This is a genomic window from Caldalkalibacillus mannanilyticus JCM 10596 (assembly GCF_000615945.1).
Classification (GTDB): Bacteria; Bacillota; Bacilli; order Caldalkalibacillales; family JCM-10596; genus Bacillus_AT; species Bacillus_AT mannanilyticus.
The window spans coordinates 1-57,671 of sequence record NZ_BAMO01000022.1 but is presented as its reverse complement, the minus strand read 5'-3'; the positions used below and the strand labels follow the sequence as shown (position 1 = coordinate 57,671).

21 protein-coding genes and 5 pseudogenes (1 of these 26 running past the window's edge) are annotated in these 57,671 nt (G+C 40.3%); 3 read left to right on the top strand and 23 right to left on the bottom strand.

Translation table 11 applies throughout. From position 1 onward, the window contains the following. The 10 genes from JCM10596_RS12860 to JCM10596_RS12830 all read right to left on the bottom strand — a co-directional run. Positions 1-5,881, bottom strand: the 5' portion of a protein-coding gene (locus JCM10596_RS12860; protein WP_267879702.1) for a non-ribosomal peptide synthetase. 911 nt of this gene lie to the left of the window's left edge; the window shows 5,881 of its 6,792 coding nt (coding positions 1-5,881); it begins with the start codon at positions 5,879-5,881; the stop codon falls past the left edge of the window. Further along, complete coding sequence (locus JCM10596_RS12855; protein ID WP_025027481.1) at positions 5,809-11,562, bottom strand: non-ribosomal peptide synthetase; 5,754 nt, start codon at positions 11,560-11,562, stop codon at positions 5,809-5,811. Before JCM10596_RS12855 ends, JCM10596_RS12860 begins: the two co-directional genes overlap by 73 nt. Before the next feature lie 133 nt (positions 11,563-11,695). Next, positions 11,696-13,240 (bottom strand): condensation domain-containing protein, encoded by a 1,545-nt coding sequence (locus tag JCM10596_RS12850; protein WP_025027480.1) that lies wholly within the window; start codon positions 13,238-13,240, stop codon positions 11,696-11,698. Next, on the bottom strand, positions 13,213-16,359 hold the full coding sequence (locus JCM10596_RS12845) for an amino acid adenylation domain-containing protein (RefSeq protein ID WP_148302593.1): 3,147 nt from the start codon (positions 16,357-16,359) through the stop codon (positions 13,213-13,215). Before JCM10596_RS12845 ends, JCM10596_RS12850 begins: the two co-directional genes overlap by 28 nt. After that, positions 16,278-18,314, bottom strand: a complete 2,037-nt coding sequence (locus JCM10596_RS27905; RefSeq protein WP_051541300.1) for a condensation domain-containing protein — start codon at positions 18,312-18,314, stop codon at positions 16,278-16,280. Before JCM10596_RS27905 ends, JCM10596_RS12845 begins: the two co-directional genes overlap by 82 nt. After that, on the bottom strand, positions 18,254-20,845 hold the full coding sequence (locus JCM10596_RS27900; RefSeq protein WP_051541299.1) for a non-ribosomal peptide synthetase: 2,592 nt from the start codon (positions 20,843-20,845) through the stop codon (positions 18,254-18,256). The genes JCM10596_RS27905 and JCM10596_RS27900 overlap by 61 nt, the downstream gene beginning before the upstream one ends. An 11-nt stretch (positions 20,846-20,856) precedes the next feature. Next, on the bottom strand, positions 20,857-21,054 hold the full coding sequence (locus tag JCM10596_RS31380; RefSeq protein ID WP_369345636.1) for a hypothetical protein: 198 nt from the start codon (positions 21,052-21,054) through the stop codon (positions 20,857-20,859). A 41-nt stretch (positions 21,055-21,095) separates the two neighbouring features. Beyond that, positions 21,096-29,393: a non-ribosomal peptide synthetase gene (locus tag JCM10596_RS25405; protein ID WP_081792028.1), complete on the bottom strand. Its 8,298-nt coding sequence runs from the start codon at positions 29,391-29,393 to the stop codon at positions 21,096-21,098. A gap of 42 nt (positions 29,394-29,435) precedes the next feature. After that, positions 29,436-31,238, bottom strand: a complete 1,803-nt coding sequence (locus tag JCM10596_RS12835; protein WP_025027478.1) for an ABC transporter ATP-binding protein — start codon at positions 31,236-31,238, stop codon at positions 29,436-29,438. A gap of 27 nt (positions 31,239-31,265) precedes the next feature. Next, positions 31,266-32,990, bottom strand: coding sequence for an ABC transporter ATP-binding protein (locus JCM10596_RS12830; protein WP_025027477.1), 1,725 nt, complete (start codon positions 32,988-32,990; stop codon positions 31,266-31,268). Positions 32,991-33,296: 306 nt separating this feature from the next. On the opposite strand from JCM10596_RS12830, the gene JCM10596_RS12825 reads away from it, so the two are divergent. After that, positions 33,297-34,370 carry a flavin-containing monooxygenase gene (locus tag JCM10596_RS12825; protein ID WP_025027476.1) on the top strand — a complete coding sequence of 358 codons (1,074 nt, stop codon included), beginning with the start codon at positions 33,297-33,299 and terminating at the stop codon, positions 34,368-34,370. Between the two features lie 170 nt (positions 34,371-34,540). On the opposite strand, the pseudogene JCM10596_RS31680 reads toward JCM10596_RS12825, so the two are convergent. From JCM10596_RS31680 to JCM10596_RS12795, 9 genes and pseudogenes are all read right to left on the bottom strand, one after another. Further along, a pseudogene (locus tag JCM10596_RS31680) lies at positions 34,541-34,965 on the bottom strand (transposase); the annotation flags it as partial. 147 nt (positions 34,966-35,112) lie between these two features. Beyond that, positions 35,113-35,583: a DinB family protein gene (locus JCM10596_RS12820; protein WP_025027475.1), complete on the bottom strand. Its 471-nt coding sequence runs from the start codon at positions 35,581-35,583 to the stop codon at positions 35,113-35,115. 62 nt (positions 35,584-35,645) lie between these two features. Next, entirely contained in the window at positions 35,646-36,641 is a 996-nt protein-coding gene (locus JCM10596_RS29770) for a molybdopterin dinucleotide binding domain-containing protein (protein ID WP_025027474.1), read from the bottom strand. Next, on the bottom strand, positions 36,638-37,351 hold the full coding sequence (locus JCM10596_RS29765; RefSeq protein ID WP_234410497.1) for a molybdopterin-dependent oxidoreductase: 714 nt from the start codon (positions 37,349-37,351) through the stop codon (positions 36,638-36,640). Before JCM10596_RS29765 ends, JCM10596_RS29770 begins: the two co-directional genes overlap by 4 nt. Positions 37,352-37,385: 34 nt before the next feature. Further along, positions 37,386-38,360 (bottom strand): quinone oxidoreductase family protein, encoded by a 975-nt coding sequence (locus tag JCM10596_RS12805; RefSeq protein WP_025027472.1) that lies wholly within the window; start codon positions 38,358-38,360, stop codon positions 37,386-37,388. Between the two features lie 14 nt (positions 38,361-38,374). Continuing rightward, on the bottom strand, positions 38,375-38,773 hold the full coding sequence (locus tag JCM10596_RS31375) for an AMP-binding enzyme (protein ID WP_369345635.1): 399 nt from the start codon (positions 38,771-38,773) through the stop codon (positions 38,375-38,377). A gap of 126 nt (positions 38,774-38,899) precedes the next feature. Then, positions 38,900-39,885 (bottom strand): annotated as a pseudogene (locus JCM10596_RS31370) (AMP-binding protein); the annotation flags it as partial. A 1-nt stretch (position 39,886) separates the two neighbouring features. Next, a complete protein-coding gene (locus tag JCM10596_RS31365; protein ID WP_369345634.1) occupies positions 39,887-40,051 on the bottom strand; it encodes a hypothetical protein in 165 nt (54 codons plus the stop codon). A gap of 157 nt (positions 40,052-40,208) precedes the next feature. Then, the gene (locus JCM10596_RS12795) at positions 40,209-41,084 is read right to left on the bottom strand and encodes an alpha/beta fold hydrolase (RefSeq protein WP_025027471.1); all 876 of its coding nucleotides are present in this window, start codon (positions 41,082-41,084) and stop codon (positions 40,209-40,211) included. A gap of 150 nt (positions 41,085-41,234) precedes the next feature. On the opposite strand from JCM10596_RS12795, the pseudogene JCM10596_RS25395 reads away from it, so the two are divergent. Then, positions 41,235-41,935 (top strand): annotated as a pseudogene (locus tag JCM10596_RS25395) (MerR family DNA-binding transcriptional regulator). A gap of 46 nt (positions 41,936-41,981) precedes the next feature. On the opposite strand, the gene JCM10596_RS12785 reads toward JCM10596_RS25395, so the two are convergent. From JCM10596_RS12785 to JCM10596_RS25390, 3 genes and pseudogenes are all read right to left on the bottom strand, one after another. Continuing rightward, positions 41,982-42,299 (bottom strand): nucleoside triphosphate pyrophosphohydrolase, encoded by a 318-nt coding sequence (locus JCM10596_RS12785; protein ID WP_025027470.1) that lies wholly within the window; start codon positions 42,297-42,299, stop codon positions 41,982-41,984. A 46-nt stretch (positions 42,300-42,345) separates the two neighbouring features. Then, positions 42,346-43,326, bottom strand: a complete 981-nt coding sequence (locus JCM10596_RS12780; protein ID WP_025027469.1) for an HNH endonuclease signature motif containing protein — start codon at positions 43,324-43,326, stop codon at positions 42,346-42,348. 47 nt (positions 43,327-43,373) lie between these two features. Beyond that, positions 43,374-44,488, bottom strand: a pseudogene (locus JCM10596_RS25390) (MFS transporter). Positions 44,489-44,694: 206 nt separating this feature from the next. Between JCM10596_RS25390 and JCM10596_RS12770 the strand changes: the two are divergent. After that, positions 44,695-45,330: a hypothetical protein gene (locus JCM10596_RS12770; protein WP_025027468.1), complete on the top strand. Its 636-nt coding sequence runs from the start codon at positions 44,695-44,697 to the stop codon at positions 45,328-45,330. 373 nt (positions 45,331-45,703) lie between these two features. Here the strand turns inward: JCM10596_RS12770 and JCM10596_RS31360 are convergent. Then, a pseudogene (locus JCM10596_RS31360) lies at positions 45,704-57,671 on the bottom strand (amino acid adenylation domain-containing protein); the annotation flags it as partial.

The following is a 57,671-nucleotide window of genomic DNA, read 5'->3' as shown; positions in this document are numbered from 1 at the left end:
AATACTGATAGGAATGAGTCTTAGGAGGAAGCTGTACGTCTAAGCCTTGCAATTCTTGTTGATACGCGCTTGAAAAATCCTCTAGTAGAATCCTCCAAGAGATGCCGTCCATGACTAAATGATGAACGGTCATCAGCAAATGATCGCCCGCAGGAGTTCGGAATAAGCCTACCTTGAGTAATGGTCCTTGATCCAGTACCATTGAGCTTTGGATACGTGTCGCTTCCTCTTCTATTTTTGACTGGAGATCATGTTGATTCATCTCAAGGGTATCAGAATCTAATCTGTTGACCGTAATTTGGAGGTTTGTTTCCTCTATCCCCCTTACGACTTGATGCCATTGTCCGTTTTCTTTTCTAAAGACTGCTCTCAGCGCATCATGATGCGCTAGCAGTTTGTCAAAAACCTTCTGAAGCAGTCTTTCATCAAAGCCCTCTGCACGATAAAGCATAATAGATTGATTCCAATGATGAGCTTCATAGAATTCCTCTTCAAAAAACCAGTGCTGAATAGGAGTAAGTGCCGTTTCTCCCGTCACGGCTCCTTGATCCACTTCCAGATCATTTTTCGTGACATAGGATGCCACTTCTTCTAAGATCGGATGCTGAAAGAGATCCACTACCTCTAACTTCAGCTTGTGAGTATTCAGCCTCGCAACAATCTCAATCGCTTTGATCGAATCTCCTCCTAAATCAAAGAAGTGATCCGTAAGGCCAATTTCATGGTCGATCAATAGGACTGCTTGCCAGACCTGCGCCAATATCTTCTCCATTTCCGTTCTTGGTTGTTTAAAGTCTTCTTGACGCTTTCTGCTTTCTGCCGGCTCTGGAAGACGAGAACGATCTACTTTTCCATTGACTGTTAACGGTATTTGCTCCAAATGGATATAGTGGTTTGGAATCATGTACTCTGGCAGAGATTTGCTTAAAAAGCCTCTGACCTTTGACCCTTCTATTTCATAGTTTGCCGTGTAATAGGTACATAGACTCATGGATTTATGTTTGTTTTCCTTTAATAGGACGACTACTTCTTCAATCCCTATATATTGCGCTAAGTGGTATTCAATTTCGGCTAACTCCACTCGATATCCTCGAATGTTCACCTGAGCATCTTCTCGCCCTATAAATTCTAAGTTACCATCTGCTAGCCAACGCACCATATCCCCTGTTTTATATAAACGTTCTCCTTGAACAAAAGGACTAGAAACAAACCTCTCCTCAGTAAGCTCCTGACGTTGAAAGTACCCTCGCGCTACACCAGCTCCACCGATATATAACTCTCCCGGTACGCCAACCGGTTGAAGCTTCTGAGCAGAATTGAGGACATAAAAAGCAACATTTTGCAACGGCTTCCCGATGGGGACTGTTCGCAATCTTCTAAGTTCTTCATAGCTAGCTTCATAATAGCTAGAATCGATACAAGCCTCGGTGACCCCATAGCTGTTCAGAATTCTCATTTGTTTACCAAAACGGTGGACCAGCTCCCGATAATCACTTAAGGAACATTGATCGGAGCCAAGGATCACTATTTTTAGCTCAGTCGGCAACTGATTCTGATACACGTATTTCATTAATGGAATAATTAACGCAGGTGTCGATTCAAATATCGTAACCTGATCATCCTTCAGAATTTGATAAAGTTTACTAGGCTCCATCCGATTTTGCTCTGGACAGATAACCAGTTCTCCACCATTGAAAAGTGTTCTAGCTAGGTCCCCTGTAAATACATCAAAAGAAAAGCTTGCCACTTGCAATAGTTTGACCTTCATTGTGCCTAAGTTGTATTCTGTTCTCCAAGCCAACGCAATATTGACAAGATTTCGATGCTCAATCATCACCCCTTTTGGCTTTCCAGTGGTCCCAGAGGTGTAGATGACATAGGCTAGATCATCCAGCGAGTTTACACTTGTCAGATTGTGAGTAGCTTCCTGATCCACAGTAGGGTGAACCATTTGTAGAATTGTTCCTTTAAATACGATTCTTTTCTCTAGCTGGCGGTGTGTTAACAAAATCGAAACCTGACTATCATCTATCATGTGCTGAATACGTTGCTCTGGATAACTAGGATCAATAGGTAAATAGGCTCCGCCTGCTTTAAGTACGGCAAGTACTCCGATCACCATCTCGATAGAACGCTCAGCTAATACAGCTACAATATGATTTGGTCGAACATCATGCTGACGTAGGATACGCGCTAATTGATTCGCTCTTTTATTCAGCGCACTATACGTTATCCATTCCTGTTCAACACGCACAGCCACTCCGTCTGGATTTCGTTCAGCTTGCTCTTCAATCCAGAGATGAAATGCTTTTGAAGATGTTTCGTGTAGTGGCAGACGAGCTGAATTATACTCTACTACCATTTGCCTTTTTTCAGCTTCTGTTACTATCTCTATCTCACCTATTAGTTGAGTAGGATTCTCTACCATTTCCTCTACTATTCGAACATAGTGCTGAGCCATTCTTTCGATCGTCTCATGACGGAAGAGCTGAGTAGCATATTCAAATTCGCATTGAATGGTCTGATCTGATTCGTATAAATCAAGACTGAGATCAAACTTTGCCACCTTTGTTTTATACTCATAAGGTCGAATATCTAGTCCAGACAAACGAAGGGTTGTACCATCTGCATATTGATAATCAAACATCGTATCAATAAGCGGATGTCTGCTAATATAACGGCTGATTTTTAATTTTTCGATTAAGCGCTCGAAAGGATACTCTTGATGCTCATGTGATTGTAGCGTGTTCTCCGTTACCTCTTGCAGGAAATCGATAATACTCAGTGTTTTTTTCGGCTGGTTACGCAAGGCTAAGGTATTAATAAAAACACCGATAAGCGATTGTACATCCGCTTCTCTTCTTCCGGAAATCGGAGATCCTATAATCAAATCTTCTTGGTTGGTGTATCTCGATAGCAGGATATTGTATGCTGCTAAACAGATCATATACATGGTCATGTTTTGTGCTCGTGCAAAGCTTTTGAGCTTCTCTGTTAACGCAGCAGGCAAAGAAAGTCGAACATTATCACCTTCCATTGTCTGATAGGCTGGACGAGAATAATCAAATGGCAGGTCGAGAATGGGAAGCTCACCTGATAATGATTGCAGCCAATAGCTTTCTTGATGCTGACATTCCTCTTTCTCTAAGAAAGCTTGTTGCCAGACAGCATAATCTCGATACTGAATGGGTAATGGCTCCAATGCCCTTCCCTGATAAAGCTCCATAAATTCCTTCACCAGCAAATCCATAGAAACTCCATCTGAAATGGTATGGTGCATATCAAATAAGAGATAATGAAGCTCTTCTTCCTCCTTAGCCACAGCTACGCGAAACAGGGGTGCGGCATGCAAGTCAAAAGGCTGAACGAAGGAGTGAAGGCATGAGTCAATGGTTTCTTTATTATGTTGAAGATCAATCACCTGAAAAGGAATGTTTACTTCCTTGTGAATCATCTGAACAATCTTTCCATCTACTGTGTCAAACGAGGTTCGCAAGGATTCATGGCGCTGAAGTAATTGCAGAAAAGCATCCTTCACTTTTTCTACTTCAATCTTTCCTTCTAAGACCATGACACCAGGCATATTGTACTGGATACTAGCATCCTCAAATTTAGACAACACATACAATCTTTTCTGCGCAGATGATACAGGGTAATAGCTTCTCTCTTCCACTTTAAGAATACGAGTAAGTTCTATTTCCTTCGCTTGTGCAACCCTTGCTGCCATCTGCTCAATTGTCGGATAAGTAAAGACATCCTTGACCGTAAATTCTACTTTAAACTCCTTCTTCAATTGAGATACTAGTGATGTGGCTTTAAGTGAATGACCCCCGAGTAAAAAGAAGTCATCATGTATTCCGATCTGCTCCGTATTCACTATTTTTTTCCACATCTCAAGAATCTTTTGCTCTATTTTATTTCTCGGTGCTGCATAATCAGCACTGTTTAGTGTCTGAACGATCGGACTCGGCAATCTTCGGCGATCTATTTTCCCATTTGGTGATAGAGGCATTTTTTCTAGTAGAACAAAGAAGGAAGGAATCATATATTCAGGTAAAACGGTGGTTAACCAGCTTCTGATTTCTGGAATAAGCTCCTCTTCTTCCTGTTCCACTACGATATATGCCACTAAAACCCTCGTTCCACTGCCCTCTTCATAGTCTGTAACCAGACATTCGTTGACAGAAGCATGTTCTAGAATTCGGTTCTCTACTTCTGCCGCTTCGATTCTATATCCTCTTATTTTCATTTGGTGATCCAAGCGACCTAAATATTCTATTTGACCATCTGCTAACCATCTAGCTAAATCACCTGTCTTGTACATCTTTTTGCCTTCTATAAAAGGATGGTCCACAAAGGAATGATTAGTCAGTTCAGGCTGATTAACATACCCTCTTGCTAAGCCATCACCTGCGATACATAGCTCTCCAGCTACCCCGATAGGCTGTAATTGACGGTGCTTATCTAGAATTAAAATCTGTGTATTGTCAATAGGTTTACCAATTGGAATAAGTCGATGCTCTTCCTGCTTATCAATGGCATAATAGGTCACATCAATGGTCGCTTCCGTTGGCCCGTATAAGTTCACCAACTCTACTTGATGCTCGTTGAATAATTCTTTAAATTTTTGCACTTGATGTACATTTAAGGCTTCTCCACTAGTAAAAATAGTGCGTAAACTACGACAACTTAAAGTCGAACCATTCATGTCAAACTCAGATAAAAACAACGTAAACATAGAAGGTACAAAATGAATCGTTGTTACCTGATAATCATCAATTGCCTTAATGATTTCAGCCGGATCTTTTTCCGCATTAGGTGGAAGAATACACATTTTTGCTCCATACATCGCCCACCACAGCAACTCCCATACAGACACGTCAAAACTAAAAGGTGTCTTTTGAAGGATCACATCATCCTTGGTCAAAGAATACTCTTTTTGCATCCAATGCAGTCGATTGATAACCGAACGATGTTCAATCATGACTCCCTTAGGATTTCCCGTCGTTCCTGAGGTATAGATGATATAGGCTAGATCATTTGGTTCGTTAACAGGATCTGGATTGGTTCTTTTTGTCTCAAATTTTTGATCAACGGTCATTAATTCTGTTTCTAGTTCGAATTTTCTTTCTAGTGAATAAGTTGTGAGTATTAGCTTAGCTTCACTATTTTCGACCATATAACGCAGACGATCGATTGGATAGGATGGTTGAAGTGGCAAATAAGCACCACCTGCTTTAAGGATCGCTAGAATTCCTATCATCATATCTATGGAGCGTTCCAGCATAAGACCCACAATAGAATTTCTTGTTACCCCTTTTTCTCTTAATTTGTGTGCCAATTGATTGGCTCTTTCATTCAGCTCACGATAGGTTAGTTGATTTTGCCCCTCTACCACAGCAACCTGCTCCGGCGCTCGCTCCGCTACTTCTTCAAAAAAGGAGTGAATGGTTCGACTTGATGGATAGAAAGCATCCGTTGCGTTAAACTGGTTCAACAGTTTATCTTGTGAAAGAGGACTAAGCAGATTAACCTGGTCTACTTTAATGTTAGTATTCTTAGAAACCTCGAGAATCACTTGTTTCATATTTTGCTCTAATTCTAACATCATACTCTTGTCATAAACCTGAGCATTATATCTAAAATTAATCGTCAGCTCTTTATTCGGGACGACGACCATTTCAAAATCATAGTTGGTTTGTTCAATGGCATGTTGTAATGCTAGAGTAAATCCTACTTCTTCTCCGCACAGTTTCTCTAGTTGTTCATTATTCACTGGGTAATTTTCAAATACCAGAATATGATCTATTAGATTTTGTCGCTGTTCTTTTTGTGCCTGAATTTCGTATAAAGGATAATAATGAAACGGCTTTGATTCAATTGCCTGCTCTTGGACTTGCTGAAGCAGGTCTTCAAAAGATTGATTAAGCTGCTACGCACTCGTACAGGAATGGTATTAATGAATAATCCTACCATTTTTTCAACGCCTGCCAGTTCATGAGGTCTGCCTGATACGACAGCGCCAAACACAACATCATTCGATAGATTATATCGTTGTAAGACGATCCCCCAAATGGTTTGAATGACCGTATTAAGCGTTACATGTTTGCTTCGAGCTAATCTTGCCAATTGGCTAGTTAGCTCTGAATCTATTGTGAAAATCAGCTCTTCTTGGCTACTCGTTTCAGCGCTCTTGGTCACTAGGTTTTTAGGTAATGTGGCAAGTTCAGTATAATCTTCTAAGAACTCCTGCCAATAATGAGCCGCCTCTTCAGCGTTATAGTGCTGAAGAAAATCGATATAGTTATGGTAAGGAGTGACAGGCTCTAACTGGGCAATCGTCTTATTCATGAGTGCTTGGTAGCTTTCAATTAGCTCTTGCAAAATAATACCCATACACCAGCCATCCATAAGAATATGATGGAAGGTCCAAAGCACATGATAGCGCTCTGTGCTCTCGGCTAAAACAGTCACCCGAATCAGCGGGTCATGAAGCAGATCAAAGCCTCTGACTTGCTCCTGCTGACGATAGGCTTCCACGTATTCTGTCACTTTCTGCTGGGAGAGCTCCTTCATTTCTTCATAATGAAAAGCTATCTCCCGATCGGCAAGAACCGCCTGCATCGGCTTGGTTAGTCCTTCATAAAGAAACGCGGTGCGACAAACATCATGACGTTGACTCAAGTGTTGCAGGCTCTGTCTAAAATACTCAAGGTTCAGCTCTCCCTCAAGAGTAAGAACCGTTTGTTCTATATACATCGTGGTTTGGCGGTCATACAGGTAATGAAAGAACATCCCCTCCTGCATAGGTGAGAGAGCATACAGCTTCTCGATCTTGGAGTCAGGAAGCTGTTGTTGGATTTCCTTCCATTCACTTAGTGACACCTCCGTACACCCTACATCAGAAGGAGTCCGTTCTGTTTCTTGCTTGGACAAGCAATGACTCATCAGCAGTTGCAGATTGGTTCGATAGGTCTGGAGTAACCAGTCCATTGTCTGACGATCGATTTCCTGTGGGTGAACATTCCACATCATGTGCAGCTTACCGTGCATCACTAGGGCATTGATATCAAGAACATGAGTCCGTTCAGCTCTAGGGCTGACTTGGGCTCCCGTTGGGAGGCTGGACATCTCTAAGATAGCCCCTGCATCTGCTTGTTCACCTGTCTGTGACGTTGCTGATTCACTGAATTCTCCCAGATAATTAAAGTTGATTTCTGGTTCTAACTCGAAGGATACACCTGCCTTATGCTTCTCTTCCGTCAGATAACGTAAAAGGCCATAGTGAATTCCTTTCTCAGGAATCTGTCTTAACCGTTCCTTGACCGATTTTAGTAGCTCTCCAAGATGAACCTCTAGATTAACCTCTCTTGGGGTTGTTGCTTCTTGAGCTTTTTCTTCAGCCTGATCCGTGATTGGCAGATTGAAGACGACAGGGTATTGCGTCGTAAACCAGCCTACGGTACGGTATAAGTCTACATCTTCAAACAGGGCTTCTCGTCCATGTCCCTCAAGCTGTACTGCCACATGAGGCTGTTTCGTCCACTCATATAGGGTTAGGACCAATGCACTCAGAAGGACATCCTGTGTCTGGGTGCGGTAGGCTTGGTGAACCGCACGAAGCAGCTGCTCGGTTTCTTCTTGGCTCCATTCCAGCTCGTATCGTTCGCTGTCCTGCATTTGTAGGTTCTCCACCGTTGACGCTTTAGGTAAAGAAACGACGCTACTGCTTTCGACCTGCTTCCAGTAGGGCAGATACCTTAGCGTGGCTGGGCTGTTGGCATAGTGGACCAGCTTTTCTGCCCATTCTTTGTAGGAAGTGGTTTTATCCTGAAAGAGAATCTCCTCTCCCTGCTTGGCTTGCAGATAGGCTTGATTCAAGTCCTCCAGTAGAATTCGCCACGATACCGCATCTACGACGAGATGATGAACAGCCACCAGCAGATAATCCGCTTCTAGAGTACGGAACAGTCCCACACGCACTAAGGGTCCCTTCTGTAGGTTGATACTCTCTTGCAGACGAGTCGCTTCTTGTTCAAGATACATTCTCTCTTGTTCCTCAGACTCTTCCTGTGAAGGAAACTCTTGACGACAATCCACAACTTCCAAGGTGTAGCCTATATGGTTCAAGCCTTGATTAAACTGGTGGATCTCCCCTTCTTCTGAATAGGTCATCCGCAGGGCATCATGATGGGCAAGGAGCTTGGTAAAGACCTTATGCAGATGGGCTTCATGCAAGACTTCTCGGCTCTGGAGCATCACTCCTTGATTCCAATGATGGGCATCGGTGAATTCCTGTTCAAAAAACCAATGCTGGATAGGCGTGAGTTGAACCCGTCCAGTGATCCATTCTTGCTGACGCTTCGCTCCACTAGGTTCCTTTTTCTTTCTGACAAAAGGACTGAGCTGACGAATAGTTGAATGAGTAAATAAATCCTTTAAGTCAAGCTTCAAATCATATTTTTGCAAACGAGACAGGATTTGCAGAGCTTTGATTGAATCACCGCCCAGCTCAAAAAAGTGATCCTCTACACTTAATTGTTCGACACCCAGCACTTCTTTCCAAATATTTGCTAGGATGACTTCTATTTCAGATTGAGGGGCAATATATGCTTTTCCTGTACTTATACTTTCTTTTGGATGAGGAAGCTGTTTCCGCTCCACCTTCCCGTTCGCATTTAACGGCAACTTTTCCATAGCTACAAAATAGGATGGAATCATATAATCAGGCAACGCTTGGGCTAAAAACTCACGTAGAGCAGAAACCCTAAGCGAGCTGTGAGATTCAGGCTGATCTGTTTCAGCGCTCTGTTGAAGCTCTTCTTCTTTTGGCACAAAATATGCTACTAAAGCCGGAGCTGAACCGAGTTCATGGTGCGTTAATACAATAGCATCTTCAATAAGAGGATGCTGAATGAGCTGATATGTGATCTCTCCTAATTCGATACGGTAACCCCGGATTTTTACTTGATGATCAAGACGCCCTAGATACTCTATATTCCCATCTGGCAGAATACGCGCTAAATCTCCCGTTCGATACATCTTCCCTTTACCTGCCAGCTCAAGGTTAATAAAGCTTTCGGCTGTTTTCTCTGCTTGGTTTAAGTACCCTCGTGCTACTCCATCACCTGCAATACAAATCTCTCCTGCTATCCCTTGGGGCACGAGATGCAAATGCTGATCTAAAAGATAGATTTGCACGTTGTCTGCTGGCATACCGATAGGAACCTCGAAGCGTTGGTCTTTTAGCGGATCGTAACGGTAAATCATACACCCAACCACCGTTTCAGTCGGTCCATATTCGTTATAGATTTCTAGATTTCCATTAAAATGCTGGACAATCTCTCTAGCAAGCTCTGTTTCTAACGCTTCTCCACCAACGATCATGCGTTTCAGCCTTGAACCTTGGACATCCATGCTTTTGATTAATTTTAAATGAGAAGGAGTTAGCTTTATAATGCCAACCTCATTTTCCTCCAGAACCTGTTGAATCAACAGTTCTTTATTCCCCCCTGAATAAATCCGAATTTTATTTCCTGCTAGCAAAGGAGTAAAGATAGAGGTAACTGTTAAATCAAACGATATAGAAGAGTATAGAGCGAAATCTACATTCTCCCCTTTTACATAGGATTTGTTCGCCCACCAGATGTAATTGACAACTCCCTGATGGTTGATCATGGCACCTTTTGGTTTTCCAGTTGAACCTGATGTATACAGGAGATAAATCAAATCATGTGGTGCGTTGACATTGTTAATCACCGGCTGATGGATTTCTTGTGCCAATATCTCTTCTATGAACAGAAGTTCAGGGATTGTTTTCTGTTCATTAGCGCAGAGGTAAGCATGTCGTTCAACCCCTTTTTGATGAGTAAGAAGAACGCGTGCTTGACTATCAGCAAGCATATAATCGATTCGTTCTCTGGGATACTCTGGATCAATAGGTAAATAAGCGGCACCTGATTTAAGGATGCCTAGTATACCAATGATCGTTTCGAGAGAGTGCTCCATGAGTAAGCCAACGATCTCGTTAGAGCGTACTCCTTTCTCTCTAAGAATGAACGCTACCTGATTGGCTTTTGTTATTAATTCTTGATAAGTAAGCTCTTGATTTCCACTCACTACCGCCACTCGCTCTGGTGTTCGTTGCGCCTGTTCCTCAATCAGTTCATGAATGGTTTTGTTCTTTGGATAGGGTACAGATGTTGAACCAAATCGAGTAATCATTTCCTGTTTCTCTTGCTCCGTAATAATCTCTATTTCACTTACCTTTATTTCGGGATGCTGGATCACTGTTTCTATCGTATGTAAGAAATGCTCCCCTACTCTTCGCATAAAATTGGCATCATACACATGGGCATTATAATCAAATGTAATCGTCATTTCTTCGCCTGGTAGGACAACAATGGTCAGATCATAATTGGTTTGTTCAAAAATATCGATGTCTGAAATAGTTAAACCTGATAAAGTTTTTTCCGACGCTTCAAAGGGAAAGTTTTCAAACACCATAATATGTTGAATAACATCTACTTTTTGTCCCTGTTGTTTTTGAAGCTTTGCTAGACTGCTATAGTGATATTTTTCAGATTGGAGTGCCCCTTGCTGAGTCTTCTTCACCAGATCTAAAAAGGTTTCTTCCCCCGCTGATTGAATACGAACAGGAATCGTATTGATAAACAACCCTACCATTTTTTCAATCCCCTCAATCTCAGCAGGTCTGCCTGAAACAACTGAACCAAAAACCACGTCATCAGTTCGATTATATCTTTGTAATAAAAGTGCCCAGATAGTCTGAAGACATACATTCAGTGTTACTTGCGATTTGTGCGCTAGCTCTGTTAATCTTTCTGTTATCTGCTTCGATAAAGGTAAGCACAGCTCGGCGGGTTTAAACAATGCAGTCATCGTGCTTTTATCAGATGTGGTTGGTAAACCAGTCATATTTTCGTATCCATCTAAATAGCTTCTCCAGTAATCCAAGGCTTCCTCTTCTGCTTGTTCTTCTACCCATTGAATATAGCGCTGATATGGTTGGACAGGGCTTAGCATAAGTGGCTGTTTCGTTCTATACTGTTCATACATTTGGAAAAACTCATCCAGAACTACGCCCATGCACCAGCCATCCATTAAGATATGATGGAAGCTCCAGATCACGCGATAAACCTCTTCACGGCAATGAATCACCGTCATGCGAATCAAAGGATCGCGAAACAAATGAAATCCAAGAGATTTATCTTGCTCTTGCAAATGAAGAAGAGTTTCTCTCCGTTCAGCATCACTTTGCTGACGTATATCAATATAGGTGAATTTAGCTTCCCTTTGCTTTAAAACCACCTGCTTAGGGCGTTGTACTTTTTCATAAATAAAGACTGTACGAAAAATTTCGTATCGATCAATTAAGGCTTGGAAGCTTTTTTCAAAAGCTTCCAAGTCGAGAGCACCTGATAATGTAAAGTTCATTTGTTGAACATAAGCAGATGAGGCAGGCTGTAATAAGGTTTCGAACAACATTCCTTCCTGCATAGGCGATAAAGAATATACTTTTTCTATTAGATCTTTTTTCATAATTAAAACACCCTCTTTAGTGGTAAATAATCCTATTCATTACAATTCCATTAACATTTCTGAGATGTCATCTAATTCTTCTAGACTCAACTCTTTATCTCCTAAGTCACTTGGAGTGATCTCTGTTTCTGTTTTACTGCAACAATGTTCGATCATGTTGATCTAGATTTTCTTTAAAGCTGTGTGCCAAGGTTTGAATCGTTTGAATGTTAAATTCTTTATGATGAAAAGTAAAAGTAAACTCTAATCTACCATTTACGATCATTCCACTAACATCAAGGGGATACGTTTTTTCTGAATTTGCGCCAACTGGAATCCCACTGCTCAAAGATGAAAACGTAATGCCTGTTTCCTTATTTCCCTCATCAAACTGACCTAAATAATTAAAGTTAACCTCAGGCTGCAAATGAAATGACAATTGTTTTTCCTCAATGATTTGTTTTGGAGTCAAATATTTTACAATACCATATCCTGCTCCTTTATTAGGAATACGTCTTAGCATCTCCTTTGTTGATTTGATCACGTAGGAAAGGTCTTGAGTCGTATCTATGTTTAGTAGAACTGGATAGAACGAGGTAAACCATCCCATGGTCCTTGATATATTCGTATCAGGTATCAGGTCTTCTCTTCCATGTCCTTCAAGCTGAACAGCGAGTTGCTCTTGACCCGTCCATGCCTTAAAAGCCAGCCCTAATGCTACTAACAATAGATCGTTCATATTGGTTTGATAGGTCTTATGCGCGGAATGAACGAAATGATGGGTCAGTTCCTTCGTCCATTCAATCTGAATCGTGTTGCATTCTACCCACTTTCTGCTCTCTATTTGCTGCTCTTTGGGCAAGGGTTGTACAACAGTAGTCTCTATACCTTTCCAATAGGAAATCTCTTTTTCTAAGAATCTTGCGTCTTGCGCTAGGTGGCTTAATCTCTTAGCCCATTCTTGATAGGAATGGGTCTTTTCTGGCAAGGTGATTTCCTCTTTTTTAAGAAGCTGTTCATATCCCATCTGGAAGTCTTCAAGGAGGATTCTCCATGATATCCCGTCTATAATTAGATGATGGACAATAATGAGCAGATGATCTCCTTCTCTAGTTCTAAACAAGCCCAGTTGCACAAGCGGACCTCGTTCTAAATCAAAGCGACGATGAAGCTGATTAACCTCATTCTCTATTTTTCTTAATAGTTCTTCATTTTCGTCAATGAGATCATAGGATTCTAATGAAAAATAGGTTCCCTCTAGACCGTTATTGATCTGTTTAATCCCCTCATCTGTTTGAATATAGGACATGCGCAATGCATCATGCTGTTCTGTTATTTTTTCAAATGCCTTATGAACGAATTCCGGTTTAAAGCCTTTTGGACTGTATAACATCATCGCTTGATTCCAATGATGTTGCTCTGAAAATGTTTGTTCAAAAAACCATTGCTGGATGGGGGTTAAAAGAACCTCTCCTGTTACACTCTCTTGTGAAATCGAAGCGGTAATTCTTTTAAGCATGGTACTTGCCTCTTCGAGTGTTGGCTGCTCAAATAAATCCTTTACTTCGAGCTTCCATTTATATTTACTTAAGCGAGCTACAATTTGTACAGCTTTTATTGAATCTCCACCCAGCTCGAAATAGTTTTGCTCCACGCTGATTTTTTCGATTCCTAAAACCTCTTTCCATACGGCAGCCATGATTTCCTCTTGCTCAGTACGAGGATCAATATAAGTGGTAGCTCCTGCTGCTGTTCCATAGCCCATTGAGCTAATAGAGCACGATCCACTTTGCCTGTAGGCGTTAACGGCAGCTGCTCAATTTCAAGATAACGAGTAGGAATCATATAGTAAGGGAGCTGTTTTTTCAAATAAGCTTGTAGCTCCCTAGTATCACATGGCTCCTTCATCATGATAAAAGCTGATAATCTCTTTACAGAAAGAATGGGATCCTCATGAGCGATAACAACAGAGTCTTGAATAGCCTCATAACGATTGATGTGATTTTCAATTTCACCCAATTCGATGCGATGTCCATTGATTTTGAGCTGTTGATCTACTCTTCCCAGATACTTTAAGCTTCCATCATCTAGCCAGGTAACTAGATCACCTGTTTTATATAAGCGTTCATTTGGCTTAAAGGGGTGTGAGATAAACGCCTCACTTGTTTGCTCTGGGCGGTGTAAATATCCTCTTGCTAACCCTGCTCCACCAACGTACAATTCTCCTGGTACCCCTGATGGGACAAAACTCAATTGTGGATCAAGTACATAGAGTTCATGATGATAGACAGGCTTACCAATAATCGCATGCTCATCTGCACTCATTCCTAAATGAGCACTTGTAGCTATGCAGTTCTCTGTGGGACCATACTCGTTAATGAGTAAGATATGAGGAGCTTTTTCTCTACTCTGCTCAATTAAGGCAGCCTCACTTGATTCACCAGCTAAAACGACAAAACGTAAAGTTCTTAGGTCCTCCATGCTTCCTATAGCTAGAATCTCTTTATACATTGCTGGAACAAGACTCATATGTGTTACTTTCTCTTGACGAATGGTATCGACAATGGATCTAAAGTTCACATGTTCTTCCTCTGTCACTAGTACTAGCTTGCCGCCAGTTAGAAGGGCTGAATAATAATTGGAACCATACCCATCAAAGGCATAGGATATAAGCTGTAAAGCAACATCATCTGGCTGTATACCATACTGTTCTCTTCGCCATTGCACATAATTGACTACACTTTTATGCTCAATCATGACTCCTTTTGGTTCACCCGTTGATCCTGAGGTATAAATAACGTAAGCTAAATCATTTGCCTGATTGATCACTTCCACATTTTCTGTGGAATAACTCTCGATCCTCTCCGCAGAAACATCAATCCATGTCCCTGTAAATTTAAGATCCTCCATTAAATAAGGCAAGGTTAATAATAGATCGACTCCGCTATCTTTGAGATAGTACTCTATTCGTTCCTTAGGGTAGCTCGGATCAATCGGCAGATAAGCGCCCCCTGCTTTGAGAATAGCAAGCAGTCCAATTCCCATCTCCAACGATCGCGGCAGCATAATCCCAATAATATGGTCCGTGCCTACTCCTTTATCCCGCAACACTCTCGCCCATTGATTCGCTTTAGCATTTACTTCAGCATAGCTAAGCTGAACTTGATTACAGCTCAGAGCGATTTTATTCGGGGTTGTTTGAGCCTGTTTTTCAAACATTTCATGAATGGTGTTTTCTCGTGAATAGCTCCCCACCTGCGTACTCCAGCGAAGAAGCTCTTTCTGTTCCTCAGGCGTTATCAATTCCAGCTCAGATACTTTCAGGTCCCGGGTCTCCGCACTATTTACTATTTGAAGAAGCAAATGCTGAAAATGCTGACTCACTTTTTCGATCCTCGCACGATCATAATCTGCCTGATTGTAATGAAAATGGATCGTGACGCTGTCTCCTGGAACAACAACAATATTTAAGCTGTAATTGGTCCTTTCATACGATTCACTCTGTGTAATTGCCAAATCGATTTCTGGGTCTACACTCATTTTTTTCATTTTTTCTACTAAAGGATAGTTTTCAAAGATCATAATATGATCAAATAAGTCCTGCTTTAAGAGAGTCTGACTTTGTATCTCGGCAAGGGATACATAGTCATGGGCTTGGTCCTCTAAAGCAGCTTGTTGTACTTGCTGTAAGAGTTCTTTAACAGAAATCGTTGACGAGCTTTGGATGCGGGTAGGGATCGTATTAATAAACAATCCAACCATTTCCTCGATTCCCTTGACTGTACTTGGTCTTCCCGACACAACGGAGCCAAAGACAACGTCCTCCACACGATTATATCTTTGCAGTAAGATTGCCCAGACGCTTTGAATAAACGTGTTCATTGTCACTTTATTCCTTTGACAATAACGGCGTATCTGATCAGTTATAGCAAAATCAATATTCAGCGATACCTCTTCCTGCTTAAACTCTGCATGACTCTCTACAGTACTCTGCTTCTTAGGAAGCACACTTATTTGTTCAAAAGAGGCTAATTTCTTTTCCCAATAAGATAATGCTCCTGATTTATCTTGCTGATGAAGCCAATCAATATAATCAGAGAAGGCAGGCGCTTGAACAACCGTTAAGGGGCGATTCATTTTTTGATCTTTGTAGAATTGGAAAAAATCATTCATAATGATGCCCATACACCAACCATCCATAAGAATATGATGGAAGGTCCAAAGCACATGATAGCGCTCCCTGCTCTCGGCTAAAACAGCCACCCGAATCAGCGGGTCATGCAATAGATCAAAGCCTCTGACTTGCTCCTGCTGACGATAGGCTTCCACGTATTCTGTCACTTTCTGCTGGGTGAGCTCCTTCATTTCTTCGTAATGAAAGGCAATCTCCCGATCGGCAAGAACCGCCTGCATCGGCTTGGTTAGTCCTTCATAAAGAAACGCCGTGCGACAAACATCATGACGTTGACTCAAGTGTTGCAGGCTCTGTCTAAAATACTCAAGGTTCAGCTCTCCCTCAAGAGTAAGAACCGTTTGTTCTATATACATCGTGGTTTGGCGGTCATACAGGTAATGAAAGAACATCCCCTCCTGCATCGGTGAGAGAGCATACAGCTTCTCGATCTTGGAGTCAGGAAGCTGTTGTTGGATTTCTTTCCACTCACTCAGTGACACGTCCGTACACCCTACATCCGAAGGAGTCCGTTCCGTTTCTTGCTTGGACAAGCAATGACTCATCAGCTGTTGTAGATTGGCTCGATAGGCTGGAGTAACCAGTCCATTGTCTGACGATCGATTTCCTGTGGGTGAACATTCCACATCATGTGCAGCTTACCCTGCATCACTAGGGCATTGATATCAAGAACATGAGTCCGTTCAACTCTAGGGCTGACTTGGGCTCCCGTTGGGAGGCTGGACATCTCTAAGATAGCCCCTGCATCTGCTTGTTCACCTGTCTGTGACGTTGCTGATTCACTGAATTCTCCCAGATAATTAAAGTTGATTTCTGGATCTAACTCGAAGGATACACCTGCCTTATGCTTCTCTTCCGTCAGATAACGTAAAAGGCCATAGTGAATTCCTTTCTCAGGAATCTGTCTTAACCGTTCCTTGACCGTCTTAAGCAGTTCCCCAAGATGAAGCTCTAGATTGACCTCTCGTTGGCTTGTTGCTTCTTGAGCTTTTTCTTCATCCTGATCCGTGATTGGCAGATGGAAGACGACAGGGTATTGCGTCGTAAACCAGCCTACGGTACGGTATAAGTCTACATCTTCAAACAGGGCTTCTCTTCCATGCCCCTCAAGCTGTACTGCCACATGAGGCTGTTTCGTCCACTCATATAGGGTTAGGACCAATGCACTCAGAAGGACATCCTGTGTCTGGGTGCGGTAGGCTTGGTGAACCGCCCGTAGCAGCTGCTCGGTTTCCTCTTGGCTCCATTCCAGCTCGTATCGTTCGCTGTCCAGCATCTGTAGGTTCTCCACCGTTGACGCTTTAGGTAAAGGAATGACGGTACTGCTTTCAACCTGCTTCCAGTAGGGCAGATACCTGAGCGTGGCTGGGCTGTTGGCATAGTGGACCAGCTTTTCTGCCCATTCTTTGTAGGAAGTGGTTTTATCCTGAAAGAGAATCTCCTCTCCCTGCTTGGCTTGCAGATAGGCTTGATTCAAATCCTCCAGTAGAATTCGCCATGATACCGCATCTACGACGAGATGATGGACAGCCACCAGCAGATAATCCGCTTCTAGAGTACGGAACAGTCCCACACGCACTAAGGGTCCCTTCTGTAGGTTGATACTCTCTTGCAGGCGAGTCGCTTCATGTTCAAGATACATTCTCTCTTGTTCCTCAGACTGTCCTTGTGAAGAAGGCTCTTGTCGACAATCTACGACTTCCAAGGTGTAGCCTATATGGTTCAACCCTTGATTAAACTGTTGGATCTCCCCTTCTTCTGAATAGGTCATCCGCAGCGCATCATGATGGACAAGGAGCTTCGTAAAGACCTTATGTAGATAAGCTTCATGCAAGGCTTCTCGGCTCTTAAACATCACTCCTTGATTCCAATGATGGGCATCGGTAAATTGCTGTTCAAAAAACCAATGCTGGATTGGCGTGAGTGGAGCTTGACCACTGATCATTCCTTGCGTTTTCTGTAGAGCTCCCTCTTTTTCCACCCCTGCTTTTTCGATTTGAGCACTTAGTTCTCGAAGCACCGGATACTTAAATAAAGCCTTTAAATCAAGCTTTATATTTTTCTTATGTAATCGAGAAACGATCTGCAATGCTTTGATCGAATCACCACCAAGGTCAAAATAATGATCATCCATACTCACTTGGTCTACGCCCAGTACCTCTTGCCAAACCTGAGCAAGGGCTTCTTCCATTTCGCTTGCAGGTGCCACATAGCTTTTACCTGTATCCATCTTTCCAGATGGCGTTGGTAATTTAGCTAAATCAATTTTTCCATTATGGTTTAATGGGAGGCTCTCCATTTGAATGTAATAAGAAGGAACCATATAATCAGGCAATGTCATGGACAAGAATTCTCGTATATCAGTCAGATTTGCTTCCACATTTGCTGATTTCAAAACATAATAAGCCACTAAAAATTTGTTTAAACGATCATCCTGATAAATAGTCACAACGGCATCTTCTATAGAAGGATGCTCCTTTAATTGGGCAAGGATTTCGCCCAATTCAATCCGTTGACCCCTTATTTTGACCTGCTGATCGATTCGACCAAGGTATTCAATATTTCCGTCAGGTGGATGCAAGCAAGATCACCAGTACGATACATGTTCCCTTTTCCTAATGGGGCGGGAATAAAGCTTTCTGCTGTTCTCTCTTCATGGTTTACATACCCTCTTGAAACACCTGCACCAGAAATCCACAGTTCTCCTGGGACTCCAATTCCCACTTGTTTATGATGATGATCTAGTATGTAAGCCTGAACATTATAAATCGGTTTACCGATATAAACAGGTGTAGCAGACTCCTGATAAGGATAGGTTAAGACATCTACTGTTGTTTCAGTCGGGCCATAATGGTTGTACAAGGAATAACCCATTGCCGCAACTCTTTTGGCTGTATTAATATCTAAAGCTTCTCCTCCACAGATAACCACCTGCAAGCTGTCAATCTTCTCCGTTTTTAAGAGCAGGTTTTTCAATGTAGCAGGAACGAATTGAGCAATTTGGATTTCTTGTTCGCGTAAAAATGTACCGAAATCCTCTGAATTCCAGAGGACTTCCCTTGTCGGAATGATTACTTTCGCTCCATGCATCAGTGGAACCAATGTTTCCTCAACAGACACATCAAATGATAGGTTTGTCATTTGTAAGATGTTCTTATGACGGCTTAGATCATAGATGTCTGCAAACCAAGATGATAGATTCACGATATTGCGGTGCTCAACCATCACTCCCTTGGGCTGTCCTGTTGATCCTGAGGTATACATAATATAGGCTAGATCATGGCTGGAATTAACATTAGGGATTGATATCGCCTCCCCAGTGTAGAGAGAGGAATCCTGCAAATCGATCCACCTAATCTGCTGATCACATTCTTTGAAGGAAGAAAGCAAAGGCGTTTGGCTAAGAACAAATCTTGCCTTCGTATCTTCTAACATGAACCAAATTCGTTGCTCTGGCAGTCTAGGATCGAGAGGAACATAAGCTCCGCCTGCTTTTAGAATCCCTAGCATGCCGATCAGCATTTGAAAGGAAGGTTCAACCATAAGACCTATCGCCTCTTGAGGTCTTACTCCTTCCTTTCTTAATCGCCAAGCGACCTGATTTGATTTTTCATGTAGCTCCTGATAAGTCATGATGCTGCCATCAAAAAAAGCGGCTACTTCTGATGGTGCTTGTAGGGCTTGTTTTTCTACCCATTCATGGATTGTTGTGTTGGCTAACTCTGCTTTTTCTGTTCGATTCCACATCTCTAGCTTAGAGCATTCCTCTTGGGTAGCTAGCACTAATTCACCAATTTCTATCTCTGGTTGATCTAGTATTTGGTCTAGCAGGTTTCTCCATTGTTCACTCATACGGCTGACCCATTCTTCGTCATAAACGGCAGCATTATAGCTCCATTCAATCTTAAGCTCTTCACCGGGAAAAACGACAAAATTAAAATCATAATTGGTCTGTTCAAAGACCTCTACTTCCTTAAAGGTAAAGGTTTCCTCTTGTGCTTCAGCACTCTGTTGCCCTGAACCAATGGGGAAATTCTCAAAAACAATAATATGATCGAATAATTTTTGTTTTACAACTGATTGGTTTTGGATCTCAGTTAGAGAAAGATACTGATAAGGCTCTGATGAGAGAAAGCCGTTCTGAACCTCTCTCATCAACTCTGAAAAAATCATGTTTGCCTTACTTCGCACACGTACAGGAACCGTGTTGATAAACAAGCCGATCATACTTTCGATCCCCTCGATTTGAGAAGGCCTCCCTGATACAACAGAACCAAAAACAACATCCTCTTTTAAGTTATACTTTTGAAGCAATACGCCCCAGACACTCTGAATCAAGATATTGAGCGTAACTCCATACTTCTGTGCTATTCGTTGTAGCTCTTTTGTTTTCTCTGGAGAAAGCTCCATGAATCTATTTTTTTGGATATACTCCGTTTCAGTAGACGATGTTATTTTCTTGGGCAACGAGGCTTCTTCTGCATATCCTTTCAGGTACTCTTGCCAATAGGCTATCGCTGCTTCTTTTTTTTGTTTTTCGAGCCACTTTATATAGGTAACATAGGGATACTTCTCTTTTTCTTGAATCGCCAGACCGTCCTTCTTCGAACAGTTCTGCTTGTAAAATTGAAAGAAATCATCGATAAGAATCCCTATGCACCAGCCATCCATTAGAATATGGTGGAAGCTCCAAATCAGGAGAAAGGAATCCTTATTTTTTTGTATCACAGCTAGTCGAAATAACAAATCTCTCGTTAAATCAAAGCCTTGCTTCTTATCGTTTTCCTGATAGGATTTGATATATTCTTGCTGTTCCTCTGCACTCAAGTGAGAAATATCTTCGAAAAAGATATTGGTTTTTCTCTCTTTTAAGACGATTTGTAAGGGGCGTTCTACCTTTTGATAGATAAACAGAGTTCGTAATATACTATATTTTTGTATGAGTTGTTGAAAGCTTCTATTCAGTATTTCTTGGTTTAGGTTTGTGTCTATTCTTACAGATGCCTGTTGAAAGTAGACATGAGATTCTTGGTCTTTAATACTGTGAAATAAAATCCCTTCCTGCATAGGAGATAAATTGTATATATTTTCTACGTTTTTTCTATCAAACATGGCAATCACCTCTATTTATGGCTCTCTAACAGATCAAAAACTTCATCCAAATCTTCCAGACTTAAATCTTTGGCATCGAAATCACTAGGTGTTGCCTCGGTTTCTTCTTTGTTTAAACAATGCTGTAATATCTGGAGTAGCTCTTGCTTATAAATCTCTAGTAAATGTTCTACCGTTTGCTCTTCATATTCTAAGTGATGGTAGTGAATCCTAATGTGCAGCTGCCCTTCTGAAACGAGGCAAACAACATCTAACTTATATGCCTATCGGATTCTGGGCTTAATTCTTGTCCTGTAGAATACTGAGAAATGCTAAAAAGTTCATTGTCCACATCATGTGAGAATTGACCTAAATAGTTAAAGCTAAGCTCAGGATGAAAAGTTGTTTTTAAAGGACTAGGTTGTTTAGTAGAATCCATATATTTTATTATTCCGTAATGTACTCCTTTATGGGGTACCGTTCTCAGTTGTTCCTTGGTTCGTTTAATATGCTGTGCTACATCTTGCTCATCGTATACTTGGATAACCATCGGATAAAGAGCCGTGAACCAACCCACCGTTCTGGAAACCTCCAGAGAGTGATTCCCCTCTTCTCTTCCATGCCCCTCCATATGAATACAGACTTGACTGATCCTTTTCCAGTGATATAAGGCACGACTCAGCGCCGCCAACAATAAATCTTCGCTGTTGGTACGATAGGCTGTGTTGACTTGTGTAAGCCACTTCTCTGTATGTTCCCGGGATAAAGACACGGAAATTGTGCGGAAATCTTTGGTTTTACGTTGGCTAACCTGATGATCAGAAGGAATATACGTACTCGCCTGTTCAACCTCTTTCCAATACTCCAGCTCCTCCTGGTCCATTTGTTGCAGGTACTCATCCGCAAATACGCTGTTTGCCCATTCAAGATAGGAAAGGGTCTTTTTCGGCAACTCTACATGTTCAGTTGTTTTTGCCTGATGATACGCTGTTTGAAGATCCTCTAGCAATATTCTCCAAGATACTCCATCGATAACGAGATGATGAATGGCAATCAGCAGGTGATCTCCTTCTGTTGTCTTAAATAATCCCAGCTTAACCAAAGGACCTCGTTCTATATCAATACTTGCTTGAATCTGTGAAGCTTTCTCTTCGATTCTTGAAGCAAGGCTGTTTTCGGCTTCCTTTTCATCCCCTATATGGCAGTCCTGCCGTAAGTCGATGACTTCAAGAGTGAATAGCTCTCCCTCTTCCAACCCGCGATTCTTTTGACTCCACTGGGAATGGTTCTTGATGAAAACCATGCGTAGGGCATCATGATGCCAGGTAAGGGCTTGGAAAGTTTTTCGTACAAGATTCTCATCAAACCCATCTGCGCGATACAGCATGACGGATTGATTCCAATGATGTTGATTCCGTACTTCTTGATTAAAAAACCATCGCTGGATCGGGCTGAGTGGTGCTTCACCCATCACTGGTCCTTGGTCTACAACAGATTCCCATTCCGTAACATACATACTGACTGCTTCCACTGTAGGATATTGAAATACATGCTTGACCTCTACATGCTTCTGTTTTTGATTTAAACGAGTAACAATTTGTAATGCTTTGATCGAGTCTCCGCCAAGTTCAAAAAAGTTATCACGTATTCCTATAGGAGATACGCCCAATACCTCTTCCCATACCTTAGCTAGAAGCTCTTGAATATCATTTTGTGGCTCAACAAATGCTCTCTTTTTTCGTCCTTCCTTGGCTGGTTCAGGTAATGCTTTCCGATCAATCTTGCCATTCACCGTAAGTGGAAGCTTATCCAGTAAAGTAAATGATACTGGAATCATATATTCTGGTAGTCGCTCCTCCACAAAACTCCACAACTCATCCGTGGTTAATGCTGGTTCAGCAGCCACATAAGCATGCAATTCCACAGCCTTGTTCTCCATCTTATGAACGACTATGACTGCCTCCTGTACCATAGGATGTGAGGAAATATGTCGGCTAATTTCTCCAGGTTCTATCCGGTAGCCTCGTAATTTCACTTGTTCATCGATTCTACCGAGGTATTCGAGTACTCCATCTGCTCGAAAACGAGCCAGATCACCGGTTCGATACCAGCGCTCCCCTTTTATATACGGACTTTCAATAAACTTCTCTGCTGTAAGTTCAGGCTGATTAAGATAGCCTCTTGCTACTCCATCTCCTCCTACACATAATTCTCCAACAATTCCCGCTGGTAAAAAATGGAGATTAGCATTAACGACATAGGCTGTAGAGTGCTGGATCGGTCGACCTATAGGAATTGACTCTTGATATTCCTGCTCTATGAGATAATAAGTAGAAACGGTCGTGTTTTCAGTTGGACCGTACAAATTAACAATTCTAAGCTGTGGATGTCTTTGCTTAACCCGATTGATATGCGGACAAGATAAGACATCTCCCCCTACTAATAAGCATTCTAAGTCTTGAAAGAGATCCACATTTTGCTCAGATAATTGAGTGAACAAAGCGCTGGTTAAGAACATCACGTTGATCTGATTCTGCTCGATCGTCCATTGTAATTGTCGGCTATCCAACAAAACCTCTTGCTGGACTAAATAGAGCTGTCCTCCATTAAGCAAGGCACCCCAAATCTCAAATGTGCACGCATCAAAGACCATTGAACCCGTGAGTAACAAACGAGTCTGTTTGTCAAAAGAAGCATAATTCGTATTCTTCACCAAGCGGATGACATTGCGATGTTCAATCATCACTCCTTTTGGTTTTCCTGTCGAGCCTGAGGTATACATCACATAAGCTAAATGGTTAGGCAGTGGTTGACGTTGAAAGAGGTTTTGCACTGCGCTTGCAGACATTTCCCCTGTTTCGTACACTGATGCTAACCATTCATCCAGCACGAGAGTTGTTCCAGAAAAGCCAAACTCTGCTTTTGTTCCTGTAGAGTGGGCAATCAGTAGGATCTGGGCTCCACTATCTTCCAGCATATACTCCATTCTTTGAGTAGGATAAGCTGGATCAATGGGAACATAAGCACCTCCTGCCTTTAAGATAGCCAAAATACTAATGATCGTTTCTGGGGATCGATCGGCTAAGATCGCCACACACTCCTCTGTTCTTAACCCTATCTGAATGAGCTGGCTAGCCAACTGCGTACTGACATCATCTAGCTCTTGGTAGGTCCATTTATTATGCTGACCAATGACCGCCCACTGCTGGGGAGCTAAAGCAGCCTGCTCCTCAAATAATTGAACAATGTTTTTTTCTCTAGGATATACAGCCTTTGTGGCATTAAATTCTTCTAGAATTTGTTGCTTTTCTTCTGCTAGGAGCCACTCTACTCCAGCAACAGGATGGCTAGGTTGAAATGTCACACATTTTAAAATTTGTACAAAGTGCTGTGCCATTCGTTTCAGCGTTGCTTGCTGAAAAAGATTTGTATTGTATTCAAAACGGAAGCTAAAGGTATGGCTCTGTTCGATAACCTCAAATGTCAGGTCAAATTTACTGATACCATGCTTAAAGTGACAAGGTACAAATTCAACATCTGACAATGAAAATCGAGGATCAACGATATTGTTATAAGAGAACACAACATCAAACAAAGGATTCCGACTCATATCTCTCTTAACATGACCTTTTTCCATGATCTGTTCTAACGGGTAATCCTGATGCTCAAAAGCCTCAATGACCTTCTGCTTCATCCCTAGTAACAAATCGAGAAACGTGCCCTCTGCTTCAATATTGACTCGGATCGGTAAGGTATTTACAAACATTCCGATCATTGGATACGTCTCAACATGTGTTCTCCCGCTTGTCGGAAGCCCAAGGATAAATTCATGTTGATTAGAATACTTACTTAAAAGAAGTGAGAAAACAGAGAACATAAACATCTGCTTCGTTATACCATAAGTAGAAGCCAGCTCTTCCAGCAGCTTCATCACTTGTTGATTCTCTGTATAGTTCAGTGAGAATTGATAGTCATCCCCGTCAAAACGTTGGATAGCCGGACGAGCATAATCAGTTGGCAATTGAAGTGGATTGATCTCTTCACTTACCTGATTTAACCAGTATTCCCCCTGTGCCATGAACCTGTCACTATGCAAGTTCTGAGATTGCCATTCTGCAAAATCTTTGTACTGAACCTCAAGAGAAAAATCCAATTCTTTTCCTTCATACAATGCGACAAATTCTTTAATAAAAATGTGGATCGATTGTCCATCTGAAATAATATGGTGCATGTCAAATAAGAAGTAAAACTCCTCATTGCTTCTTTTGATGATTTTCAGACGAAAAAGTGGAGCCTGCATAAAATCGAAAGGACGTATAAACTCCTTCATGAGCTGCTCTGGATCAGGCTGGATGCTTTCATCCATTTCTTCTACTTCGACTTTATAATGGACCGATTCACTAATTCGTTGCACAAGATTTCCTTCTACCATATCAAAAGAGGTTCTAAACGCTTCATGTCTGTCTATCAATTGTTCGATTGCCTGCTGACATTTTTCTAAATCAAAGCGTCCTTTTATGTGCATAATTTGCGGCATATGGTAGCTTGTATCAGCTCCTTCAAATTGGGAAAGCACAAACATTCTTTTTTGAGCAGGAGAAACGATATAATGTTCCTTTTTCTCCTGTCTTGGTATGGCTATAAACTGACTCTTTTTCTTTTGCTCCAGAACATGAGCTAACTCATGAATGGTGGGATGAATAAAGAATTCCTTCAAGCTAATCTCTAAATCTAGCTTTTTATAGATGTGTGAAGCAATATGTGCCGCTTGTAAGGAATGACCCCCCAGCTCAAAAAAGTGATCATGGATCCCTATGCCTTTTATTTCTAATACTTCTTCCCACAGTAAACATAGCTCTTGTTCTATGTTGGTTGAAGGAGCTACATACTCTGTGTGCTTTCCTACCTTAACAGGCTCAGGCAATGCCTTTCGATCGATTTTGCCATTTACGTTAAGCGGAAGCTGTTTCATGACTACATAAGTAGAAGGAAGCATATATTTAGGTAAACGTGAGGCCATATAATCCTTCAAGCTTTGAACAGGAAGCTCCGCCACTCCTGTTACATAAGCTACCAGCTCCGCCTCTCGCCCATTTCCTTTTTTCGCAAGGACGATCGCTTCTTTAACAGCTGGATACTGGGTTAAGCAACTGACAATCTCCCCTAATTCAATTCGATATCCCCTTATTTTTACTTGATCATCGATACGTCCAATGTATTCAATCTGACCATCAGAACGAAAGCGAGCCATGTCCCCTGTACGATACCAGCGCTCTCCTTCTTTATATGGGCTATCAATAAACTTTTCTGAGGTTAGTTCTTCTCTGTTCAAGTATCCGCGAGCTACTCCGCCCCCTCCAACAACTAACTCTCCAGCTACCCCGATAGGAACAAGACGCAAGTGTTTATCAACAATATAAGCAGTGCTATTTGAAATGGGCTGCCCAATGGGGATCGCTTCTTCATGCTCTTGTTCTATTTCATAGTAGGTTGAGAATGTGGTATTTTCAGTCGGACCATAAATATTCTTGATCTTCACCTCTGGATGAACTTGTTTAAAACGGTTGATATGTGGAACCGAGAGGATTTCTCCTCCAACAAGTAAGGTATCCAGTCCGCCAAACAAGGAAGGATCTTGATCTGTTAATTGCATAAACAAGGCGGTGGTTACGAACATGGTATTAATCCGATATAATTCCAAAGCTTGTCCTAGCTTACGACTGTCTAATAGAGTATCTTGATCAACAAGAACGACTTGTCCCCCATTTAATAACGCTCCCCAAATTTCAAACGTACACGCATCAAAGACAACCGAGCCTGTTTGTAGGATACGAGTTGTTCTACTTAATGGTACATAATTTGTATTTTTCACCAAGCGTACAACATTCTGATTTTCAACCATAACCCCTTTGGGATTTCCTGTGGAACCAGAAGTATACATGATATAGGCTAGATCTGAAGACCCCCTGCTAACCTCACAAAATAATTCGTCGAGCTTCTCTGTGTCTTCCTTACCAGCGCCTTCCGTCTTGTGTATCCATTCATTGATGCAAATCATCTTTCCAGCGTACATAATATCTGTTCTGTTATTTTTGTCTAACGTGAGGAGAAAGACTGCTTGAGAATCCTCCAGCATAAACTCTATTCTTTGAGCTGGAAACAGAGGATCAATGGGTACATAGGCTCCACCAGCCTTAACAATAGCTAAGATGCCTACAATCATTTCCACTGAACGCTCCGCCAGAATAGCAACACGTTGCTCTTTCTTCAGACCACATTCTAGTAAATAAGCTGCTAATCGATTCGCTCTGCGATTGAGTTCACGATAAGTGAGGGATTGTTGATCACTGATCACTGCCCAAGAGTCTGAACATTCAACAGCCTGCTCTTCAAAAAGCTGAGCAATGCTTTTCTCATCAGGATACTCGGCGCTCGTGCTATTCCATTCTTCGACGAGTTGTTTCTTCTCTTCTGGTCTAACAAACTCTAACTCTTGTAAAGGTTGATCTGAATAGTCGGTCACCAGGTCTATCGTGTGCAGCAAATTCTGAACCATTCTTTCGATCGTTTCGTGTTTATAGAGTGTAGAATCGTAACGAATCAGAATCTGAAGCTCTTCACTAGCTTGATAAAATTGTAAGACCCATTCATAGTCTGCAACATTCACCGTTTCAACATCGATGTCTTCCTCTAAGAAAATGGAGCTAAGGTATAAAGCTCCTAACGAGCGTAGCTCCACTGGATCAACAGATAATTCCTTCATCACTTCTTGTAATGGATAGTCCCTATTTGCATAGCTCTCCTCTATTTTTTTCTGGGCTTGATTAAAGAAATCAATAAAAGAGGATTGAGAATCGATAGAAAGGCGCAGAGCTAATACATGCTGAAATTGATCTACTATCTCTTCCTTCGTGTTATATTTTCTGCCGAGAGCTGGAATGTGAATCAGAACCTCTTCACTCGCAGAATAGGTTGACCAAAAGAGAGCAAAAGCACTCATGATCAGCGAATCATACTTCTCTTGATTGTTCTTTTGAAGCCATTGCTTCATCCTGTCAGATAGTGATGGGCTAAGAGCCCTGTTAAATTGGTTGATCGCTCTTTCTTCACCAATAGCTCTCTGATAATCCGCACTACTCTTGGTATCAAACAGCTCGCTATTCAATTCTTTTAGCCAGTATTTACGTTGCTTTCTACCCTGTTCAGATAAAAGATATGGATTCCACAGAAAATCAGAGGATTCAGCCAAGCTGGACAAGGTGTATGATCCTATTGATTTCGCTGGTTCTGCTAGTACTTGCTGACCAAGCGCTTCTATCCCCTGTAAGATGCTTTGCATTTGTCTTGGTGTAAAAAGAGCTGTACGATAATCCATATTTAATTCAATCGTACCTTCAAGATAATCTTTCACATGCAGAACACACTCGTATCCTTCATGACCACTTGATAGTATTTCTGTTTCATACTCTATGTTTTCATTTTTCTCAAATTTCATCGGTTGGTATTCAATACATATTTCAAAAAGCGAATCTATCGAAAAGCCTTGCTCTCTTAGATCACGCATTAATAAGTCATAGGGATACTTTTGATGCCTCATCATCTTGCTCTGTTTCTTTTGTGTTTCCCGTGCAAAAGCAATAAAATCGAGAGCTGGTTCAATCTGAGAACGTATTGGGATCGTGCTGACAAACATTCCCTGCATTTGTTTTTCTGAAGCACTCGTACGATTGGCATAATTGGTACCAAGTGTGATATCTTCTCTCGCCGTTACTTTGTAAAGATACAGCAGAAAAAGAGAAGTGAAAAAAGTAAATACACCTATTTGATGCTCCTCGCATAGCTCTTGAATTCTTTCTTTTTGTCCCTTTGAAATCACAAGAGTTTCGCGCTCGGCAAGCGTAGAGGTTTCTAATAGATTATGAGTAGTCAACCTAGTAAACTGAGGTGGAATGCTAAATTCATCTAACCAGAAAGCTCGATCTTTCGAAAAACGTTTACTGTGTAAGTATTCTTGCTCACTATGTATGTATTCTAAGTAGGAAAATTCTTCACCACTAGCAGCTTGTGCATCAGGCTTCTCACTTGATGCTAGCTGGTTATAGCGATCTACAATCCTGTTCGCTATCAATACCATCGAAATCCCATCACTGATGATATGGTGGTTGCGTACCAAACACCAGGTTTCTAATGGAGCGACTTTGAGAATAGTGAAATCGTAGAGCTCCGAATCTAACAGCTTGATCGGACGCCGGTTTCTTTCCTCGATCCATTCTTTTTTCTTCTGTTCTTTTTCTTCAATTAGATCAATGACCTCAATGTCAAACTGTCTATATTCTGCTAGATACTGTTGTGGTTCATGCCCTTTTCCCTCTACGATTCTTAGGCGCAATGCTGGTTGACTTTTCACTAAGTCTTGCAGTGCTTGGTGTAGAATCTGCTCATCTATCTCCCCTTTTAGTTTCAAAATCCCAGATAAGCAGCTAATGTTTGTATGTGGATAGAACTTCTCCGTATACCAAATTCTCTTTTGCGGATGAGTTAAATCATACATCACTTTATCTTTCATCATATCCACCTCTTTTTATAATTAAATGTAAAAATAGATGTATTTCTAGACGATTTTTTGATTGTGATGACTAGTATGTTGGTTTTCTTTTTCAAAGAGTTGGTAAAATAGACCTCTTCCTTCTATTAAGTCATGATATGTACCTTTTTCCACAATCCTTCCTTGATCCATTACATAGATCTCGTCTAGATTTTCTGTCATCGTCAGACGGTGAGTGATGATGAGAGTTGTTCTATTTTCCATTAGATGTGTTAATGCTTGACGCACATACATTTCCGAGTCAGTATCTAGCGCCGAGGTTGGTTCATCAAGTAACAGAATAGGAGCATCTTTGAGCAAGGCTCTCGCTATAGCGATTCTCTGTCGCTGCCCCCCTGACAGCTTGGCACCATTCTCTCCAACAAGAGTTTCGTATTGATCAGGAAGTTGCATAATAAAGTCATGCGCATAGGCATGTTTTGCCGCTTGGATAAGCTGTTCCTCAGAAGCTTGAACTTGTCCATCTTTTATATTTTCTTTTATTGTTCCTTCAAACAAATAAGAATCTTGAGAAACGTAAGAGATTAAGCCCCTCCACTCCTTCAGGGTATGCTGTTGAAAGGGTTTCTCAAAAAGAAAGATTTCTCCTCCAACCGGAGGATAGAAGCCCATTATTAATTTAAATAACGTGCTTTTTCCACAACCGCTGTCTCCCACAATGGCAATCGCTTTACCCTCTTGAATTGAAAATGAAAGCTGATGTAGTACAGATTGATCTTCTAAGTAGTGAAAACTCACATTGTCAAAGGAAAGAGCCGATTTGTGCTCTTCTTTTACAATCTCTTCTACAACCTCTTCTTTCGACCGATCCTTGATCAGAGGTTGATCTTCCTTTTCAATTGATGAATCCAAGAGATCAAAAATTCTCTTTGCTCCCGAAAGAGATTGTTGCATGGAAGCAATAATCTTACCAAATCCCATAAAAACAAAGATGAGCGTCGTTTGGAGCTGAACGAGCTGTCCTAAAATACCTAGTTCTTCCTTGGAGTATATGACAATCCCTGTCACAATCATTCCACCAAACAAGGCAAAGCCGATAAAGAAATTCAAAGCATCTAATAAAGCTAATTTATTTCCTTCTTGTACATACGTTTTGCTTACATCTTGATTGACTTTAGAAAAACGGTTGACCATTAGCTTCCCTATTGGGAACATCTTGATCACTTTATAACCATCTAGAATGTCCGACACTTTACTTGTCATCTTCGCTACGTCTTCTTGCATCCTATCGTTCACTTGACGTAAGGGCTGGATAAATCGATGATTCACGATCCCCGCAACAATCGTGATCAAGATGAGGATGACAGAAAATCTCCAATCTGTAATCAACATGAACACAACGGCAAACACTAACATAAATAAACTTTGAATCATTCTTTGCATATTCAAACCATACGTTTGCTCCACCTTCGTTATATCGTTGCTCAAGCGTGAAATCACTTCTCCATGATGCTGTTGATCAAAATAAGAAATAGGTAGCTTCATCAAATGATCAAACGTAGTTAAACGAATATCTGCCATTGTTTTCTTGACAATACGCTGTAGAAAATAATGAACCATAGGGGCAAAGATGCTAAAGAATAGAAAGGTAGCACAAATCATCACACCTGACCGGACAAGCAAATCAATATCACGCTGAATCGATGCATCGATCATATCTCTTAGAGCATAGCTTATAAGAACAGGAAGTACCGCAACGATTAAGCTATCAAGAATAATCAATATTATGTACGATTTATAATGAGAAGATAGAAACGAGAGTAACCTTGAAAACTCACGCAACATAGTAGAAGCCTCTTTTTTGATCATCTTTTCCCCTCGCGAACACTGATAATTTTAAAAGCTATTGATTGGTTTTAATTCTTCTAGAGAGTCATTCTCTTCTTGTTTAACAGTGAGGACTCCCTCCTTTAATTCCCACACCAGATCATAATCCTGTATGGTAGAAAGTCGATGACTGATCACTAATACCGTTCTGTTTTCAGATAGCTTCCTTATTCCAGCGTTAACCAACTCTTCTGTATGAGTATCTAAAGCTGAGGTTGGTTCATCGAGTAATAAGAGAGGGGCATCTTTCAAAAAGGCACGTGCAATCGCTATACGTTGTTTTTGACCACCTGATAATTCAAATCCATTTTCACCTAATATTGTTTGATATCCCTGAGGAAGCTCCATAATAAACGAATGGGCATGGGCTAATTTAGCCGCTTCAACAATTTCTTCATGCGTCGCATTCAAATTCCCATAGGCAATATTTTCAGCAATGGTATTCGGGAACAAATAGATATCTTGTGATACAAGAGCAATTTTTGAACGCAGCTCTTGAGTATCCCAATTATTCACATCCACTCCAAACACTTTGATCTTGCCATTCTGCACAGGATAAAATCCGCATAAAAGCTTAAAGAATGTGGTTTTTCCACTACCACTTGGACCAATAATGGCTACTTTCTGATATTTTTTAACTGAGAAAGAAACATCCCGTAGAACCATTTCATTCTTTTGATAGGAAAAATCAATATTTTCAAAACAAATCGGTTCTTCATGTCTTTCTGGAATAAACGTCATAGGCGATGATTCTTCTAATGGAAAGGCTAGTACTTCTGAAATTCTTTTATAGCTTCCTAGGGCCTTTTGCCCCTGCACAAACAATTCTGGAATAGACGAAACATTTTGTAGAATAAGACCTAATAGATAAATAAAGACAATAAGACCATCAACCCGCAATTCATTTTTTGAAATCAAATACGAGGCAAATAAAATACAGACAACGATTGGACTCGACATAATAAAAATCTGGACTGGATTAATTAGAGCTTGGCGAAACTCGATTTGTAAGCTTTTATGTAGAACTTGAGAAACACTATTTTGATATTTATGAAATAGGCGATGATATAGGTGAAACACTTTTACAATATGTATTCCATGAATGGTATCTTTCACTACTGAAAGGTTTGTTCCCATTGATTTCTGCAATTCGGTTGTATACCCTTGAAGAGGCTTGCTTAAAAAATGAGTGATAATTAAAGCGATTGGAATCACCGATAGACTGACAAGAATTAATTTCCAATTTACAACCAATAGATAAGTAAAAGCTCCTATAAGCATGAGAGGTTCATAGATAAAACGAGGAAATTGTTCTGTAAAAAAACGCTGTAATACTGTGGTATCATGTGTCACACGTGAAACAAAATCTCCTGAATGGTACTTTTCTATCGTTGAAAACTTGTATCTGTCAATTTTTTCTACCATACTCTTTCTTAAATCAAAAATAACATAGGCGCCTAATCGTACTGAAGATCGCTTAATTAAGTAATAACTCAGAAAACCGCCTGCAACGCAAACAATCAAACCTAGTAAAATCTCTAGTAGTCCTTGGTCATGATCCTGAATGGTATATGCCGTAAGTTTTTGAATAAAAACCCCAATAAAAATTTCTACAAAGGAAACTAAGATACTAAAGACAATCGTAATCATCAGCCAAAAAGAATAAGGTCGAATGACTGTACCTATTTCTCTAAGTAAAGAGGGTTTTTTTTGAGCATTTAACAATTTCGACATCTATACACCTTCTTTCCTTTACTCGTAAGTGGATCAAATGGATCACATCCTTTCTTACTATATTCTACAGGATCATGGTACTAAATGTCTATTTTTCCATATACTCAGATAATAACATAGTTATATTATAGTGACAATGACAAGTCTTCATATTTCTATATTTTCAAACTATTTTTAGATTATATTTCCACCTCCATTTAAAAAACTCCTTTAATATTTTAAAAAATTATTATAAAATTATTATATTCAAATAATCATTTGATTATTAGCTTATAAATATGGTTATTTATAAAGGAGTGAGGAGTAATGAAAAAAAATGTTCAAGTCGTTATCATAGGGGCTGGACAGGCAGGAATGGCGATCGGCTACTATTTAAAACAGCAGGGCGAGTCATTTATTCTATTGGATTCAAGTAAGCGGATCGGTGATTCCTGGAGAAGGAGGTATGAATCGTTAGTTTTGTTTACTCCTCGGGGCTATAGCTCTCTCCCCGGTTTACCAATGAAAGGATCAGCAGAAGGGTTTCCCACAAAGGACGAAGTGGCAGATTATTTAGAGCAATATGCAACTCATTTTCAGCTACCAGTACAACTAAACACCTATGTCAAATCGCTCAAAAAAATAACCAATCAATTTCAATTAAAAACAAGCCAAGGGACCATCATAGCTGATCAAGTTGTGGTTGCTTCTGGAGCTTTTCAACAACCTTATATTCCCCCCATCGTTAAAAGTAAGAATCCTGAAACAGAACTTTTTCAAGTTCACTCTTCCTCCTACCAATCTCCTGCACAAATTCCTAGGGGTTCTACATTAGTTATTGGAGGCGGAAACTCAGGTGCACAAATCGCTGTTGAGTTAGTAGAAGATAGAGAGGTTACAATAGCTACTAATCATCCCTTTCATTTCTTACCTCTTCACTTTTTAGGAAAAAGCATTTTCTTCTGGTTAGAGCGATTGGGTTTATTGTATGCTGGGATTAATACCCTCAAAGGGAAATGGTTTAGAAAGCGAAACGACCCTATCTTTGGAAGCGATCTGAAGAAGTTGCTTGCGGAAGAAAAAGTGAAGCTAAGACCAAAAGTGCGACAAGTTATTGGTAACGAAGTTATCTTTGAGGATCATAGTAGTGAGAGATATGATAACATTATTTGGTCCACTGGTTTTACTCCCTCCTATGAGTGGATTGAAATTGAGGGGGCTTTATCAGATAAGGGAGTTCCCTTGCATGAGAGAGGCATTAGTCCTATTAAAGGACTTTATTATATGGGCTTACCTTGGCAATATCAGCGAGGCTCTGCTTTGCTTTGCGGGGTGGGTCGTGATGCGGAGTATCTTGCACCGTATATTCTGCATCAAAATGAACATTCAGATTTAAACTAAGAAAAACTCGGCTTTGCCGAGTCCTTTTTGTTTTGGTGTTTTTATGAAGCTTAGTACCTCCAACTGACAGCAGGGGAATACCTATCCTCCATTCCAACGCTCATCGCTTAACTTCCATTTCGGACAGATATTCCCCTGCCTAGCTTGTCCTCTTTAGTCTATTCCTACATTACTACTAGCACTCCGTCTAGAAGGCAGACTTCCCCCTTGTACTCATAATAATTTTCACAAGTATTGCATATCATTGGATCTCTTCCACTCTGTTGGCAGATTCTCTGTTTCCAATTTCTTCTTGTCACACTTTTCTTTACCTTTACAATCCATTTTCTTGTTTCTTTTGCTGCTAGACTAATGAGTTTTTTACTAACAGCTTTAATTCTTCTTGAATAAATTCCTTAGTACCTAATGGTTTTAAAGTTTTCGTCAGGAATATGTCGAATTGAACGTGAAATAAACTCCTCCACGGTTATTATTTCTCTCTTTGCTTGACCATCTGTCTTATCTTTATATTTATTTTCCCATCATACTCTTCAATTCTATGTATGGCTATTGCAGGTCTACGAATATATCTCCCGATATATCCTAGTTGCTTTTTACAAAATTGTCCTAATGGTTATTCTCGTCAAAAAAGATTCTTTTCAGAGTGTTTGTCTCCATAATTCTATTTTAACAGAAAACTTAAAAAGGGATCTCACGATCCCTAAAATCTTATAAATTCTTATACGTTAATAAAAGACCTCGCCTATTTCTGAATCAGAGATTTATAGATTTTGATTACACTTACATGCATTCCCTCATGGTATAGATTGAAATTCAAAAATTCACCAGTGGTTTCTAGAGCAAAACCGCTTCCTGTTGTGAACTTTTGTTTCGTTTCTTCTTCTAATCGGTTGGTCAGGGCTGATTGAATACGTTCTTGCTGTCCCTCTAATAAATCTCTAAGCTCCTTCATGCTTGGAGGCTCAGTAACCCAATCGAGAGGGGTGGTTCCATTTGAAAACCACTCTTTGAATCCTTTCACGCCATGCATTGGTAAGTCATTGTAATAAAAAGCAAAAGCCTCATTGACAAAATAGATATGCCCAAGCTGCCACCTGATATTATTTCTAAATCCTTCAGGTATCACATCCGCCATCTCGTCTGAAACATCCTCTATAACTCGCATCGTATTGCTACGAACAAACTCCAGTTGCTTAAAGATGATCTTTTCCAATGTACCATCACTCCTAAGATAAGATTTTTTTTACAATAAATCCCTTTAAAAGCTAATATATATCATTTTAACTTTTCTATCACTACAGAAATTCCATTAAGCACAGCATTACCAGATGCACAATCAACCTCTTGCTCATCCGTTAATAGATTCATATTAATTCCGGCAACCCTTGATGCTACAGCAAGGCGTGTTCCTCTGAGGTTATGACCCCAGCCATGCGGGAGGCTCACAATACCCGGCATAACGTCATGCGTAATATGAACGGGAGCTTCTACTTTTCCGGTACGAGATTGGATTAACACGATATCTCCTGATGAAAGACCTCGTTTTTTTGCGTCTTGGATATGCATCCACAATGTACAGCGATTCTCTCCCTTAACTAATACAGGAAGATTATGCATCCATGAATTGTTGCTCCGCAGATCCCTTCTTCCTACCAATAGCAAATTCTCTGCTTCGTCTTCCTCTAGTTCTAGGCGCTTACTATCTTCCAGTAGGACAGGAGCTACAAGTTCTATTTTTCCTGATCGAGTAGCAATAATCTCTTGTATTCTCGGTTCCAGTTCGCCCAAATCCATTCCGTGAGGATGTGCTTCCAGTACGGAGAGACTCAAACCTTCCTTTCGGCTCCCAAAGTGATCACCATAAGGACCTACTCTAAGGTAAAAATCCAAAAATCTTTCTGGCCCAGTTCTTTCCTTTAAACATTCTAAAATAAATAAGGGATCTTCTGCGTGAATGGGAGAATGCGGGTCCTTCACCTCGTGTTTGATCAATTCCAAAATAGCTAAATCATCCAATTTTCTCCACGAATCACCATGCAACTCATCTTGACTCCTTTCACTTACAAGTGAAGCTAAGCGTAGAAGAATCTCCCATTCATCCATTTGTCCTTCAGAAAGATCAAAGACTGCTTTAGAATAATGTGCCACATTGCGTATCGAAAATGAAGAAAAAATCAAATCGTAATGTGCTCTCTCCAAAGGCGATGGTACAGGTAAAAGAACATTTGCATTTCGGGTTGTTTCGTTAAGATAAAAATCCACACTAATCATGAATGGAAGACTCTCCCATCAGAGCCGGGACGTATAAAATAATGTTCATCAGCAAGTTTTGCGGTTAATGTTCGAACAGGATCTATGACAATCAATTTTCCACCACGACTTTTTAATTCATTCAAACGTTTACGCATGTTTGGAGCCGTCATCAAACTTCCATTAGATGATAGAGGATTTGCTCCAATAATCAGGAGGAAATGAGTATGATCGATATCTGGTATAGGAATATATGCATCGCTTCCAAACAGGAGCTCAGAAGAAAGTTGCTTCGGGATCTGATCCATGGTACTTGCAGAAAAGATATTGCGACTTCCTAACGCTCTTAAAAAGATTGGCGCATAAATAAGTCCCCCTAAATTATGTACGTTAGGATTCCCTAAATAAGTTGCCACTGCATTCCGGCCATATTCTTGGATAATGGGGATTAAACCTTTTTCTATTTCACTGAAAGCTTCTTCCCACGATACCTCTTTCCAATCAGCACCATGACGAATCATGGGTGTTCGAATACGATCTGGATCCGAATGGAGCTCTTTTATACTATATCCTTTGGGGCAGATGTACCCTCTACTTAAGGGATCTAACTTATCTCCTTGGATATGAACCACTTCCCCTTCCAGTGTATGAATTTCTAATCCACATGTAGCTTCACATAAAGGGCAAGTGCGATAATGAATGGTCGCTTTGTCATTTATAGCTTCTTTCATCCTGCTCACATGATACCACCACCCCACTTTGGCTTTAAGGATTTAATATTATTTTCCCGGTTGTCTGTCTTCCTTCTAGTAATTCGTGTGCTCTTTTTGCCTCTTCTAAGGGAAAGCTTTCACCAATGACCAATTTTAATTTGCCTTCAGCAACATAATTCAGCAGGGCTTCCACACCTGTCTTATGTAGTGTGGGGTTGCTGACAAAATGGACGAGCCAGAACCCTATAATACTAACATTGCGATACATGAGGATAGCAGGATCAAAAAGCGTTTCTTGTCCACCTGCTCGACCATAGATGACTAGGCGCCCGTTTGTAGCCATACATGTAACACTTTTTTGAAAAATATCTCCTCCCACCATTTCTAACAGGATATCGACTCCTTTTCCATCCGTGTTAGCAAGCACTTCTTTGTGCCAACTCTCTTCTGTATAATTAATTCCTATATCCGCTCCAAGTGACGTCGCGAGATCTAGTTTCTCTGAGCTACTCGCAGTGGCAATGATTGTCCCCGCTCCCCATAGCTTTGCTAATTGAACGGCTAACGTCCCTACTCCACCAGCGGCAGCATGAATTAAAACAGTGTCACCAGCTGACATTCGTGCAGAGGTTTTTAGTATATGGTAGGCTGAAAGTCCCTGACCTAGAAGTGCCGCAGCTTGATTGAAATCAACATGATCAGGTATACGAATCAGCTGTGAAGCATGAAGAGCAATATATTCTGCATACCCGCCACATTCCGGTAAAGCAACCACTCGGTCGCCCACTTTAAAATCAGTTACATCAGATGAAACTTCAACGATCTCTCCAGCAACTTCAAACCCAGGAATATAAGGGAGTGGGGTTTTTGCTAGATATTGACCATATCGTCTAGCAGTATCTGCAAAATTTACTCCAGCTGCCTTCACCTGTACCAATACTTCACCTAGCTTGATTTGCGGCAGGGGTAGATCAACGACTTGTAATACATCTGGACTTCCATAGTTTTGAAATTGAACCGCTTTCATTTTTTCTCGTCTCCTTACTTATCCTTTTCTACCAGTATACCACTAGACCTTTGTTTTGTGCGCTGGATATGCCTCGCTTCATCTCTCAATTCTCGTTTTAATAATTTTCCTACAGCAGATTTTGGGAGTTGATCACGAAATTCTATCATTTTAGGAATTTTATAAGCTGCTAAATATTTACGACAAAGAGCCATTAATTCTTCAACTGTCACTTCGCACTCTTTCTTAAGCATTACAAAAGCTTTGACCGTTTCACCGCGATATTCATCGGGAACACCTACAACAATGACTTCCTGAATGGACGGATGTTGATACAGCACCTCTTCGATCTCACGAGGATAGACGTTAAATCCACTGGCAATAATCACATCTTTTTTCCGATCGACAATATAAAAATATCCATTCTCATCCATTCGTGCTAAATCTCCAGTAAACAGCCAGCCATCTTTAAGTGTAGCTGCTGTTTCTTTAGGCTTATTCCAATAGCCTTTCATTACCTGCGGACCTTTAATGATAAGCTCTCCAATATCCCCTACTGAAACCTCCTTCACTTCACCCTCCTTTTCTTCGACAATTCTTACTTCGGTACTTGGAAGCGGAATCCCGATGCTTCCCGCCTTTCTTTGTAAGAAGGAAGGGTTAAAATGCGAAACTGGAGATGCTTCAGATAATCCATAGCCTTCGCATAAATTTGCCTTTGTTCTTTTTTCGAAAAGATGCATCTGTTCAATAGGCATTGCTGCTCCACCACTATTAAAATGCTTAATATGCTCAAAGCCGTATTCCTCTAATTCAGGATGGCTATTTAAGGCAATATACATGGTTGGTACACCTGAGAATTGAAATGGCTTTTCACGTTTCACGGTTTCTAAAACCTCTTGAACGTCAAATCGAGGAAGAATAATTTGATTTAAACCGACTCTAAAGCCTAAAAAAGTAACACAAGTCAGACCATAAATATGGAACATTGGGAGAATATTTATAATCTTTGGATTGGTCGGTATATCATCATGCGCTTTAAACATAAAGTCATTTGCTTGTTCTAGATTCGCCAATAAATTATGATGGGTTAGCATGACCCTTTAGAAGGCCCTGTCGTTCCACCTGTATATTGCAGTACCGCTACATCTTCTTTCGGGTTGATCGCTATTTCAGGAGCTTTGCTAGTATTAGTTGCCATAAATGTTTCAAACAGAACATCATGATCCTCTAGATGAACCTCCGAATGACCCATACTAACGACAATAATTTTCTTAAGTGCTGTTTTTCCCTGAACCGCCTTTACTTTTGGATAGAACTGATCGAGCACAACCATCATTTCCGCACCTGAATCATGTAACAGATATTCGATTTCTCTCTCTACATACATTGGATTGACCTGAACAGCGATTCCTCCAGCACGAAAAGTACCAAACAGAGAAAAGATATAATGAGGAGTATTGGGCAACATAATGGCTAAACGATCCCCTCTAGTAAACCCTTCATTGTACAAACAGTGTCCAAATTGCTCTGCTAAACTTAGCACCTCATGAAAGGACCACTTTTTCTGGTAAAAAGTTAAAAGCTGTCTGATCTCCAAACGCTTTTGCTGCCCGTCGTAACAAATCGGTCATAGACCCCTCATGCATATCAGAATATTCCGAAATATTTTTGTGATAGTATTTTAGCCATGGCTTCTGTTTGTAACTCATCTTAATATCCCCCTTGGTTCACATCATTCTATCTATTTCTCGCTTACAAGTCTTTTATCGCTATTGGCAAACGCCGTGCCTCTCTATCATCTTATGCATAATAGCCATGCAGTATGCTCCTACCCAGCTATATACAGATGATCTTCATCTATGTCTTTTATGTTAGATTTAAGTTTTTAATCAACCAGGGCTTGATCAACGACAGAACCGTTATAGGCTGCATAGCTTTGGTATGATCCATATCATTTCCTTTTACAATTTCTACATCCCATCCAAAGTGTTCTAACTTCTGTTTATTCTTTTGAAGTATTCCAACAATATCAACTGTTACGCTTCCAAAGTTTTCTCCATAGACAATGGTATCTTTTTCTCCAGCAAACACCACTCTCGGAATATCTAATTTATGTTGAATTTCTCGATCATTAAACTCCATCAAATTTTCATACATTGTCACAAACTGTTTAGTTTGATTCGTTTCGATCTTTACCTGTATATTATCCCAATCAACCTTGTCTGGGTTAATCGGCTCTTGTTCATCAATATCAGGAGAGTTTTGATTATTCAAAGCTTGATCGTATGTTTTTTTTGTCACGATCATCATTTCTTTATACGGACCTTCTATGGGCGGAAAACCACCCATGATTAAGCTTTCTAATCTGTCTGTCCGAATGGCTAGTTGTAATCCAACCAAAGCTAACCAAGAGTAGCCATAATAGCTAAACTTCTTAATGTTCATTTCATCAGCAATTGTTAAAAGATCTTTTACTATGTTGTCAGGTGTGAGATTTTCTGGGTTCGGATGTTGCAAACGGTGTCCTTCGTAGTCAAAATATAAAATCTGAAACTTGTCCACAAGTCCCTCGATAAAATGTTTTCCTAATTCAGGGTCAACTCCCCACAGCTTTAAGTTGTCGGCTTCTTTTCCATAAACGGATTCTTTAGCCACTGGCAGCATGATTGTTGTAGAAGTTGGATTTCCAACTAAACCAACCTTTAATGCTGATTCATCCATAAGTTTTATTATTTTCTCCATTTTGATCACTCCTAAATTGTTTATACTATTAGGATATAACATTCATGCAATCTTTCGGTTTTTCAATTTTTTACGTTCATATATTAGAACTCTGTTAAAAATATGTTATTGTAGCACTTGAAGGTTTAACTTTAAAAAAGGAGTGAAGACATGGAAACATATACGCCTAAACAAATTGCAAATGCCTTAAATGTTAGTACAACAACTTTGCGAAGATATGAAGAACAAGACCTCATTCCTGTTGTACCCAGAACGAAAAGCAATCACCGCTTCTATACTGCGATACACTTCCAAGCTTTTATTGCCATTAGAATCTTGTTAAAAGGATATGACATACCCATTGTTTACGAAGTCGTGAGAGCGATAAAAAATGCAAGGTTTGAAGAAGCCCTATGGTTAGTTAATGAACAGCAATTCCATATTCAAGTAGAGAAACAGAGAGTGGAAGAAATACTAACCATGATTCAAAATGCTGATTTTACTAAATATAAAAATGTAAAACTAAATGAGTGGATGAGTATCGGAGAAGCTGCAAAATTAGCGGGAGTAAATACTTCGGCAATCCGTCATTGGGAACATGAGGGGTTAGTCCAATCAGAAAGAAATAAAGACAATGGGTATAGAATGTTTTCACTACCTGACTGCGTAAAATACTGGTTATAAGCAGTTTGAGAAAAACCGTATATTATATAGAAAATATGAAGAAATTATTAAATAATCTAGACACAGCACACTATGGTAAACTGGAACATTCCTTTCAGTTGGCTTTGGAAAATCTGAACAAACAGCTAATTCTTCAAATGGAAGGAATTCAGGAACTGATGAAATATGTACACTTTTACTCAAAATAAAAGAACTTGACAGTTTCTTCAAGTTCCTTTGTGCTTTCATATATATTTAATCTATTACTTTATCTAATACAATACGCTCTTTGAAGCCCCCACGCTCAGCATACTTAGTAGCCTTAACGCTTTGCACGTTATCCATATCTATATTAAATACAGTAGCTATACCATCAATAACTTCTAATATATCAGCTAACTCTTCTGGCGTTGGTGTACTTTTAAACTCTTCTAATTCCTCTACTAACTTTGCATAAAGCCGTTCTTTAACTTCCTGCTCCGTAGCAATATACGTAATTGGCTCTTTATTCGCCTTTTTAATCATCTCGGGTATCTTATCCCGTACTAACTTGTTATACACTTGTTCACCCATACGTGTTCACCTATCTTTACATGCTTTTTTAGTTATAATTGCTCTTTTATCCTTTAAACGATATCCAAAACGACCTAACGTAATCCTTTTCGTTAGCTAGCTGTAATTGATCAAAATCCTTACTTTTACTGTAGCTTGTACCTTCCATTAGCGTTAATAGCGTGGCATTACGTTCCTCTAACCTAACAATGTCCTCTTCGCTTGGTAAACGGTTAGACTTTTCGGAGTTTTCACCTTTATGGCAGTAAACTAAATTCCAAATATCATCGGAGAACATAAACGACCATGGTATAACATGGTCAACCGATAATTCCTTGTCACTAATTTCCTTGCCACAATAAAAGCACGTTCTTTTGCCATTGTTACACATAAGATCAAGATACTTATGGAACTTTTTTAGTGATGAACGTTTAATCTTATCTTCATCAATAGCTCTTACTTTACGAGATATTCTTGGGCTAAAATTAAAACCCTCGAGCATTTGTGTCCATCTGTAATTTATGAAGGAAAATAAATAATCGCTATATTGTTTTATACTACGTATATCTTCCATTTTAAAAGTAACCGTTCTGTTATCAAGGGACAAATCATAAAGTTCGTATGTGCTGCCGTCTAAATTTTTAAAACGCCAACAAACATCATTCTTTAACGTGTTAGATACCTTGTTAACCGCCTTGTTATAATTATCTTCTAAGTTTAGTACTGTAAAATTGATCTTTTCAAACCGAATAGGCTGATTTGTTTGTACTTTTGCAACATAATCTGAAATAAGCTCCTTGGTATAGGTTAATAACTCTGGGGGCTTTTTAATATTAGAGCCTTGTATTAATTCAAAATATATTGTCTGATTCCAATAATGCTTTAAACAAAGTTTACTTATGTCGTTAAAAGTAAATGTAGCTGTATCGCCTTCCTCTGTAACCGAAATAGCTAATTCCACTAACGATTTAGCCCAAACCATTTTATACGTATTATCGAAGCTACAATTTAAGATAATATGATGCCAATCCTTAATATAAGTGTCCATTCTCCTAACCAACCTTTTTAATAATTATTCCTCATCCCATTCTCTGTCTATAAGCTGTTACTGGTCAGTTTCTTCTGACACAGAATAATTCCAATACTCCCTAAGAGAGCTGAGCCGGCAAGGGCAGCAAAGAGAGCAGAGCCACTGGTTGCCTCCATAATCATTCCTCCAATAGAAGACCCTACTATACCGGAAACCCCAAACGATACAGAAACGAATAACAGATGTCCTGTTCCTTGAAGCTCTTCAGGTACAATTTTTGTTATATACTGAAAAGCCGCTGTATAAAACAAGCCAAAACAGATTCCATGTAGGGGTTGAATATATAAAACATGGATCGGATCGGTTGCCTGTGCAATTACAATAAATCGGAGGACGTAAAAGAAACCAGCAATAATAATAAAGGTGAGCTCATTAAAACGTCTAAACCACAGGGAGCTTAGAGCAAAAACAATAGCCTCGGTGATAACCGCGATAAACCAAGCCCAACCGATCAATGAAGCATCTCCGCCTAAATGGCTAATATGAAGCCCTATAAAATTATCATTTGTTCGATGGGTTAAAGATATAAAGGTGATAAGAGTTAAAAAGAGCAAGAGTTGCTTATTTTTTAGTAGATGAAGCGCACTAAATAAGGTGACTGGCTTACTAGACAAGGGTACGTCCTGAACAAAAAAGCCAAGAAACAGACTAATAATGGCAAAAAACAAAAAAGGATACATGATATTGCTAATTCCAATAATCGTTAAGATTTTCCCACAGGCTAAGGAAGCGAGAGCAAAACCTACAGCTCCCCACATCCTAATACTGCCAAAGGTAACGCCAAGCTGATTGGCTGTTTTTTGTGCCAAGCTATCAGCTAGTGCCGCTACTGGACTCATAAAGGAGAAGAAAATAAAAGTGATCATCATGAACGTGATAAATGCATTCATCGAAAACATAAGGATACTGGATAAGATCATAAAGACTAAACAGATCACAAGCATTCTTTTGACGCTTTTATATTTGTCACTTAGAAAGCCCCACAAGGCTGGGCAAGAATAGCTGCCGCAGGTCCAATCGCCAAAATCCAGCCAATTTCTGAATTGGATAACCCTTTAGCTTGCAGGAATAAAGGGAGAAAACCTATAATAATGGTTCCTGTCGAATGAAAGAAAAACATAAAAGATCTTAATCGGTTAACCTGGTTTGGCATATTCATTCAATCTGCTCCTCAAAGATAGTATTCATTCCTCTACTATAGCATGAACTCAACTTTTCGTGAAACCTTTACACAATGTCGAAAAATAAGTCTTATTGTCGAATATATTGACTTTTTGTATGCTTAAACGTACTATGCCTTTATACTATCACATTTGGAGGTACAACATGGAAAACCAAACAACGAGTTCTGAGACATCACAAAACAATCTTTTGCAACAATCTAAAGAGGATTTACAAGGCACACTTAAAGAGTTTAAAGAAAACCCAAAGAACTTTTTTGAGTACGCTAAACGCTTTTTTAAGAGTCCTGACGAGATTCTTGAAAATCAGTACAAAGGATTAAAATCATCTGGTTTATTAGTAATCATTATGCTGGTGACATTATTACTTCTAAACAATTTAGTAACGATCCTTTCTAGAACAAGCTTGAGTATGCTTAAATTCTCTTCTTTTTCTAACCCTTTTACATACGGCGTCAGCTATGCCCTTATTTTTATTATTACTATTTTTGCTTTTAAACAAATACTATCAAAACAGAATAGTAAGTTTTCATTAGATTTTATAATCGAAAAATTTGGTGCACTTTTACTATTGCCATGTGCTTTATATGCTATCGCTATACCCCTAAACATTCTAAATCTCACAGTGTATGGTTGGATTAGTGGAATGGGCCATACCTTTATATATCTTGCTGTCTTTATGTTTGCTTACTTATATCTTTTCCCAAAAGATATTAAAAAATCAGCGCTTGCTCTTATGGCATACTACATTCTTACGCGTCTTTTATTTATGTTACTTTAAATGTATAATTCCATTATCATTTTGCGCTAAAAATGACAGAAAAAGAGTCAGTACCTCCTGCTACTAAGGAGTTCTGGCTCTTTTCCTATTTTTTATTTCCTATTTCTTAATTGAATACCACAAACTTCTTCTTATTGTCTTTATATTTTCACCTTCCTCTTATGAATCAGTTCTCGCAGAATCTCCGAATTCTCTTTTGTCTTTTCTGTAAGCATTTCATAGTGTGTACCGTATCCTGTATATTGACGATAGTTCCCTTTCGTGTACGCTGACCAATCCAAATCTTCCGCTAGACCTTGTTCTTCCTGAACACTAATGACATGATCAATATTTGCTTGAATAGGGCTTTCCGTCTTATGTTGGGATAAGTAATCTAGGTAGCTTTGATCTTCACTCTAAGAGCCGTACCTACTTCTTCTGTGAATAAAGGGCCATACTTACTTGCACTTGCTGCTGCCACTAACTGATCCATGTAGGCCTCCATTTCATCTAAAGCAGCTTGTTCTATACTTGCTGTCGTACTAGAATCCACAAGAATGAGTTGCTCTACGTGACGTCCACGTTTTTCAAGCTCTTGGACTACTTCAAAAGCAAGATTCCCTCCAGCAGAATGACCTAAGACGATAAAGCTTCCCTCCTGCTGAAGTTCTATCATTCTATCTACATATTGCTCTATTCGATTCTCTTCTTCGATAAAATCAAAAGCATATACAGTGGCATCATTCCGCAAATAATGTGCCAGCTCCTTATAATAGACGCCATAACCAAAAATCGGAGGAAAACTAAAGATGTTCTGAGAATCCACCCCTGTAAAGGAGATATATCCACGTTGTGTTGCTGCCATTTCATGATTTGAAGTCGGCATGTCAGACATTTCCTGACTCATATTCTCCGCTATCTCAGCTATGGTTGGAGAATTAAAGAGACTCTGAATGGATAAGGCAATCTCAAATTCATTTTTGATTTCATGAATCAATTTTAAGGCTTTAAGAGAATCGCCACCTAGGTAAAAAAAGCTATCGGTTGTGCCAATTCTTTCTTCATCCTCTATGAGTAACACTCGCTGCCATATCTGGACCAGCCTTTCTTCTGCTTCATTTCTTGGCGCCGTATATTCTGTTCCTCTCAGCCAGTTTTGTTCTGTTTTCATCAGAGCTTTTCTGTCTATCTTCCCATTTGGAGTTAAAGGCATTTGTTCTACCTGAATAAAATGGGACGGAATCATATAATTTGCCAACGCCACAGATAAATGTTGCTTTATTTCAAAAACACTTATTTCACGTGTCGCTGTGAAGTAGGCACATAAGTCTTGTTGATTTTCGTTATAGGTCATGGCTTCTACTACCGCCTCTTGGATCTCCTGATGAGCTAACAATTTGCTTTCAATTTCACCCAATTCAATCCGGTATCCCCTGATTTTCACCTGATGATCCATTCTTCCTAAGTATTCGATGCTTCCATCAGGGAGCCAGCGGGCTATATCCCCTGTTCGATACATCTGTTTCTGCGGATCATAGGGGTGAGTGACAAACCTTTCCTTCGTGATGTCAGGTTTATTTAAATACCCTCTCGCCAATCCCTCTCCAGCGATGCATAGCTCTCCAGCTACTCCAATTGGCTGCAAATGACCATTCTCACTTACTATCAGGATTTGTTTATTCAGAATCGGGCGACCGATAGATGGATTGCCCACAAGTTCTTCCGTACATAGAGCCATACTGGCACACACGGTTCCTTCGGTTGGTCCATAGGCGTTAAAGAAGCGCCTTCCTCTCGCCCATCTTCGAGCAAGATCACCGGAGCAAGCTTCTCCTGCTACTATGAGAGTTTGTAGATCTGGAAGCTCCTCCTCAGGTAAAAGGGCTAGGGCTGCTGGTGGAAGCGTCAGTGTCGTAATCCGTTTCTCTCTTACTAAGCGGATGAACGATGGACCGGGAAGCAGAAGGTCTTGCTCTTCCAGATATAAGCTAGCTCCTGTTAATAGACTCATAAAGATCTCCCAGACGGACGCGTCAAAACTGAAGGAAGCAAACTGGAGCACTCGACTCTCTGGACCCAGATCAAAGGCTTTTTTCTGCGTTTGTAGCAGATTGACGACTCCTCGATGTTCAATCATCACTCCTTTTGGTTGTCCTGTAGATCCTGAGGTATAGATCAAGTAAGCCAAATCTTGAGCGCCTGCCTGTGGTTCGAGGTTACTCTCTTCTTCCCCTTCATATTCAAACTGATCAAGCAGAAGCACCTCTCCTTGAAATTCAAAGGAATTGATCAGGTGGGTCACTCTTTGTTGACTTAATACAATATCGACCCCACTGTCTTGGAGCATGTACTGAATTCGCTCCGCGGGATAGCTTGGGTCAAGAGGAAGATAGGCTCCTCCTGCTTTTAGGACACCCATGATCCCAATGATCATCTCTAGGGAACGATCCATCAGGATTCCTACGATCGTATCGGGCTGAACTCCGTTTCGGCACAGTTTACGTGCCAGCTGGTTAGCACGTCTATTCAGCTCCTCATAGCTTAACGCTTGTTCTCCGAAGATCACAGCTGCCTGATGAGGGGTTACTCTTACTTGCTCTTCGAATAGTTCCGCTATGCTCTTCTCTCTTGGGTACGCTTCTTCTGTTCTGTTAAAGTCGTAGAGTAATTGATGCGTTTCCTTCTCACTAAGGAAGTGAATATCCCCCAATTGGACAAAACTATTTTCTACGATCACTTCTAGAATCTGTTTAAAATGTCCCATAAATCGTTCCATTGTTTCACGTCTAAATAGCTTCGTACCATATTCTAGGCTGAGGCTAATCCCTTCATCACTTTCCATCACATTTAAGGTTAGATCAAAACGACTTAGATCGAGATCTAGATCTACAGAGCTAAGCTTTAATCCACCTAATTCTAAGGTCCTCATCTCTGTATTTTGTAAGACAAACATCGTATCAAATAAAGGATTGCGACTGATATCACGAGTCAGTTCCACGTGATGCAGTAACTCTTCGAAGGGATAATCTTGATTTTCAAAAGCAGATAGTGCTTGCTCTTTTACCTCCTCCAAAAACGCAGCAAATGTTTTATGTTTCTGAGGATAATGACGAAACACCAAAGTATTGACAAACATGCCAATAACATGTTCAAGATCCGCATGGTTTCTTCCGGCAACAGGGGAACCAACGATGATCTCTTCCTGTCCTGAATACTTCGCTAATAAAACATTATACGCTGCCAGTAAGACCATATATAAAGTGGTACCTGTTTCTTTTGCTACATGCTGGAGTTGTTCTGCCCTTTCTTGGTTTATAGAGCTTACAATGCGTGCCCCCTCAAAGCTTTGAATAGGAGGTCTTGGATAATCCAATGGCAATTGCAGAACTGGGAGCTCACCTGCAAAAGTTTGTTGCCAAAATTCTTTTTGTTTATCCATTTCCTGTGAATAGAAAAGCTGATTCTGCCATTCTGAATAGTCCTTGTACTGGATGCGTAATGGAGAGAGCACCTGTCCATGATATAATGCCGAAAACTCTTGTAATAAGATATCCATTGTTGTTCCATCTGAAATAATATGATGGATATCAAAAAGTAACAGATGTTTCTCTTCTTTTATCCTTACAAGTTTGACCCTGAATAAAGGAGCCTTGGTTAAATCAAATGGACGAATAAAGCCGTTTAGCCATCCTTCAATCAGTTCTTGCTTAACTTCAATAGCTGGTAAGTGAACCTCCATATATTCAAGAGAAAACTCAACAAGCTCATGAATGAGTTGAACAGGTACACCCTCTTGAATCATAAAAGAGGTCCGTAAGCTTTCATGTCTTGCTACTAAAGAAGTAAAGATGTTTTCTATCCCTTCTCTAGTTATTCTCCCATCAATCGCAACCGCTCCGGGCATATTATAGCTTAACTCTGCGCCCTCTAAGTTGGTTAGAACATACATCCTTTTTTGCGCAGAAGAAACGGGGTAAAATTCTTTCTCTGCTGCGGATGGAATCGAACGGAATAACTGAGTGGTTGACTGTTGAATCAGCTCTGCTTGTTCTCTTATGGTCGTATATCTAAACATATCCTTGAGCGAGAGAGATACATTGAAGCCTTGGTGAATTTTTGCCAAGAGAGAAGTAGCTCTTAGTGAATGTCCTCCCAGTTCAAAAAACGAGTCTTCAATGCCAACAGGCAGAGTGGCTCTTTGTGCCTCAGAACTCTGTAACCCCAAAACCTCACTCCAAATCTGCACAAGTTTTTCTTCGATTTCATTGCGTGGAGCTACATACTCTTGACCAGTCAGCACTTCCCCTTCTATCTCAGAACGTGATAGCCATGCTCGATCAATTTTTCCATTCGGAGTCATTGGCATCTGTTCTAAATTAATGAAGACTGATGGGATCATGTAGTCTGGTAGCTGCTGAGTTAGAAAATCTCTTAACTCTTTAATCGCTACCTCGTCCTCTGCTACAACATAAGCACACAAGCTATGGTTGCCTAGCCGATCCTTTTTCGCTACAACGACCGCCTCTTGGACTTTGTTGTATTTTGTCAACGTATACTCTATCTCAGCTAGTTCAATTCTAAAACCGCGAATCTTTACTTGTTGATCCATCCTTCCTAAATATTCAATCGTCCCATCTTCCAGCCAACGTGCTAAATCCCCCGTTCGATACATCTTTTTCTCAGGATCATACGGATGGGCAACGAATTTCTCTTTTGTTTCGTTTGGCTTATTGAGATATCCTCTTGCCAGACCGTCACCTGCTATACACAATTCTCCCTCGACACCAATGGGCTGAAGCCTGTCGTAGGCATCCACAATAAGAATTTGGGTATTTTGAATTGGTTTTCCTATAGGAACCATTCCGTTTAGCGTATCAGCCTCTAATGTACCCTCATAAATACTAGATTCAACCGCTACTTCTGTCACACCAAAACAATTTAGTACCCTTATCTGCTTCCCATATCTGGAGATGATTTTTCGAAAATCTTCTACAGGGCAAGCATCTGAACCAATAATCAAGGTATCTAAGAAGGTGATATCAAGCTGATGCTCCTCAATATATTTCATAAGTGAAATGGCAAGCGCCGGCGTCAGATCAATCATATTAATGTTATATTCCTTCATTATGGAATACAGAGCACCAACATCAAATCTAGCTTCTTCAGGGCAAATGACTAATTCTCCTCCACTCAATAATGCTCTTGAAAGATCCGCTGCAAAAACATCAAATGAAAAGCTAGCCATTTGAAGAAGCTTCCTTTTATGATCTAGCTTAAGCTCTTTTTTCCAAGCATATGAAACATTAACAAAACTGCGATGCTCAATCATGACACCTTTGGGTTTTCCAGTCGTACCAGATGTATAGATTACATAGACTAAATCAGATGAATGATTAATAGGTTCTAGGTTCGTTATATCCCTTTCAAGCATCTCTACATTCTCTATATCTATAACCTTCTGATCGAAAGCAAAAGAATCTGTCAGCCCGCGATGACTTACAAGCATGTTAGTCTCACTATTAGCTAGCATATATTGAATCTTTCCTCTGGATACGAAGGATCAAGCGGCAGATAGGCTCCTCCTGCTTTTAGTATGGCCATGACACCAATCACCATCTCTAGTGAACGCTCCATCATGATTCCTACCATTTCATTGGGCTGGATGCAATATTCTCTTAACGCTCTAGCAAGCTGATTGGCCCGTTCATTTAATTCCTTGTAGCTTAGACATTGTTCTCCAAGACGTACAGCAACTTGATCTGGAGTTCTAAGCACCTGTTCTTCAAATAAGGCATGGAAGGTCACTTCCTGCGGATATTCTGCTTGTGTATCGTTAAACTCAACAAGTAAGGTATGCTTCTCTGCTTCTGTTAGAACGGAAATTTCAGAAATTCGTTGAACCGGATTAAGCGTGATTTCATGCAGAATATGCACAAAGTGGTGAAGAAAACGCACCATTTTTTCTTCTGTAAATAAGGCTCGACAATATTCTAGCGTCAATTCTACGCCGTCACTGCTTTCCTCAGCGTGTAAAGTGAAATCAAATTTACTAACCTGTTGTTCCATCTCATAAGGACGGAAGGACAAGCCCGCCAGTTCACTTCCTTCCCCATGGCTGTTCTGCATAGAGAACATGGTATCAAACAAAGCGTGTCGGCTCATATCACGCATTAAGTCTAAGTGTTCAACCAACTCCTCAAAGGGGTAATCCTGATGTTCAAAGGCGGACAAGGTACTTTCCTTCACTTCATGCAGAAACTCTAGGAATGTTTTCTTTCCCTCTGGATAGTTTCTCAGAGCCAAAGTATTAACAAACATGCCTATTACATTCATTACTTCTGCATGATTTCTCCCTGCAACGGGAGTTCCTACCACTACATCTTCTTGACCCGTGTATGTAGACAGCAGAACATTATACGCGGAAAGCAAAACCATATAAAGAGTCGTTCCTGTTTCTGTAGCCATTCGCTGTAATTCTGTTTTCAATTCTTGTTCAATCGTAAGAGAAATGGTTTTCCCTTCAAAGCTTTGCATGGGAGGTCTAGGATAATCCAAGGGCATATTTAATAAAGCAGGTTGCTTGGAGAACATATCCAGCCAAAATTCTTTCTGTCGTTGCATATCCTCTTTCATAAACCAGCCATTCTGCCACTCAGAATAGTCCTTGTATTGGATACGCAATTCAGGTAATACCTGTCCGGCATATAACTCAGCAAATTCCTTGGTTAAGATGTTCATACTAGTTCCATCCGAAATAACATGATGCATATCAAAAATCATAACGTATGATTCCTCAGCCAATTGAACAAGTTTAACTCTAAATAAAGGCGCTGTTCTTAGATCAAAAGGGCGAATAAAATCGTTGATCAATGAAACGACCTGCTCCTCTTCTGCTTGAACAAACTCTACTTCAAACGAAACATCTGAATGTATCATTTGCATGGGCTCCCCATTGACAACATCAAATGAAGTTCGGAAAGCTTCATGTCTTGATATCAATTTCTTACACACTTCTGTGAAGGCAGCTTGGTCTAGTTTACCTTCTATTTTTAGAGCACCCGGCATATTATAGCTCACATCGCCGCCTTCAAGCATACTTAAAATGTAGATCCGCTTTTGAGCAGAGGAAAGAGAGTAGAATTCTTTCTTCTGAGCAGGTTGAATGGATGAAAACTGCTTTGTATCGGAATGAGCAATATGTCTTGCCATTAATTCTAGCGTTGGATATTCGAACACATCCTTTATTTGCACTTCAACCTGAAATTCACGATGGATTTTAGCCACAAGTAGTGTCGCCTTTAAGGAATGCCCTCCAAGTTCAAAGAAATGATCATGTATTCCAATTTTTCTCTGTTCCTGATCATTGTTTACAGATAAGCCCAAAACCTCTCGCCACAGAATACTTAGTTTTTCTTCTCCTTCATTTCTTGGAGCCACATAGTCTGTTGATTGAAGCATATTCGTTGGCTCAGGTAGAGCTTTTTGATCAAGCTTCCCATTTCGTGTTAGGGGAAGCTCATCTAGCTGGATCATATAAGCTGGGATCATGTAAGAAGGCAGGCTCTTAGCAAGTTCCTCTCTGATTTTAGCTATATCCAAATCCCTATCCGAAGTGATGTACGCCGCTAAATACTTCTGACCCTCTTGTTCTCCCCTGACGACCACAGTCGCTTGATTTAGTTCTTTCATCTTCAACAGCTGTGCTTCGATTTCCCCTAATTCAATGCGATATCCTCGTATTTTCACTTGCTGATCCATGCGTTCTATATAATCAATCGTGCCATCTGGTAGATATCGAGCCCTATCCCCTGTACGATACATTCTTTTCTCTGGTTCAAACGGATGGGAGATAAATCTTTCGGCGGTTAATGCTGGATTGTTTAAGTAACCTTGGGCAAGCCCATCCCCAGCTAAGCATAATTCACCTGGAATTCCAATGGGCAGTAACGCTCCTTGAGGATCTACGATAAATACTTCAGTATTAGATATCGGTTTACCTATAGGAATAGAGAGCGCATCACTCGCAATGTCATTGATAGGATGCGTTGTCGCAAATACAGTGCTTTCTGTTGGTCCGTAGACATTGATTAGGACATTTGGACCTGTAAATTGCCATGCTTTTTTCATATGGGCTACGGAAACTTTCTCTCCACCCACTAAGATTTTCTTGGCATGGCTTAAGCCTTCTGGAGCCATGTCGACAAACGTATTAAACAGAGAAGTTGTCATCAATAAAATGGCTTGATCCTTCAGCGCGATCAACTGTGCTAATTTCTTGTGATCCAACACCGTATCATGCAATACCAGAACAAGAGTTGCCCCATTTAACAAAGCGCCATAGATATCAAATGTTGAACCATCAAAAGCGTAATTCAACAGATGTAGAATGTGATCTCCTTCAGTAATTTGAATATAGTTTGTATTTAAAACAACTCGGCTGACATTGAAATGAGAAATAAGGCTACCTTTTGGCTTGCCAGTTGAACCAGAGGTATAAATAACATTTGCCAAATCACTAGAAACATTGATATGCGGAGGATTGCTTGTCATTTCCCTCTTATTGAGTAGCATATCCTCTACGATTAAGAGTGTGATCTTAGTAGAGCAGACAGACGCTCTCTTCCTCGTTGTCACCATCCATTTTGCTTGACTATCATCTAGCATATAAGAGATTCGTTCTTCAGGATAATTTGGATCGATGGGCATATAAGCTCCGCCTGCTTTTAAAATAGCAAGCAATGAAACCATCATTTCTATTGAACGGTCAAATAATACAGCGACAATGTCATTTCTCTGAACACCCTTCTCCCGTAGGACTAGAGCCATCTGATTGGCTATATTATTCAGTTCTCTATAGGTTATAACTTGTTTTTCATATTCAATAGCGATATTCTCTGGAGTCAATTCTACTTGTTCTTCAAATAACTGATGCAACGTCTTATCTTTAGGATAATTTGTCTGTGTATCGTTCAAGGCCACGTATAGCTTCTCTTTTTCTGTTTCTGTAAGAATAGCGACATCCCCTACCTCAATCGAAGGCTGACTCAGCACTTGTTGAAGAACATGAAGGAAGTGTGTTTGAATTCTGTTCATATTTTCTTGCTCATACACCCTAGCATTATATTTGAATCTTACTTGAATAGAGTTTCCTGGAATAATGACCAAATTGAAATCATAATTTGTTTGTTCAAAGGCTTCAATATTGCTCATCTGAAAAGGAAGTTGATAGAATTCTTCCATCTGTCCAAGCTGTTGATCTACAGGATAGTTTTCAAAAACCATAAGATGATTTACAAAATCGCGATGTACACCTGTTTCACTTTGGATGTCGTACAAAGGATAAAAATCATAGGCAGCCGAATTCAAGGCATGCTCTTGATTCCTCAGAACACTTTGCTCAAAAGTATCTCCCTCCGACACTCTGATTCTTACTGGAATGGTGTTAATAAACAGACCCAGCATCTCTTCTATTCCTTGAATCTCAGAAGGTCTTCCTGAAACAACGCTGCCAAACACAACATCCTGACAATGATTATATTTTTGGAGTAAGACTCCCCATGCAGTTTGCAATAATATGTTTATTGTAACCTTGTGTGTTCTTGCCATTTGGTTTAGCTTTGCTGTCATTTCTTCCCCAAGAGAAAATTCCAAATGCTCTAATACATATTCGTTTCCTTGTTTTTGTTTTTTTAGAGGTAAATCCACCCTTTGCTCATAATCAGCTAAATACTTTTTCCAATATTCGATTGCCTCTTGCCTATTTTGTTCTGTTAACCACTCAATATAATCGCTATATGGAGCGATATGAGGCAGGGATAACGGCTCATCTTCTAATAGAAGCTGATAAACCTGGCATACTTCTCTCAGAAGGATGGGAATACACCAGCCATCCATTAGAATATGGTGGAAGCTCCACAGTAGATGGAACTGTTTACTATCCGTCTGAAAAAGAGCGATTCGAATCAAAGGACCTTGCGAAAGCTCAAAACCTCTGACCCTGTCCAGTGCCTTATATTCATTCATGCTTCTCTTTTGATCAGCTGAATTTAATTCAATCAGGTTTTGATAAGTAAACGCAAGCTGTTGGTCCTCTAATACAATCTGTAACGGTTGATCAAAATAGATGCTAAATACCGTTCGTAAAATCTCATGACGCTCCATAAGATATTGAACACTTCTCTCAAAAAGGCTTGGTTCAAAATCTCCTTCAATATCAAACGAGATTTGCTCAAAATAGACAACAGAATCTGGATCTGCTTGAGTATGAAAAAACATCCCTTGTTGCATCGGGCTTAACGGATAGAGATTCTCCAAATTTCCAACTTTCGAAACTTCTTGGCGCAATGCATTAAATTGTTCTAATGTGAGCTTCTGATAAACCATATCACATGGGGTAAAAGTTGTTTTCTCCTGTTTCAGACAATACATCATCATGTTAAGCAGGTGCTTTTTAAATTGCTGAGCTAAGCGCTCAATGGTTTCGTGTTTGTACTCTTTAGTACTATAATCAAAGGTCATGTGCAGTTCCTGATTAACGACAAGTCCATTGACATTAAGATGAGCTAGGCTTTGACTACGTGGACTCATGGAAGTCCCGCTCGAATACATAGACATACTGATATTGGAGGCAGGTAAATCTTGATCAAATTGCCCAAGATAATTAAAGCTGATTTCGGGCTTTTTCACATCGCTAGGCGTTCTATCATCTAGTTGTTCGAAGGAATCGCTCAGATAGGTAAGAATGCCATAACCGATCCCTTTATTCGGTATCTGGTGTAATCTTTCTTTCACTCTAATAATCTGTTGATCAAGCTCCTCATCACTTAACTCCAACAGCACTGGATATTGAGTTGTAAACCAACCGACCGTTCGATTGATATCCATATCCTTTACTATAGGTTCCCGTCCATGTCCCTCTAAATGGATCACAATTTGTTCTGATTTAGACCATTCGGCAATCGTTAGTCCTAGCGCAGTTAACAGCAAATCATTTATTTCTGTATTAAATGCCTTATTAGCTTCTCTTAATAATTGTTGTGTTTCCACTTGATCTAACGATATGCTCACTTGCTGACAATCTTTGACTAGTGAAAGCTCAGAAGAGATAAAGTCTCTCGGTAATTGGATGTCTTTTGAATTTGCTTCAATCGCTTGCCAATAGGCTCGTTCTTTTTGTAACTCTGCATGGGATGCGTAAGCCTGAAGCTGCGCAGACCAGTATTGAACAGAGTCTGTTTTCGCAGGTAATGCGATATCTGAACCAGTAGAAGCTTGCCCATATGCTGTAGCAATATCTTCAAATAAAATTCTCCAGGAAAGTCCATCAACAACAAGATGATGAATGACAATTAATAAATGATCGCCAGCTGGTGTATGAAACAAACCAAGCTTCACTAATGGACCTGTAGATAGATCAATCGAACGTTGAATCTCATTTACCTTCTGCTCTATGAATGTTTTCAGTTCTTCCTCCTGTGCAGGCTCCCTAGTAACATCGAATACCTCTAGATCAAAGACGGCTCCATCATCTAGCCCTCGATTCCATCCCCTCCACTCGTCTTCCACAGATCGAAATACCATTCGTAAAGCATCATGATGTTCCGTAATTCGCTGGAAAACCTGTCGAATAAGTTTTTCATCGAAACCTTCTTTGCGAGCTAACATCACAGACTGATTCCAATGATGCTGTTCCGCGAATTGTTGTTCAAAAAACCATTTCTGAATAGGGGTTAGGAACACATCCCCTTGCACCACTCCTTGTTCACTACGTATCGTCAAGGGCTGAAGAAGGGCACTTAAATCAGCGATTCTGGGATGCTTAAACAAATCTTTTATTTCTAACTTATAGCCAGCTTGATTTAATCGTGAAGCGACTTGAATCGCTTTGATTGAATCTCCCCCAAGTTCAAAGAAGTGATGTTTGATGCCAATTTGTTTCGCACCCAATACATCTTGCCATATCCTGACCAACACTTCCTCCGCTTCATTACGGGGAGCGACAAGCTCTGTCCCTAACTGCATACTTTCACTTGGATCAGGAAGAGCCTTTCGATCTACCTTGCCATTGGCAGTCAATGGCATTTGCTCTACTTGAACAAAATAGGCAGGAACCATATACGAGGGTAATTCTTTAGATAATTGCTCACGAATTTCAGTCAAATCCACAGCCTGTGCTGCGCTAAAATAAGCACAAAGTGCTTTGTGACCGTCCTGTTCCTCGCGAACAGTGACAAATGCCTCTTCTATTCCCTCTAGTTGGACTAAATGATTCTGTATCTCACCTAGCTCAATCCGATATCCGCGGATCTTCACTTGATGATCCATTCTGCCTAGATACTCTAACGTTCCATCTGGTAGCCACC

Coding starts and splice junctions, on each gene's coding strand:
- JCM10596_RS12835 (WP_025027478.1), bottom strand. CDS start 31,238: ATGATCAAAAAAGAGGCTTCTACTATGTTGCGTGAGTTTTCAAGGTTA.
- JCM10596_RS25405 (WP_081792028.1), bottom strand. CDS start 29,393: ATGATGAAAGATAAAGTGATGTATGATTTAACTCATCCGCAAAAGAGA.
- JCM10596_RS12780 (WP_025027469.1), bottom strand. CDS start 43,326: ATGGACACTTATATTAAGGATTGGCATCATATTATCTTAAATTGTAGC.
- JCM10596_RS12795 (WP_025027471.1), bottom strand. CDS start 41,084: ATGGAGAAAATAATAAAACTTATGGATGAATCAGCATTAAAGGTTGGT.
- JCM10596_RS12855 (WP_025027481.1), bottom strand. CDS start 11,562: ATGAAAAAAGATCTAATAGAAAAAGTATATTCTTTATCGCCTATGCAG.
- JCM10596_RS31365 (WP_369345634.1), bottom strand. CDS start 40,051: ATGAGTTACAAACAGAAGCCATGGCTAAAATACTATCACAAAAATATT.
- JCM10596_RS27900 (WP_051541299.1), bottom strand. CDS start 20,845: ATGTTTGATAGAAAAAACGTAGAAAATATATACAATTTATCTCCTATG.
- JCM10596_RS12850 (WP_025027480.1), bottom strand. CDS start 13,240: ATGGCTGCCGTATGGAAAGAGGTTTTAGGAATCGAAAAAATCAGCGTG.
- JCM10596_RS12770 (WP_025027468.1), top strand. CDS start 44,695: ATGGAAAACCAAACAACGAGTTCTGAGACATCACAAAACAATCTTTTG.
- JCM10596_RS29765 (WP_234410497.1), bottom strand. CDS start 37,351: ATGAAAGAAGCTATAAATGACAAAGCGACCATTCATTATCGCACTTGC.
- JCM10596_RS12805 (WP_025027472.1), bottom strand. CDS start 38,360: ATGAAAGCGGTTCAATTTCAAAACTATGGAAGTCCAGATGTATTACAA.
- JCM10596_RS12785 (WP_025027470.1), bottom strand. CDS start 42,299: ATGGGTGAACAAGTGTATAACAAGTTAGTACGGGATAAGATACCCGAG.
- JCM10596_RS29770 (WP_025027474.1), bottom strand. CDS start 36,641: ATGATTAGTGTGGATTTTTATCTTAACGAAACAACCCGAAATGCAAAT.
- JCM10596_RS12825 (WP_025027476.1), top strand. CDS start 33,297: ATGAAAAAAAATGTTCAAGTCGTTATCATAGGGGCTGGACAGGCAGGA.
- JCM10596_RS31375 (WP_369345635.1), bottom strand. CDS start 38,773: ATGGATGAGAATGGATATTTTTATATTGTCGATCGGAAAAAAGATGTG.
- JCM10596_RS12830 (WP_025027477.1), bottom strand. CDS start 32,990: ATGTCGAAATTGTTAAATGCTCAAAAAAAACCCTCTTTACTTAGAGAA.